A 47,134-nucleotide genomic window follows, 5' to 3' on the forward strand; every position below is an offset into this window, starting at 1 on the left:
TTTGGCACGCTGTTGAGTTCTCAAGGAACGGACGCTTCCTTTGTACTCACCCGAGATAATCTCTCGCGGCTTTCCTCCGGGCGCTTCCCTTCGGTCTTGCGTTTCCGACTCTATCAGATCCTTTTCGGTCTGATTCCCCGTCGGCGGGATTTTGTCTTGGCCCTCGGGCTTTCGTCCGTCGGCCTTTCGACATTCACTACGCTAGCCGATTTCTCCGTGGACTCATAATCGGGTCCGGCGAGTTGAATTCGGGCATGCGGGCACGCCGAATTCGCTCCCGCTGAGGGAAGTCGTAGGTAGTGGGTTGGCCGCTCTCGGCTGCTGGCGAATGCCGTAACCGGGTCAAGCGGCTCGGGCTACGTTACGCGCCCCCCAAAGGAGAGTCAACTTCGGCGCCGCTTCGGGACATGGGCCCGATACGGGCTGACCGTCGGGTCGTCGGCGACCCAGTAGCGCCACGGATGAACGCCGCCCTCGCCGGCCACGCCGGTCCGTGGACCGTTGCGTACCTGGTCGCGCGGCACGGCGGCGCCGGTCAGGATGCGGAGAGGGGTGGCCTCGGACGTGCACGCGTCGGTGCCGTCCAGTGCCCGGTCCACGCCCAGGGCGGTGGCCAAGCGGGCCGGTCCTTTGGCCAGTTCCTTGTCATTGCGGGCGGAGAGTCGACGGGTCCGGGCCAGCTCGGCGCCCTCGATGATCTCGCCGGCGCGGAGCAGAACGGCGCTCGCGGTGCCGTCGGGACCGCACACCAGGTTCATGCAGAACCACATGCCGTAGGTGAAGTAGACGTACACGTGTCCGGGCGGACCGAACATCACGTCGTTGCGGGGGGTGCGACCGCGGTAGGCGTGCGAGCCGGGGTCGTTCTGACCGTCGTAGGCCTCGACCTCCGTCAGGCGGAGGGCGATCGGACCGTCCGGGGTGTCGCGCACGAGGATGCGGCCCAGGAGGTCGGGGGCCACCTCGAGGACGGGCCGGTCGAAGAATTCCCTGGGCAGGGGCGTACGGTCGGGGCTCGCGATCATGCCGTCCGAGCGTAACGCAGCCGGGTCCGTGCGCGGGGTGGCCAGAGGGCGTCCGGCTTGCCAGGGTGTGGGACGCGGAACCGGCCACGGCCGGATCGCGTTTGTAGGGATCAAGGGTTCACACGCAAGCCTGGAGAGGGAGAGACATGGCGTTCAAGAAGCTGCTCGCGAGCCTGGGGGCCGGCGGGGCTTCGGTCGAGACCGTGCTCAACGAGGTCAACGTCGTACCGGGGGGTGTCGTCCAGGGCGAGGTGCGGATCCAGGGCGGGTCCGTCGACCAGGAGATCGAGGGGCTGTCCGTCGGGCTCCAGGCCAAGGTCGAGGTGGAGAGCGGCGACCAGGAACACAAGCAGGACATCGAGTTCACCAAGGTGCGGCTGGGTGGTGCCTTCGAGCTCAAGGCCGGTGTCGTGCACGCGGTGCCGTTCGGTCTGGAGATCCCCTGGGAGACCCCGATCACGATGATCGACGGGCAGTCGCTGCGCGGGATGAACATCGGCGTCACCACGGAGCTGGAGATCGCGCGTGCCGTGGACTCCGGTGACCTGGACCCGATCAACGTGCATCCGCTGCCGGCGCAGAAGGCGATCCTGGACGCGTTCATCGGGCTGGGCTTCCGGTTCAAGAGCGCCGACATGGAGCGTGGCCACATCCGGGGGACGCGGCAGCAGCTGCCCTTCTACCAGGAGATCGAGTTCCTGCCGCCGCAGCAGTACCGGGGTCTGAACCAGGTCGAGCTGAGCTTCGTGGCCGACGCGCAGGCGATGGACGTCGTCCTGGAGATGGACAAGAAGCCCGGGCTGTTCAGCGAGGGCAGTGACACGTTCCGTTCCTTCAAGGTGGGACTGAACGACTACCAGGGCACCGACTGGACGGCGTACCTCAACCAGTGGCTGTCGGAGGTCGGCAGCAAGCGCAACTGGTTCTGATGGATCTAGGCTCGGTCACCTCTGCACCAGAAGACCATCAGGAGGTACCGAGGTGACCGAGCTGAAGCGGCGTCCGCTCCCCCATGACTTCCACCCGCCCGTGCCGTCGTTCACGGTCACGAGTGACGACGTCCAGGAGGGCGGGACGCTCAAGGACGCTCAGGTCCACGCGGCCGGCGACACCTCTCCGCAGCTGCGGTGGGAGGGCTACCCCGCCGAGACCAAGAGTTTCGCCGTGACCTGCTACGACCCGGACGCCCCCACGGGCAGCGGGTTCTGGCACTGGGTGGTGTTCGACATTCCGGCGTCGGTGACCGAGCTGCCGGTGGGCGCGGGCAGCGGCACGTTCGAGGGGCTGCCCCAGGGTGCCGTACACGCGCGCAACGACTACGGCAGCAAGGACTTCGGCGGTGCCGCGCCGCCGCCCGGGGACGGGCCGCACCGGTATGTGTTCACGGTGTACGCCGTGGACCAGGAGAAGCTCGGCCCGGACGCGGAGGGGAGCCCGGCGTTCGTCGGCTTCAATCTGCGGTTCCACACGATCGCGCGTGCCCAGCTGATCGGTGAGTACGAGATTCCCGCCGACAGCTGAGCGTTCCGAGCGTTCATGGAACGTTTGCCCGCCCCCGGTCTTGGAATGGATCAGGGGCGGGCATTTTATTGCCAGGGGTGGCGGGGGGCATCGTCGCCCCTGGAGCAGCGGATATTGCGTTGTCCATCTCGGCGTGCCCGGCCAGAGTTGATCCCAGCCCGCCACGGGGTGGGCCGGTGCACACGGGAGGTGGGCTGGTATGCGGGACACGCTGGTGCTGAACGCGAGCTTCGAGCCGTTGTCGACGGTGACGTTGAACCGAGCCGTCGTTCTGGTGCTCCAGGACAAGGCCGTCGTCGAGCAGGCCCACCCCGAACTGCGGATGCGCGGAGCCGCGCTCGACATACCGGCTCCGCGGGTGATCAGGCTCTGCCAATACGTACGGGTGCCCTTTCGAAGACGCGCACCCTGGTCGAGGCGGGGCGTGCTGGTCCGGGACCGGCACCGGTGCGCGTACTGCGGGCGGCGGGCGACGACCGTCGACCACGTGGTGCCGAGGTCGCACGGTGGGCGGGACTCGTGGCTGAACACGGTGGCCTCGTGTGCGCAGGACAATCACCGCAAGGCGAACCGGACGCCTGAGCAGGCGGGGATGCCGTTGCTTCGGGAGCCGTTCGAGCCTACGCCCGCCGATGCGATGTTGCTGGCGCTGGCTCGGGATGACTTCGAGGCGCTGCCGGGGTGGTTGGTGCTGGACGCGGCGTGACGGCTGCGCCGTCGGGGTTTGGGCTTGCTGCCCGGCTGCGGGTTGTGTGTGGCTGGTCGCGCCCACGCGGCGGAGCCGCATATCGACAGAGCCCCGCGCCCCTTTCGGGGCGCGGATGGGGACCGGCGGAAAAAACTGACTAGTCGATCGTCGGCTTCTCTCGGCGTTCCTGGGCGGGGACGCTGGGGGTGGCGTTGCCTCCGCCGCCGCCCAGGCCGCCGAAGTTGCCCATGGCTCCCGACAGGCCCTTGAGGGCGTCGCCGATTTCGCTGGGGACGATCCAGAGCTTGTTGGCGTCGCCCTCGGCGATCTTCGGGAGCATCTGGAGGTACTGGTAGGAGAGCAGTTTCTGGTCCGGGTCGCCGGCGTGGATGGCCTCGAAGACCGTGCGGACGGCCTGGGCCTCACCCTCGGCGCGCAGGGCGGCGGCCTTGGCCTCACCTTCGGCGCGCAGGATCTGGGACTGCTTCTCGCCCTCGGCGCGCAGGATCTCGGACTGCCGGACACCTTCGGCCTGGAGGATGGCGGCGCGCTTGTCGCGGTCGGCGCGCATCTGCTTCTCCATCGAGTCCTGGATGGAGGTGGGCGGTTCGATGGCCTTGAGCTCGACGCGGTTGACGCGGATGCCCCACTTGCCGGTGGCCTCGTCGAGGACGCCGCGCAGGGCCGCGTTGATCTCCTCGCGGGAGGTCAGGGTCCGTTCCAGGTCCATGCCGCCGATGATGTTGCGCAGGGTGGTGACGGTGAGCTGCTCGATGGCCTGGATGTAGCTGGCCACCTCGTAGGTCGCGGCGCGGGCGTCGGTCACCTGGTAGTAGATGACGGTGTCGATGTTGACGACCAGGTTGTCCTGGGTGATGACCGGCTGCGGCGGGAAGGGGACGACCTGTTCGCGCAGGTCGATGCGGTTGCGGATGGTGTCGATGAAGGGGACCACGATGTTGAGGCCCGCGTTCAGTGTCCGCGTGTAGCGGCCGAAGCGCTCGACGATGGCGGCGCTGGCCTGCGGGATGACCTGGATGGTCTTGATCAGGGCGATGAAGACCAACACCACCAGGATGATCAAGACGATGATGACCGGTTCCATCGTGGTTGTCCGTCCCCTTCTCCGACCCTGACGACTGCTGATCTTACGGCTGTTGAGGATCTTGCTGGTCGAGTCTGACAGACCGTCGCACGACTCGGGGGCCGTTCGGGCCACTTGCGCACGGCGGGTCACATGATGATCGCCGTGGCCCCCTCGATGTCCACGACGTCGACTTCCTCACCCGCTTCGAAGGCGCGCCCGGTGTCCAGTGCGCGTGCCGACCAGATCTCGCCGGCGAGTTTGATCCGGCCACCGGAGCCGTCGACCCGCTCCACGACGACGGCCTGTCTGCCCTTCAGGGCGTCGATTCCCGTGGCCAGTTGGGGCCGTTGGGAGCGATGCCGGGCGGCGACGGGCCGTACGACCGCGATGAGGGCGACCGATACGACGACGAAGACGAGGACCTGGACGACGAGGTCCGCGCCGAACCCGGAGGCCACGGCGGCGGCGACCGCGCCGACGGCGAACATCCCGAACTCCGGCATCGCGGTCACGACGAGCGGGATTCCGAGCGCTGCCGCGGCGACGAGCCACCACACCCATGCGTCGATGTCGTTCACATGGTCATGGTAGGTCCGTCGGGTGGGCTGGGGACAGGGCGCACGGGGCGGGCGGGTCAGGACAGGGGCAGGCCCTGTGCGGTCCAGCGGTCGCCGTTCTGCTCGACGACGAGCGGGAGTCCGAAGCAGAGGGAGAGGTTGCGGGAGGTGAGTTCGAGCTCCAGCGGGCCGGCGGCCATGACCTTGCCCTGACGGATCATCAGGACGTGGGTGAAGCCCGGCGCGATCTCCTCGACGTGGTGGGTGACCATGATCATGGAGGGTGCGATGGGGTCGCGGGCGAGGCGGCCGAGGCGGCGGACGAGGTCCTCGCGGCCGCCGAGGTCGAGGCCGGCGGCCGGCTCGTCCAGGAGCAGCAGCTCGGGGTCGGTCATCAGGGCGCGGGCGATGAGGGTGCGCTTGCGCTCGCCCTCGGAGAGGGTGCCGAACTTCCTCTCCAGGTACTCGGTCATGCCGAGGCGGTCGAGGAAGGCGCGGGCGCGCTGCTCGTCGATGTCCTCGTAGTCCTCGTGCCAGCCCGCCGTCATGCCGTACGCGGCGGTCAGGACCGTCTGCAGGACCGTCTGACGCTTGGGCAGCTTGTCGGCCATGGCGATGCCGGCCATGCCGATGCGCGGGCGCAGCTCGAAGACGTCGGTGCCGGGCTTGCCGAGGGTCTCGCCGAGGATGGTGGCGGTGCCCTGGCTGGGGTAGAGGTAGCTGGACGCGACATTGAGGAGGGTGGTCTTGCCGGCGCCGTTGGGGCCGAGGATGACCCAGCGTTCGCCCTCCTTCACCGACCAGGAGACCTGGTCCACCAGAGCCCGGCCCTCGCGGACCACGGATACGTCCTGAAGCTCCAGAACATCGCTCATGAGCGCGTTGTCTCCCCTTGCATTGTGGCCGGTCTCGGCTGTCGCGTACGCCTTGGCTCGGGCCGCCGCGCCGGTGGGCGCAGGCCCTCCAGGAAATCTACGCCACCGGTCGGCATCACCGTTCCATCGGTCCGGTCCTTAGGGTGGGGGCATGCTCTCGGAACCACGCGCAGGGCGCCTTGCCGCCTGGGGAAATGCCCTTATTGCCGGAATGGTCTCGCCTGATGACGCCGCGGTGGCGATCGTCGGGGAGGACGCGGTGCACCGGGTGGAGGGGCTGCCGGGCGAACCGGCGCCCGTCGGTCTCACGCTGGCGCTCGGCCGGCTGCGGGCGCTCGGGGCGACGGGGCTGCGGGTGGCGCTGCCCGCGCCGGGTCATCCGCTGGGGCTGAGCGGGCCGCCGGACTTCAACGCGCGGGCGCTGGAGGCGGAGGAGGCGGTGGTCTGTCACGGTGCGGCGGTGGGGCTGGTGCCGGAGGTGCACGAGGCCGGGCCCGAGGGTGACGTGCATGTCGAGGTCGTCTGGCACTGCCTGCCGGTGCGGGAGGCGCCGCCCGCGGACGTGCCCTCGCTCGGGGAGGCGGAGCGGGAGCTGGCGGAGGCGCTGCGTGACGCGACGGAGGTGCTGACGCGGCTGGACGTGGCCGGGTCGGGGCCGGTGGCGGAGGCGGCGGTCGCGGCGTACCGGGCGCGGGCCGAACGCGGTCGGGAGGTACTGGCGCCGGGGTATCCGCCGCGGGCGGTGCGGGTACTGGAGTTGGCGCAGCGGGTGGGGGCGCTGGTGTCGCTGGCGTATGAGAACGGTCACGGTGGTGCGGTGAGCGCGTCCGAGATGGCGGCACGGGGGGAAGCCTTGCGGCCGGTGGAGCGGACGGCTCGGCGGGCCCTGGTCGCGGCGTACAACTCCGTTGTGGAGGAACGGGGGTGAGGTGATCGTTCGCCGGCCCGTACCCCGCCTTGGTGTGAGCGAGCTGGGGGCTGCGCCCCCAGACCCCGCTTTCGGCCTGAACGGCCTCGTCCTCAAGCGCCGGACAGGCTGGTTGGTGCCGATCGGCCTCCCGGGGTCCCGGGAGGCCGCAGGCATCGTTGGCGATCTGGGTCAGTGGTTGACGCCCAGGTTGCCGAAGGCCGGGTTCAGGACGCCGATGACGTTGACGCTGTTGCCGACGGCGTTGACCGGGATGTGGATCGGCGCCTGGACGAGGTTGCCGGAGGCGACGCCCGGGGAGCCGATGGCCTCGCCGTGGGCCTGGGAGCCGTCGGTGGCGGAGGCCATCCCCGCGCCGGCGGCGATCAGCCCGCCGGCCACCATCGTCACGGCCGCTGCCTTCTTCAGGTTCTTCACTTACAAGCCCTCCTTGCGATTGCCGCGGCAGTCGCCGCGGCACGCACTGGAGAACGGCCGGACCCCGCAAAGGATGCGCCATATGGGGGACATTCCCACGACGGTATGAATCTCCGACCGGAAGGGAACCTTCCGTCAGCCGGTCACGCCGTGGCGTACGGCCCACAGCGCGGCCTGGGTGCGGTCCGCCAGGTCGAGCTTCATGAGGATGTTCGAGACGTGGGTCTTGACGGTCTTCTCGGAGAGCACCAGCGCCCGGGCGATCTCCCGGTTGGAGCGGCCGTCCGCGATCAGGCCCAGCACCTCGCGCTCGCGCTCCGTGAGTGAACCCGCCCTGCCCTGGCCGGAATTGCTCTCCTCCTGGCTCAGCAGGGCGCCGGCGACCTCGGGCTGGAGCAGGATGTGGCCGGCGTGGACGGAGCGGATGGCACCCGCCAGCGCGTCGGGGTCGACGTCCTTGTAGACGTAACCCGCCGCGCCCGCGCGCAGGGCCGGGACGACGGTGCGCTGCTCGGTGAAGCTGGTGACGACCAGCACGCGCGCGTGGTTGTCCAGCTCGCGGAGCCTGCGCAGCGCCTCGACGCCGTCCATGCCGGGCATCTTGACGTCCATGAGGATCACGTCGGGTTTCAGTTCCTGGGCGCGGTCGACTCCTTCGGCGCCGTCGGCGGCCTCCCCCACCACCACGATGTCGTCCTGCACCTCCAGGAAGGTGCGCAGGCCCCGGCGGACCACCTGGTGATCGTCGACGAGCAGCACCTTGATTGCGTCAGCCACCGGGGACCTCCATCTCGATCGTGGTGCCCTTGCCGGGCGCGGACTGCACGGTGAGTCTTCCCCCGGTGCCGTTGGCCCGGTCTCGCATCGAGACCAGGCCGAGGTGGCGTCCCGCGCGGCGCACCGTGCGCGGGTCGAAGCCGCTGCCGTCGTCGGTGACCCGCAGTACGGCCCCGGTGCCCCTGCGGTGCAGGGTCACGTCGACGCGTGCCGCGGCGGAGTGGCGCAGGGCGTTGTGCAGCGCCTCCTGGGCGACGCGCAGCATCGCCTCCTCCTGGGCGGCGGGCAGGGCCTTGACCCCGTGTCCCGCGAAGGTCACGCGCGCGGTGTGGGCGCGGTCGAGGACCTGGATCTGGGTGCGCAGGGTGGCGACGAGGCCGTCCTCCTCCAGAGCGGCGGGGCGCAGCTCCACGACGGCGGCGCGCAGCTCGTCGGCGGCCTCCGCGGCGAGGGCGGCGACCTGCTGCAGCTCGCCCTTGGCCCGCGCGGGGTCGCGGTCGACCAGGGCGGTGGCGGCCTGGGCGGTCAGGCGCAGCGAGAAGAGCTTCTGGCTGACCGCGTCGTGCAGCTCGTGGGCGAGGCGGGAGCGCTCCTCGGCGATGGTCAGCTCGCGGCTGCGTTCGTACAGGCGTGCGTTGGTGAGGGCGATGGCGGCGTGCTGGGCGAGGATGCCGAGCAGTTCCTCGTCGTCCGGCGTGAAGCCGCAGGTGCCCTCGGGTTCGGGGCACGGGGGGTGTGGGGGGTGTCCCCCCACAGGGGGCAGCTTATTGGCGAGGAACAGGGCCCCGATGATCTCGTCGCCGTCGCGGATCGGCAGCCCCAGGAAGTCCACCAGGTCGGGGTGGGCGGAGGGCCAGCCCCCGAAGCGGGGGTCCTCGCGGACGTCGGCGAGTCGCTCGGGCGTGGCCTCGTGGAGCATCGCGGCGAGGATGCCGTGCTGGCGCGGCAGGGGGCCGATGGCCTTCCACTGCTCGTCGCTGACGCCGTCGACCACGAACTGGGCGAAGCCGCCGTGGTCGTCGGGGACGCCGAGGGCGGCGTACTGGGCGTCGAGCAGCTCGCGGGCCGAGGCGACGATCGTCTTGAGGACGTCGCGCACCTCTAGATGCCTGCTCATGGCCAGCAGCGCGGAACTCACCGCGGCGAGGCCGGACCGGGGGCCGTGACTCATGTCCTCACGGTACCGGCGGGGGGTGACAGGGGGGATCGGACCTGTGACCGCCGCCGCCTAGGGCGGTGGGCCTAGGACGGAAGTCCCGCCCTTCCGGCCTAGGGCGAAGGGCCCTGCCCGGTTGGGGCCGGTGCCCGAGGCGGCGGGCGGGGCCCGGTTCCTACGTTGAGGATCACGCCGTACCGGACGGGTGGCGGCGGGGACGACGAGGGGACGTGTGTCATGCCGGTCGCGATCATCACGGGAGCGTCGAAGGGACTGGGCCGAGCGCTCGCCGAGGCGCTGGCGGCTCGGGGCTGGGACCTGGTGCTCGACGCCCGGACCCCTGAGGTGCTCAAGGACACGGCGGCGGCGCTGGAGGCGTACGGCACGCGCGTGACGGCGTTGCCCGGGGACGTCACCGACCCCTGGCACCGGACCGGGCTGGTGACGGAGGCGGGGCGGCTGGGCGGGGTGGATCTGCTGGTCAGCAACGCGAGCGCGCTGGGCGCTGAGCCTCTGGTGCGGCTGGCGGAGCTGCCGGCGGACGGGCTGCGGCGGGCCCTGGAGGTGAACGTCGTGGCCGCGCTGGGCCTGGTCCAGGAGGCGCTGCCGGCGCTGCGGGCGGCTCCGGCGGGCGCGGTGCTGACGATCAGCTCGGACGCGGCGGCCGAGGCGTACGAGACGTGGGGCGGCTACGGGGCGTCCAAGGCGGCGCTGGACCAGCTGGCGGCGGTGCTGGGCGTCGAGGAGCCGGGGCTGCGGGTCTGGGCGGTGGATCCGGGGGACATGGCCACGGACCTGTACGCGGCGGCCGTACCGGACGACGACGATCCGAGGCCCGATCCGGTGCGGGTCGTCCCGGCGCTCCTGCGGTTGCTGGACGAGCGGCCGACCAGTGGGCGCTACGGGGCTCCGGCCCTGCTGGAGGCGCGGTCATGACGGTGGCGCTGAGGGTGCCGGAGGAACTGTCGGCGCGGGTGCCGGCCGAGCAGCGGGGGCCGGGCCTGGACCGGGACGGTGTACGGCTGCTGGTGTCGCGGGGCACCGAGGTGTCGCATCACGTGTTCGCGGAGCTGCCGGGGCTGCTGCGGGCCGGGGATCTGCTGGTGGTCAACACGTCGCCCACGCTGGCGGCCGCGGTCGACGGGTCCGTGGGGCACGCGCGCGTGGTGGTGCACTTCTCCACGCGCGGGGACGACAGCCGGTGGGCGGTGGAGCTGCGGGAGCCGGACGGGAGGGGCACCACGCGCGCGCGTGCGTGCGTGGCGGAGGGGACGGTGGTGCGGCTGCCCGGCGGTGGGCGGCTGGTGGCGGTGGAGCCGTTGAGTACGCGCGGGGACCGGTTGTGGTGGGTGCGGGTGTCGGGGGCGGAGGTGACCGCGGTGCTGCGGGAGCACGGGCGGCCCATTCGCTACTCGTACACGGAGCGGGACCAGCCGCTGTCCGTGTACCAGACGGTTTTCGCGCTTCCGACGCCCGACGGGACGGGCAGCGCGGAGATGCCGAGCGCGGCGCGGCCCTTCACGGCGCGGCTGGTGACGGAGCTGGTGAGTCGCGGTGTGCAGTTCGCGCCGGTGACGCTGCACACGGGGGTGGCTTCGGCGGAGTCGCACGAGCCGCCGTATCCGGAGCGGTTCTCGGTGCCCGGGGAGTCGGCGCGGCTGATCACCGCCGCGAAGGCCGCCGGACGGCGGGTGGTGGCCGTGGGGACGACCGCCGTGCGGGCGGTGGAGTCGGCGGCCGGCGGTGACGGTGTCGTACGGGCCCGGGCGGGGTGGACCGATCTGGTCGTGACTCCGGAGCGCGGGGTGCGGGTGGTGGACGGGCTGCTGACCGGGCTGCACGAGCCCGAGGCCTCGCATCTGCTGATGCTGGAGGCGGTGGCGGGGCGGGCGGCTATCGACATCGGGTACGACGCGGCGGTACGGGGGCGCTACCTGTGGCACGAGTTCGGCGACGTGCATCTCCTCCTGCCGTAGGAGGGGCCGCGCAGCCACTCACACAGTGCATTGCTCCAGCAACCAACGGTGAGAAGGACGGGGGGTCGATGTGAGCCCGCGCATAGGGCGCACGTCACGTACGAAGGGGAGTAGGAGTACGACTCGTCCGTTTTGAGCGGGGCAGATGGTCCAATCTGCACCGTTTCGCCGTTCCCTGATCCACTACCCCGGATCGTACGTCACACCTTTGCCTCCGAATTTTGCGGCCGCTAAGAATTGCTCTCGTCGCTCAGCGCCGTGGGTTCTCCCCCGCGGCGTTTGTGCCGGAAGCACCCCTGTCCCCACCGGACGAGAGCGACCTCCGCGCTATTCGAAGAGGTCTATCCCGCCATGCTCAAGAACATCCTTTCCCGTGGTCGCAGTCGTTCCCTGACCCGCACGCACAAGGCCGCGATAGCCGGTGTCGGCACGCTCGGCGCCGCCGCCGTCGCCCTCACCGCCGTGCCGGCCAGCGGCCAGACGACCACGAGCGAGGCCGCTCCGACGGCCAAGGTGGCGTACAGCACCAAGCAGATCCAGGACGTCCACGCCGGCGTCACCGGCCAGGCGGCCGGCGCCGGCCAGAAGGTCGCCACCATCGAGGCCAAGAAGGAGGCGGCCACGAAGAAGGCCGCCGCCGAGAAGACCGCGGCGAAGAAGGCCGCGAAGAAGGCCGCCGCCGAGCGTGAAGCGAAGGATGCCGCCAGCCGGTCCGCCAAGCGCGCCGAGGCCAAGAAGTCCTACCCGGACAACCTCGACGGCTGGATCCGCGAGGCCCGGGCCGTCCTGAAGAAGCACGACATCCCCGCCAGCTACGACGGCATCCACCGCAACATCATGCGGGAGTCGTCCGGCAACCCGAAGGCCATCAACGACTGGGACATCAACGCCATCAACGGCATCCCGTCGAAGGGTCTGCTCCAGGTCATCCCGCCGACCTTCGAGGCCTACCACGTGCCCGGCACCTCGAAGAACATCTACGACCCGGTCGCCAACATCGCCGCGGCCTGCAACTACGCCGCGGACAAGTACGGCACCATGGACAACGTCGACAGCGCGTACTGAGGTCGGCGCGGACCTCTTCACACCGACGCCGGCACAGACGCCGCACCGAACGCCGAAGGGCGGCACCCTCCTGACGGGGTGCCGCCCTTCGGGGCGTCTCGCCGCGGTCACCCGCGGTCACACGTCACTTGCGCATGACCTCGGGCTCGTGCCGGCGCAGGAAGCGGGCCACGAAGAAGCCGCAGATCACGCCCAGGACGATCAGCGCGGCCATGTCCATGCCCCAGGCGCCCACGGTGTGCTCCCACAGCGGATCGGCGTCGGCGCCCTCCTCGGGCGGACTGATCTTGTTGAAGTCCAGCGTGGCACCGGCCGCGGCCACCGCCCAGCGCGAGGGCATCAGGTACGAGAACTGGTTGACGCCGACCGCGCCGTTCAGCGCGAAGAGGCAGCCGGTGAAGACGACCTGGATGATCGCGAACATGACCAGCAGCGGCATGGTCTTCTCGGCGGTCTTCACCAGCGACGAGATGATCAGGCCGAACATCATCGACGTGAAGCCCAGCGCCATGATCGGCAGTGACAGCTCGACAAGGGTCGCGCCGCCGAGGATCAGCCCCTCTTCGGGGATCTCACGGTTGGCGAAGCCGATCACACCGACCAGCAGACCCTGCAGCACGGTGATCATGCCGAGCACGAAGACCTTGGACATCAGGTACGCGGACCGCGACAGGCCGGTCGCGCGTTCCCGCTCGTAGATCACCCGTTCCTTGATCAGCTCACGGACCGAGTTCGCGGCGCCGGCGAAGCAGGCTCCCACCGCGAGGATCAGCAGGACGGTGGTGGCGGTGCCGTTCGGAATGATCCGGCCGCTCTGCGGGTTGGGCGGGTTGGGCAGCAGACCCTTGTCCGCGTCGATCAGCAGGCTCACCGCGCCCAGCACGGCCGGCAGGATCACCATCAGGGCGAGGAAGCCCTTGTCGGAGACGATCACCGACACGTAGCGCCGCACCAGGGTGACGAACTGCGACATCCAGCCCTGTGGTTTCGGCGGCTTCATCGCCTGCATCGCAGGTACCTGTACGGACTGCGGCGCGACGGCGTCGATGTCCGCGGCGTACATCTGGTAGTGCTGCGAGCCCTTCCAGCGGCCCGCCCAGTCGTAGTCGCGGTACTCCTCGAAGGCGGAGAAGACGTCGGCCCAGGTGTCGTAGCCGAAGAAGTTCAGTGCCTCCTCGGGCGGACCGAAGTAGGCCACGGAGCCGCCCGGCGCCATCACCAGCAGCTTGTCGCAGATCGCCAGCTCGGCCACCGAGTGGGTGACGACGAGGACGGTGCGGCCGTCGTCGGCCAGCCCGCGCAGCAGCTGCATGACGTCGCGGTCCATGCCCGGGTCGAGGCCGGAGGTCGGCTCGTCCAGGAAGATCAGCGACGGCTTGGTGAGCAGCTCCAGGGCGACGGAGACGCGCTTGCGCTGGCCGCCGGACAGGGACGTGACCTTCTTGTCCTTGTGGATGTCCAGCTTGAGCTCGCGCAGCACCTCGTCGATGCGGGCGTTGCGCTCCGCGGCCGTGGTGTCGGCCGGGAAGCGGAGCTTCGCCGCGTACGTGAGGGCCTTCCTGACGGTCAGCTCCTTGTGCAGGATGTCGTCCTGCGGGACCAGACCGATGCGCTGCCGCAGCTCGGCGAACTGCTTGTACAGGTTCCGGTTGTCGTAGAGGACCTCGCCCTGGTCGGCCGGCCGGTAGCCGGTGAGCGCCTTGAGCAGGGTCGACTTACCGGATCCGGACGGTCCGATGACCGCGATCAGCGACTTCTCGGGCACGCCGAAGGAGACGTCCCTGAGGATCTGCTTGCCGCCGTCGACCGTGACGGTCAGGTGCCGGGCGGAGAAGGAGACCTCACCGGTGTCGACGAACTCCTCGAGCCGGTCCCCGACGATCCGGAACGTCGAGTGGCCGACGCCGACGATGTCGGTCGGGCCGAGCAGCTGCGAGCCGCCCTTGGCGATCGGCTGGCCGTTGACGTACGTGCCGTTGTGCGAGCCCAGGTCACGGATCTCCATGCGCCCGTCGGGCGTCGCGTGGAACTCCGCGTGGTTGCGGGAGACCTGGAGGTCGGAGACGACCAGCTCGTTCTCCAGGGCACGGCCGATGCGCATCACACGGCCGAGCGAGAACTGGTGGAACGTGGTCGGGCTGCGGTCGCCGTAGACCGGCGGCGCCCCCGCCGCGCCACCGGAGCCCTGCTGTTGGGGGAAGTGCGGCGCGGCCTGCTGCTGCGGCTGCTGCCAGCCGCCCTGCTGGGGCTGCTGGGGCTGCTGCCCGTGCTGCGGGACCTTATGCGGCGGCTGCTGTGCCGGGGCCTGCTGGGCCCAGCCGGCGCTCGCGCCCTGTGCGGCGTACGGCTGCTGCTGGGGCTGGGCCTGCGGCGCCTGCTGGGGCTGGGCCTGCGGCGTTCCGGCCGGGGCCTGTGCGCCGGTCAGGTCGACGCGCGGTCCGTCGGTCGCGTTGCCCAGGTTCAGCACGCTGCCGGCGCCGAGCTCCATCCGCTGGACCCGCTGCCCGTGCACGAACGTGCCGTTGGTGCTCCCGTGGTCCTCGACGACCCAACTGCGGCCGTTGAAAGTGATCGTGGCATGACGCCAGGACACCCTGGCGTCGTCAAAGACAAGCTCCCCCTGCGGATCGCGTCCGAGCGCGTATGACCGGGACGGATCGAGCGTCCAGGTCCGTCCATTGCATTCCAGTACGAGTTCCGGCACTCCAAGCCCCACTGAGTTGTCCCCCGATGTACCCCCGTCGCGGGGAGTCTAGGGATGTCGAACATCGGGGGGAACTATTTCAGGCTCGGGCCCCTGACCGAAAGTCGGGCCTTGTGAAAACTGCGTAGGCACCCATCGGCCGATCCGGTTGACGGAGTTGAAACCTGCCCGGAGAGTGGTAATCCACGCGAGGGGGACATGCGCGGCAACTCCGCCGCGCAGCGGATCGGGGGGTCTGCCATGAGCGCGTGCACGAGCGTCGGCTCCGAGGGGTATGCCGCCAGGGTGCCGTGGGGAGACGTGCTGCTGTCCGCGATCGCCTCTGTGAGCTGGGCGTTGATCGGCATGGCGGGAACGGCGGCGCTCGGTCTGCATCTGCTGGACGCGGACGCGGCGGGCTCGCTGGGCCCGATGACGGCGGCGGTCGTGGCGCTGGGTGCGGGCGGTTCGGTGACACCGGACGGAGACGTGTCGGCGTTCGGACTGAAGGGGGCGGAGGCGTACACGGCCATCGAGATCACGCCACTGGGCGTGAGCCTGGTCGGCGCGCTGCTGCTGTCGTTCTTCTTCCTGCGCTCCCTGCGCGGGGCCGGAGTTGTCGTCTCCCTCGCCGAACTCCTCGCACGCGCGGGTGCGGTGGTCGCCCTGTTCGTGGCGATGACGGGTGGTCTGGTCTGGGCGGGTCACGACATCATCACGATCGACGGCGGTTCGCTGGGAATCGACGAGCTGCCCGGCGGTGGCGGTGGCGGCCTGGAGATTCCGGGGCTCGGGGACGTGGGTGACATCGGTGGGCTGCTCCCCGACCGGATCGGTGACCTCGTCGACGCCGAGGCCGCGGTCGGTATCAGCGTCGACACCGCGCCGACCCTGCTGGGCGGGCTGGCCTGGTCCGCCGGGGTCCTGCTGATCGCGCTGCTGGCTTCGCGCCGTACTCCCCTGCCGCGCGGGTGCGCGGCGGTGCACCGGGTGGTGCGGCCCGCCGTGTCCGCCGTGGTCACGGTGGCCCTGACCGCGGTGGCGGCCGGCTGCGCGGCGGCGGCCTACGCGGCGGTCGGCGACGACCATCCGCGGCGGATCGCGGGCGCCGCGCTCCTCGGTGCACCGAACGGGGCCTGGCTCGGCGTCCCGGTCGGCCTGTTCGTGCCGTGGGACGGGCGGGCCACCGGCGAACTTGTCCGGGTTCTCCTCGCTCCGCTGGACGACCTGCTGGGCGCGGACGCCGACGAGCCGGTCACCCTGGCGCGGCTGGCGGAGCTGGACGGACGGGTGTGGCTGCTGGGGGTGGCGGCGGCCCTGATGATGCTGCTGGCCGGGGTACTTACGGCGGTACGGACGCCCGTGGCGCCCGGCGAGTCGCGCTCCCCCGCGTTCGTGGGGCGCTGCGCGCTGCGGCTCGGCATCGCGACCGCGGCGGCGCTGCCGCTGCTGTCCTGGCTGACCGAGGTGTCCTTGGACGCCTCCCTGTCGGTGCTCGGCATCGACGCCTTCGGCGCGGGCCTCGACCTGCACGCCCACCTCGGCACGGCCCTGCTGCTGGGCGCCCTGTGGGGTGCGGTGGCGGGGGCCGCCGGGGCGTTGCTGGCGCGGGCGAGCGGGGCGGCGGGGGTGCGGGCGACGGGGGTGCGGGCGACGGGGGTGGCACGGGGTGCCGGGGCGGTGGCGGTGGGTGGTGCGGTGGGGGATGCCGGGGGCGCGGGCGGTGCGGGGCACGGGGCGTCCGCCTCGGGTCCGTACCGGCCGGATACGCCGCACAGGCCGCCCGAGCCGGGCACCAATCCGTATCCGGGGCGGCCGGGAGAAGGGCAGGGTGCCGCCGGACAGCACGCCGACCCACACCACCAGGGCGGCGACGTGTACGGCGCCCCCACGGTGGCCGGCCCGCTCGGGCCGCCGCCGGGAGCACCACGGCGGCCACCCCGGCCGGGGGAACGGCCGCCGTCACGCCGTTGGGGCGAGGGCCCGCCGCCCCCGCCTCCGCCACCACCCGCGCCGCCGAGGAGGCCGAGGGACGGGCAGTGAGGGAGGGGGTGGTGCACGCCCTGTCCGTCAGGCGGACCTCAGGGGCGGCAGGCACCGGGTGCCGGATACGGTTGGACCACCATGAGCGCTACGCAGACCTCTGACGTTCCCACGCTTCTCGTCAAGATCTTCGGCAAGGACCGGCCGGGCATCACGGCCGGCCTGTTCGACACCCTCGCCGGCTACTCCGTCGACGTCGTCGACATCGAGCAGGTCGTCACCCGTGGCCGGATCGTGTTGTGCGCGCTCGTGACCGAGCCGCCCCGCGGTCTGGAGGGCGATCTGCGGGCGACCGTCCACGGCTGGGCCGAGTCGCTGAAACTCCAGGCGGAGATCATCTCCGGTATCGGCGACAACCGGCCGCGCGGTCTCGGCCGCTCCCTGGTCACGGTGCTCGGGCACCCGCTCACCGCCGAGGCTACGGCCGCCATAACGGCCCGGATCACCGAGTCCGGCAGCAACATCGACCGTATCTTCCGGCTTGCCAAATACCCCGTGACCGCCGTCGAGTTCGCGGTGTCCGGCGTGGCGACCGAGCCCCTGCGCACGGCGCTGGCCACCGAGGCCGCTGCGCTCGGTGTGGACGTCGCGGTCGTCTCGGCGGGACTGCACCGGCGGGCGCAGCGCCTGGTGGTGATGGACGTGGACTCCACGCTGATCCAGGACGAGGTCATCGAGCTGTTCGCCGCGCACGCCGGGTGCGAGGACAAGGTCGCCGACGTGACGGCGGCCGCGATGCGCGGGGAGCTGGACTTCGAGCAGTCGCTGCACGCGCGCGTGGCGCTGCTGGCGGGGCTGGACGTCTCGGTGGTGGACAAGGTCCGCGCCGAGGTGCGGCTGACGCCGGGTGCCCGCACACTGATCCGCACGCTGAAGCGGCTCGGCTACCAGGTGGGGGTCGTCTCCGGCGGATTCACGCAGGTCACCGACGATCTCAAGGAGCGGCTGGGGCTGGACTTCGCCCAGGCCAACACCCTGGAGATCGTCGACGGCAGGCTGACCGGCCGGGTCACCGGGGAGATCGTGGACCGGGCGGGCAAGGCGCGGCTCCTGCGACGGTTCGCCGCCGAGGCGGGCGTACCGCTGTCACAGACCGTGGCGATCGGCGACGGTGCGAATGACCTGGACATGCTGAACGCGGCGGGTCTCGGGGTCGCCTTCAACGCCAAGCCGGTGGTGCGCGAGGCGGCGCACACCGCGGTGAACGTGCCCTTCCTGGACACCGTCCTCTACCTGCTCGGCATCACCCGCGAGGAGGTCGAGGCCGCGGACACGCTGGACGAGGGCCTCGGCGTGCCCCTCGACCGGCTCTGAACCGAGGACGGGCGGGCGGTACGCGACGGCCGTGCGGTACGCCGCGGCCGTGCGGTACGCCGCGGCCCGGCGGTACGCCGCGGCCCGGCGGCACGCGGGAACGGCGTCCGGTACGACGAGGGCCCGGGCCCGTACGGTGCCGGGCCCGCCGCGTGGGGCCGGATCAGTCGGTCGGCGCCCAGTAGTCGACCAGGGAGGCCGCCCCGGGCTCCACGTCCTTCCAGGAGCCCGTGAAGGTCAGGACGGCGAAGGCGGCGGTCGGGAAGCCCCGGCGCCCCATCCGTCCACGCGCCTCGTCCTCGGCCGAGCCGGCCAGGATCTCGGTGAGTCCCTCCATGCCCGGGTTGTGGCCGACCACCAGCACGTTCCGCAGGTCGTCGGGGGTCTCGTTGAGCACGGCGATCAGCTCGCCGGGCGAGGCCTCGTAGATCCGCTCCTCGTAGACGGTTTTCGGCCGGTGCGGGAACTCATGGACGGCGAGCTTCCAGGTCTCGCGGGTCCGGGCCGAGGTGGAGCACAGGGCCTGGTCGAAGGCGAGACCGGTGTCCGCCAGCCGTCGCCCGGCCTCTGCGGCGTCCTTGCGACCCCGATCAGCGAGCGGTCGCTCGTGGTCGGTCACCTGTGGCCAGTCGGCTTTCGCATGCCGGAAAAGGACAATCCTGCGGGGTTCTGCGACGCTCATGGCATCCAGCTTCGCATGAAACAGGCCACGGGGCGCAGGTAGTTGACATGCGGGTTCACCGCCGTACGCGCGTCCGGGCCCGGGTCCGGCCCGGCCTCAGCCCACGGTCAGCTGGAGCAGCCGCTCCAGCAGGTGGGCGATGGCCGGCTGCTCGGTGGCCGCGTGCGCGTCGGCGGGGTTGAGTAGCAGCAGGAGCAGCGCCACGAAGGCGAGCACGGGCAGGGCGAGGGCCCACCAGGGGAGCCGGATGTCGACGCCGCCCCGGGTCGCGCGGGGAGGCCGGGTGTAGGTAGGGGCCGACATGAGTGCCTCCGCTGGTCTTCGAGCGTCCCTGGTCCGTGCTCCGCGTCCGCCTGTCGCGGGCACATCTCGAAGCTACGGAATCCGCGGGCGCCAACCCATCCGGAGGTCCACCCACTTGACCCTGACCCTGGCCCCCTAGGGGATGGGGGGTTAACCCCACCATCCGGCCGGGAGCGGGGTCACGGCGAGGCGATCGTCGCGATGATGCCGATGATCACGAAGATCGCGAGGAAGCCGCCGAAGACGAGCAGCATCTTCTTCTGGCCGTTCTGGGGGTTCGGGTCGAGGACTGGCATGCGGCAAGTCTCGCATCCGCCGCCAGGGCGGTGCAGGGCGGGCCGCCTGCCCGCTCAGCGGGCCGCCTCGTCCTCCACCGTGCGGTCGCGGCCGGCCAGGACGCCCACCACGATCTGCGGCACCATCAGGGCGCTCATCAGCGCGATCGGCAGGCCCCAGCCGCCGCTGTGCTGGTAGAGCACGCCGACCAGGAGCGGGCCGGGGATGGAGATCAGGTAGCCGGTGCTCTGCGCGAAGGCCGACAGCTGGGCGACGCCCGCGCCGGTCCTGGCCCGCATGCCGACCATGGTCAGCGCGAGCGGGAAGGCGCAGTTCGACACGCCGAGCAGCAGGGCCCAGGCCCAGGCGCCGCCGGCCGGGGCGAAGTACAGCCCGGCGTAGCCGGCGAGCCCGCACAGGCCCAGGACCAGGACGATCGGGCCCTGGTGGGGCAGGCGGGTGGCCACGCGCGGGATGACGAAGGCGAGCGGCACGCCCATCACCATGATCACGGCGAGCAGCAGCCCGGCCGTGCCGGCGGAGACCCCGGCGTCCCGGAAGATCTGCGCCATCCAGCCCATCGTGATGTAGGCGGCGGTGGCCTGGAGGCCGAAGAAGACGGCGAGCGCCCAGGCGGTACGGCTGCGGGTGATCCGTAGCGGGGCCTGTTCGGCGGCGGGCTCGGCGGGCCGCTCCGCGGACGGGGCGGGCGACGCGGCGGAGGGTGCCTCGCGGTGGCGCACGAACGGGATCCACGGCAGGACGGCGGCCGCCCCCACCACGGCCCACAGCGCGAGGCCGGGCTGCCAGTGGCCGCCCAGGGCGTTCGACACCGGCACGGTCGCCGCGGCGGCGACGGAGGTGCCGAAGGCGAGGGCCATCGAGTAGAGGCCGGTCATGGAGCCGACCCGGTCGGGGAAGTAGCGCTTGACGATGACCGGCATCAGGACGTTGCTGACCGCGATGCCCATCAGCGCGACCGCGGTGGCGGCCAGGAAGCCGGCCGTCCCGCCGGCGTACGGGCGGATCAGCAGGCCCGCGGTGATGGCGGCCATGCCCGCGCAGACCACCGCGCCAGGCCCGAAGCGGCGGGCCAGCCGGGGTGCCATGACCCCGAAGACGGCGAAGCACAGCGGGGGGACGGAGGTGAGCAGTCCGGCGGCGCTGCCGCTCATGCCGAGCCCGTCGCGGACCTCCTCCAGGAGGGCGCCCAGGCTGGTGATGGCGGGGCGCAGGTTGACCGCGGCCAGGACGATGCCGAGGATCAGCAGCCGGGTCGTCCACGGCGTCCACGCGCGCGTACCGGGCGTCCCGGGCACCTTGGGCGCCTCGCCGGGTATCTCGCGCATCCGCGTTTCCGTACGCGATTCCGTACGTGTCTCCGTACGCGTCTCCGTCCGGGTTTCCTCACTAGCCATGAGGCCCATCATAGAATCATGGGATGATTGATTGTCCACTCCACGTGCGAAGGTGAGCCATGCCTCTGAGCCATCCCCGTCGCTCGGCACTGTCCGAGCAGGTCATCGCGGCGCTGCGGCAGCAGATCGCCTCGGGCGAGTGGCCGGTCGGTTCCCGCATCCCGACGGAGCCCGAGCTGGTCGAACAGCTCGGGGTCGCCCGGAACACGGTCCGGGAGGCGGTCCGGGCGCTGGCGCACAACGGCCTGCTGGACATCCGTCAGGGCTCCGGCACGTACGTCGTGGCGACCAGTGAGCTGGCGGGCGTGATGCAGCGCCGCTTCGCCGGGGCCGACCCCCGGCACATCGCCGAGCTGCGTTCCACCCTGGAGTCGTCCGCCGCCCGGCTCGCCGCGGAGCGACGCACGGAGAAGGACCTCAAGCAGCTCGACGCGCTCCTGGTGCGCCGCGAGGAGGCCTGGGAGTCGGGCGACGCCGAGGCTTTCGTGACGGCGGACGCGACCTTCCACCTGGCCGTCGTGGCCGCCTCGCACAACGACGTGATGACCGCGATGTACGCGGACCTGGGCGAGGTGATGCGGGACTGGCTGCGCGGCGACGTCGGCAGCGAGCTGACGCCCGAGAGCCACATGGACCACACCAGGCTGGTGGACGCGATCCGCGCGGGCGACGCCGGGACCGCGGAATCGGAGGCGGCGGGCTACCCGTTCCTGTGCCGCCCGGGCCGGTTCACCGCACCCTCCGGTGGCTGACCCACGCCGACCGGACCTCCTTCCAGCACCGCCCGTCCAGCCGTACGGTCTGCGCCGGCCCGGCCTCGACCGGGGCGGCGTCGCTGTCGAGGTCCCACCAGCGGGCGCACTCGACGTGCAGCCGCACGGAGTCGGTCACCGGGTACGGGTTGTGGCAGTGGGCGGTCACGTCGGAGTCGTCGACGCGGACCCTGCACTCCGAGCCGAACAGCTCCGCCCGCGCGGAGTCCCCGGTGCCCACGCGCGCGTGGGACAGCGCTTCGTAGGGCAGGACCAGCACACAGGCGAGGGCGAGGATCGCCGAGGCGAGGCGGGCGAGCGGACGCACAAGAGGCCTCCTCGGCGGCACTGGGGAGGAAAGGCTCGTGGGGAACGCGGACTCCAGCGTGCGCCGACGGCCGGCCCGCCGCCCGGCCGGCTGGGCCGGACGGGTGACCCGCCGAGGACGACGGACCGAGGCTGACGGACCCGAGGCCGGCAGACCAAGGACCCGCACCCAAGGAGGATGCGGGTCCCGAAAGGCGTCCGGTCAGGCGCCGATGGCGTGCAGACCGCCGTCCACGTGCACGATCTCGCCCGTGGTCTTCGGGAACCAGTCGCTCAGCAGCGCGACGACACCGCGGCCGGCCGGCTCCGGGTCCTTGAGGTCCCACTCCAGCGGGGAACGGCTGTCCCACACGGAGGCCAGCTCGCCGAAGCCTGGGATGGACTTCGCGGCCATCGAACCCAGCGGTCCCGCCGAGACGAGGTTGCAGCGGATGTTCTGCTTGCCCAGGTCACGCGCCATGTAGCGGCTGGTGGCCTCCAGGGCCGCCTTGGCCGGGCCCATCCAGTCGTACTGCGGCCAGGCGAACTGCGCGTCGAAGGTGAGGCCGACGACCGAGCCGCCGTTCTGCATCAGCGGCAGGCAGGCCATGGTCAGCGACTTCAGGGAGTACGCCGAGACGTGCATGGCCGTGGCGACCGACTCGAACGGCGTGTTCAGGAAGTTGCCGCCGAGCGCGTCCTGCGGCGCGAAGCCGATGGAGTGGACAACGCCGTCGAGGCCGCCCAGCTCCTCGCCGACGATGTCCGCGAGCCGGCCGAGGTGCTCGTCGTTGGTGACGTCCAGCTCGATGACCTTGGCGGGCTTCGGCAGCTTCTTGGCGATGCGCTCGGTCAGCGTGGGACGCGGGAACGCGGTGAGGATGACCTCGGCGCCCTGCTCCTGGGCCAGCTTGGCGGTGTGGAAGGCGATGGAGGCCTCCGTCAGCACACCGGTGATCAGGACGCGCTTGCCCTCGAGAATTCCACTCATGGTGATCAGTGACCCATTCCCAGTCCGCCGTCAACGGGAATGACGGCTCCAGTGATGTACGACGCTTCGTCCGAGGCGAGGAACCGCACCGCGGCGGCGATCTCCTCGGGCCGCGCGTACCGGCCCAGCGGCACCTGCGACACGATGTTGGCCCGCTGCTCGTCGGTGAGCACCTTGGTCATGTCGGTGTCCACGAAGCCGGGCGCGACGACGTTGAAGGTGAGGTTGCGCGAACCCAGCTCACGGGCGAGGGAGCGCGCGAAGCCGACCAGACCGGCCTTGGAGGCGGCGTAGTTCGCCTGGCCCGCGGAGCCGAGGAGCCCGACCACGGAGGAGATCAGGACGACGCGGCCCTTCTTGGCGCGCAGCATGCCGCGGTTGGCGCGCTTGACGACCCGGAAGGTGCCGGTGAGGTTGGTGTCCAGGACCGAGGTGAAGTCCTCCTCGGACATGCGCATCAGGAGCTGGTCCTTGGTGACGCCGGCGTTGGCGACCAGGACCTCGACGGGACCGTGCGCTTCCTCGATCTCCTTGTAGGCCTGCTCCACCTGCTCGCCGTCGGTGATGTCGCACCTGACGGCCAGGAAGCCCTCCGGCGGCTCACCCGAGCGGTATGTGATCGCGACCTTGTCGCCGGCGTCGGCGAAAGCGCGGGCGATGGCGAGGCCGATGCCTCGGTTGCCTCCGGTGACGAGAACCGAGCGGCTCAACGGATCACCCTTTCCCTAGCGGTCTGTGGTCCGCCCGAGCACCCGGATGACAGGCGGCTACGGCAGGCGGCTTCATCGAAAACCTATCGGGCCCCGTCCCCCGGCGAAGACTCGGGCACCCACAGTGGCTTACGGGGCTGACTGTCGGATCCCTACAGAACGGACCGGCCACGGGTAACCGCGCGCGGCGGCAAAGGTGTGGTCGCGGTCCGGCCCGACGCGACATGATGCGGCGCAGCCACCGGTGTCGCGGCAGACGACCGGTCACGTCGACAGAAAGAGACGCAGGTGCCTCACAGCATCGACGAAGCCTTCACGGCACTCCCCCTACGCGCCCTCGCCGACGCCGCCCTCGCACGCGCGCGTGCGCTCGGGGCGGAGCACGCGGACTTCCGCCTCGAACGGGTGCGCAACGCCTCCTGGCGCCTCAGGGACGCCAAGCCCGCCGGGTCCTCGGACACCACCGACCTCGGGTACGCGGTGCGGGTGGTGCACGGCGGTACGTGGGGCTTCGCGTCCGGTGTGGACCTGACCATGGACGCCGCCGCGAAGGTCGCCTCGCAGGCGGTGGCGATGGCGAAGCTGTCCGCGCAGGTGATCCGGGCGGCCGGGTCGGACGAGCACGTGGAGCTGGCGGGCGAGCCCGTGCACGCCGACCGGACGTGGGTCTCGTCGTACGACATCGACCCCTTCACCGTGCCCGACGAGGAGAAGTCGGCCCTGCTGGCCGACTGGAGCGGGCGGCTGCTCGCGGCCGACGGGGTCGACCACGTCGACGCCTCGCTGCTCACCGTGCACGAGAACAAGTTCTACGCCGACACGGCCGGGACCGTGACCACGCAGCAGCGGGTGCGGCTGCATCCGGTGCTCACCGCCGTGTCGGTCGACGACTCCAGCGGCGAGTTCGACTCCATGCGGACGCTGGCCCCGCCGGCCGGGCGCGGCTGGGAGTACCTGACCGGCACCGGCTGGGACTGGGACTCCGAGCTGGCCGAGATCCCGGAGCTGCTGGCCCAGAAGATGCGGGCGCCGAGCGTCGAGGCGGGGCTGTACGACCTGGTCGTCGACCCGTCGAACCTGTGGCTGACGATCCACGAGTCCATCGGGCACGCGACCGAGCTGGACCGGGCGCTCGGATACGAGGCGGCGTACGCCGGCACCTCCTTCGCCACCTTCGACCAGCTCGGCAAGTTGCGCTACGGCTCGGAGCTGATGAACGTCACCGGCGACCGCACCGCCGAGCACGGCCTGGCGACCATCGGGTACGACGACGAGGGCGTCGAGGGCCAGTCCTGGGAGCTGGTGAAGGACGGCACGCTGGTGGGCTACCAGCTCGACCGGCGGATCGCGCGGCTCACCGGGTTCGAGCGGTCCAACGGGTGCGCCTACGCCGACTCCCCCGCCCATGTGCCGGTGCAGCGCATGGCCAACGTCTCGCTCCAGCCCGACCCGGGCGGTCTGTCGACCGAGGATCTGATCGGGGGCGTGGACCGCGGGATCTATGTCGTCGGCGACCGGTCCTGGTCCATCGACATGCAGCGCTACAACTTCCAGTTCACCGGGCAGCGCTTCTTCCGGATCGAGAACGGGCGGCTGACCGGTCAGCTGCGGGACGTGGCCTACCAGGCGACGACCACCGACTTCTGGGGCTCCATGGCGGCCGTCGGCGGCCCGCGGACGTACGTCCTGGGCGGGGCCTTCAACTGCGGCAAGGCCCAGCCGGGACAGGTCGCGGCCGTGTCGCACGGCTGCCCGTCCGCCCTCTTCAAGGGAGTCAACATTCTGAACACCACGCAGGAGGCGGGTCGATGAGCGCGCGTGTGCCGGGCGGCATTACTTCGTTGACGAGCAAGCCGCACGAGATCGTCGAGCGGGCGCTGGAGCTGTCGCGGGCGGACGGCTGCGTCGTCATCGCCGACGAGGAGTCCACCGCCAACCTGCGCTGGGCGGGCAACGCGCTCACCACCAACGGCGTCACGCGCGGGCGCACGCTGACCGTTGTCGCCACCGTCGACGGTCGGCAGGGCACGGCCTCCGGTGTCGTGTCCCGCTCGGCGGTGACCGTGGACGAGCTGGAGCCCCTGGTGCGGGCCGCCGAGGCCGCGGCCCGCGGCGCCGGTCCCGCCGAGGACGCGCAGCCGCTGGTCACCGGCGTGCCCGAGTCGCCCGACTTCACCGACGCGCCCGCCGAGACGTCCTCGGCCGTGTTCGCGGACTTCGCGCCCGCCCTCGGGGAGGCGTTCGCCCGCGCGCGTGCGGGCGGCCGGGAGCTGTACGGATTCGCCAACCACGAGATGACGTCGACGTACGTGGGGACCTCCACGGGGCTGCGGCTGCGGCACGACCAGCCGGGCGGGACGCTGGAGCTGAACGCCAAGTCGCCCGACCGGACCCGGTCGGCGTGGGCGGGGCGCTCCACGCGGGACTTCAGGGACGTCGACCCGGGGGCGCTCGACGCCGACCTCGCCGTACGCCTGGGCTGGGCCGAGCGGCGGGTGGAGCTGCCGGCGGGCCGGTACGAGACGCTGCTGCCGCCGACCGCGGTCGCGGACCTGCTGATCTACCAGCTGTGGTCGGCCTCGGGACGGGACGCGGTCGAGGGGCGCACGGTGTTCTCCAAGCCGGGCGGCGGTACGCGCGTCGGCGAGCGGCTGGGCGAGCTGCCGCTGACCCTGCGCAGTGATCCGCACGAGCCGGGGCTGGAGAGCGCGCCCTTCGTGGTCGCGCACTCCTCCGGCGACGACCAGTCGGTTTTCGACAACGGGCTGCCGGTGGCGGCCACCGACTGGATCCGCGCGGGTGAGCTGCACCGGCTGACGACCACTCGGCACAGCGCGGCCCTGACCGGGCTGCCGGTGGCACCGGCGATCGGCAACCTGGTCCTGGACGGCGGCACGGACCGCTCGCTGGAGGGCATGGTGGCCGGCACGGAGCGCGGGCTGCTGCTGACCTGCCTCTGGTACATCCGCGAGGTCGATCCGGCCACGCTGCTGCTGACGGGGCTGACCCGGGACGGCGTCTACCTGGTCGAGAACGGCGAGGTCGTCGGCGAGGTGAACAACTTCCGGTTCAACGAGTCGCCGGTGGGTCTGCTGGGCCGGGCCACGGAGGCCGGGCGGACGGAGAAGACGCTGCCCAGGGAGTGGGGCGACTGGTTCACCAGGGCCGCGATGCCCGCGCTGCGGGTCCCCGATTTCAATATGAGCTCTGTCAGTCAGGGCGTATAACCTCGTAGTCGGCCGTCACCCGGCCGCCCGAAGATCATCAAGCACGTATGAGCACGTAGGAGACAAGAGAACCGTGACGGACATCGTCGACGAGCTGAAGTGGCGCGGGCTGTTCGCCCTGTCCACCGACGAGGACGCTTTGCGCAAGGCGCTCGCGGACGGTCCCGTCACGTTCTATTGCGGTTTCGACCCGACCGCGCCATCGCTGCACGTGGGGCACCTGGTGCAGGTGCTCACCGTGCGCCGGCTCCAGCAGGCCGGCCACCGGCCGCTGGCGCTGGTCGGCGGCGCGACCGGGCAGATCGGCGACCCGCGCCCGACCGCGGAGCGCACGCTGAACTCGCCGGAGACCGTCGCGGGCTGGGTCGACCGGCTGCGCGGCCAGATCGAGCCGTTCCTGACCTTCGAGGGCGAGAACGCGGCCGTGATGGTCAACAACCTCGACTGGACCGAGGGCCTCTCGGCCATCGAGTTCCTGCGGGACATCGGCAAGCACTTCCGGGTCAACAAGATGCTGACCAAGGACTCCGTCGCCCGGCGCCTGGAGTCCTCCGAGGGCATCAGCTACACGGAGTTCAGCTACCAGCTGCTCCAGGCCATGGACTTCCTCCAGCTCTACCGGAGGTACGGCTGCACCATGCAGCAGGGCGGCAGCGACCAGTGGGGCAACCTCACGGCCGGCCTCGACCTGCTGCACCGGCTGGAGCCGGACGCCGGCGTCCACGCCTACGCGACCCCGCTGATGACCAAGGCGGACGGCACCAAGTTCGGCAAGACCGAGGGCGGCGCGGTCTGGCTCGACCCGGAGATGACCACGCCGTACGCGTTCTACCAGTTCTGGCTGAACGTGGACGACCGGGACATCTCGCCGTACTCGCGCATCCTGTCCTTCCGGTCCCGCGAGGAGCTGGAGGAACTGGAGCGGCAGACCGAGGAGCGTCCGCAGGCCCGGGCCGCGCAGCGCGCGCTGGCGGAGGAGCTGACGACGCTGGTGCACGGCGCCGGGCAGACGGCAGCAGTGATCGCCGCGTCCAAGGCCCTCTTCGGCCAGGGCGACCTGGCCGAGCTGGACGACCGGACGCTGACCGCGGCCCTCTCCGAGCTGCCGCACGTCGAGGTCACCGAGCTGGGCCCGGTCGTGGACCTGTTCGCCGAGGTCGGCCTGGTCGCCAGCAAGTCCGCCGCCCGCCGCACGGTGAAGGAGGGCGGCGCGTACGTGAACAACGCCAAGGTCACCGGCGAGGACGCGGTCCCCGCCGAGGAGGACCTGCTGCACGGGCGCTGGCTGGTGCTGCGCCGCGGCAAGAAGAACCTGGCCGCGGTGGAGGTCACCGGCGCCTGAGCACACGGGTGGGGGCGGTCCCGGTACCTCTCGGCGCCGGGGCCGCCCCCATGCCGTACGAGGTGCTCGCCGTCAGGCCCGTCCGCGCCGTTTGTTGCCGCGCACCGCCATGTAGGCCGCGTCGCCGAGGGCGACGATGATGATCGCGGCGACCAGCTGGAAGACGTGCCGCCACCAGTCGATGCCCGAGGTCTCGCCCACCCCGGCCGCCCGGGCGACCGCGTTGCCGACGATCGCGCCGAGGATGCCGAAGATGGTGGTCAGCCACAGCGGACTGTGCTGCTTGCCCGGGATGATCGCCTTGGCGATGAGACCGAGCACGAATCCGACGATGATCGCCCACAACCAGCCCATGACTGCCTCCTCGTACGGCCCTACGCGAGCATTGCCGCCAGTCTTCGGCCGTACCGCGTACGGCGCATGCCGGATACGGCCGAACGGGGTACCCCGGCTGTGCCACCCGGCGCAGGCCGGCCGCGCGCCGAGTGGGTGCCCCGGTCTCGTGGGCGGCGCGGACGCGGCGTAACGTGGTGACTTGTCCGGGACCGGTGTCCCCGAGCGGCCACGGACGGGAGCGGGGCGGGGACGGTCCGATCGGGCGGATGGTGGAACCAGATGCGGAAGCACAGTGCCGGCGGCGTCGAGGTGTTCCGGATCACCGGGGCCCGGACGGGCCTCCATGACGACGTGCGCGCGCGGCAGCGCCGGTACGTCATCTCGATGTCGGTCCGCACCGTGTCGGTGGTCCTGGCGGCCTGTCTGTGGAACGTGGAACGGCACGTCGCGATCGTGGCGCTGGTCCTCGGCGTGGTCCTGCCGTACATCGCGGTCGTGATCGCCAACGCCGGGCGCGAGAACGCGCCATCTTTGCCGTCGACGTTCGTGCGGCCGCCGACGGCGCCGATGATCTTGCCGCCGCGGGCGGACGACGCCTCCGCGGAATCCGATCCGGAGGACGCGACGTCCGATCCGTCGCCCGGAGCGGCGGGCGAGTCGCGCGGCCGGCCGTGACCTCGCGGCGCCCTCCGGAGGGGGCGTGGATTCCACGCCAGGCCGAAGAACTGCTCAGATGAATCGTGTTGTTCCGGTGCCGGGCGATGGGTGACCCGTGACATACTTCCTACGCGCTCCGCATCCCCCGTCGGAGCGACGGACCGACGCCGGGCAGCTCCCCCCGTGGCTGCTCGGCGTCGCCTTGTGTGTGGACCTGTGAGACGAACCTGTGAGTGACGAGACCACCCCGGACAACGCTCCGGAGGCCGCCCCGATCTGCTCCGCGAAGGGCTGCCGCACGGCCGCCGTGTGGGTGCTGGCGTGGAACAACCCGAAGATCCACACGCCCGAGCGGCGCAAGACGTGGATCGCCTGCGACGAGCACCGGGAGCATCTGTCGCAGTTCCTCGGCCTGCGGGGCTTCCTCAAGGACGTGGTCCCGCTGACGGAGTGGGAAGCCCCGGAGCCCCCGGAGACCCCTTAGCCACCGACTGGCCCGCCGCTAGCCCCCGATCGCCGACATCGGCCGGTCGGGCTGCACGAACGACGGGTCGTCGAGGCCGGCGCCGGCCTTCTTGCCCCACATGGCGAGGCGCCAGATGCGGGCGACCTCCCCGTCGGGGGCGTCGGAGCGCAGGGCGGCGCGCAGGTCGGTCTCCTCGCGGGCGAACAGGCAGGTGCGTACCTGGCCGTCGGCGGTCAGGCGGGTGCGGTCGCAGGCCGAGCAGAACGGGCGGGTGACGGAGGCGATGACCCCGACGCGGTGCGGGCCGCCGTCCACGACCCAGCGCTCGGCGGGGGCCGAGCCGCGCTCCTCGGAACCCTCGGCGGTCAGCTCGAAGCGGGTGCGCAGCGAGGTGAGGATGTCACCGGCGGTGACCATGCCGTCGCGCTTCCAGCCGTGCTGGGCGTCCAGGGGCATCTGCTCGATGAACCGCAGTTCGTAGTCGTGCTCGACCGCCCAGGCGAGCAGGTCGGGGGCCTCGTCGGCATTGAGCCCCGGCATCAGGACGGTGTTGACCTTCACCGGGGTCAGCCCGGCCTCGCGGGCCGCCTCCAGGCCCTCCAGGACGTCCTTGTGGCGGTCGCGGCGGGTGAGGGTCTTGAAGACGTCGGGGCGCAGGGTGTCCAGCGAGACGTTGACCCGGTCCAGGCCCGCCGCCTTCAGGGCCGTCGCCGTGCGCCTGAGGCCGATGCCGTTGGTGGTGAGGGACATCTGGGGGCGCGGGGCGAGGGCGGCGACGCGCTCGACGATGCCGACCAGGCCGGGGCGCAGCAGCGGCTCCCCGCCGGTGAAGCGGACCTCCTCGATGCCGAGGGAGGTGACCGCGATGTCGATGAGGCGGACGATCTCGTCGTCCGTGAGCAGGTCGGGCTTGGCCAGCCACTGGAGGCCCTCTTCGGGCATGCAGTAGGTGCAGCGCAGGTTGCATCGGTCGGTGAGCGAGACCCTCAGGTCGGTGGCCACTCGGCCGTAGGTGTCAATGAGCACGTGGGCCCCCTCCCTCGACGCGGATCGGCGGAGCACTTGGCTCCTGCTACACCTGCGAGCCTACGTGACCGGTCCGACATCCACAGGGGCCCGATCTCTACGACGTGCGGTGCGGCCCCGTCGTAGGGATCTACGACGGGGCCGCGGGCGAAAAACGGATCAGTGCGCTCCGGTGCCGGTCAGGGAGCGGACCTCCAGCTCGGCGTACTTCGCCTTGTCCGGTTCCTCCTTGGACAGCACCGTGCCGAGCCAGCCCATGAGGAAGCCGAACGGGATGGAGATGATGCCCGGGTTCTTCAGCGGGAACCAGGCGAAGTCGACGTCGGGGAACATCGCCTTCGGGTCGCCGGAGACCACGGGCGAGAACAGCACCAGGCCGACGGCGACGATCAGACCGCCGTAGATCGACCACAGGGCTCCCTGGGTGGTGAACTTCTTCCAGAAGAGGCTGTAGAGGATGGTCGGCAGGTTGGCGGACGCGGCGACGGCGAAGGCCAGGGCGACCAGGCCGGCCACGTTCAGGTCGCGGGCGAGGGCGCCCAGCCCGATGGAGACGATGCCGATGAAGACGGTCGCCCAGCGGGCCGCCCGCATCTCCTCCTTCTCGGTGGCCTTCCCCTTGCGGATGACGTTGGCGTAGATGTCGTGCGCGAAGGACGAGGAGGAGGCGAGGGTGAGGCCGGCGACCACGGCGAGGATGGTCGCGAAGGCCACCGCCGAGATCGTGGCCAGCAGGATCGCGCCCCAGGCCGAGTCGACGCCGCCCACGTGCAGCGCGAGCAGGGGCGCGGCCGTGTTGCCGGACGGGTTGGACGCGATGATCTCGTCCTTCCCGACGAGCGCGGCGGCACCGAATCCGAGGGCGATGGTCATCAGGTAGAAGGCGCCGATGATGCCGATCGCCCAGTTCACGGACTTACGGGCGGCCTTGGCGTTGGGCACCGTGTAGAAGCGGATCAGGATGTGCGGCAGGCCGGCGGTGCCGAGCACCAGGGCGATGCCCAGGGAGATGAAGTCCAGCTTGGTGGTGCCGCTCGTGCCGTACTGGAGGCCGGGCTCCAGGAAGGCGGCGCCCGCGCCGCTGTTCTCCGCGGCCTTGCCGAGCAGGTCGGAGATGTTGAAGTCGAACTTCAGCAGCACCAGGAAGGTGATCAGGATGGTGCCGCTGATCAGCAGCACGGCCTTGACCATCTGGACCCAGGTGGTGCCCTTCATGCCGCCGATGGAGACGTACACGATCATCAGGATGCCGACGAGGGCGACGATGAGGACCTTGCCCGCGTCGGAGGTGATGCCGAGCAGCAGCGAGACCAGGACGCCCGCGCCCGCCATCTGGGCCAGCAGGTAGAAGATCGAGACGACGATCGTGGAGGTGCCGGCGGCGGTCCGCACGGGGCGCTGGCGCATGCGGTAGGCGAGGACGTCGCCCATCGTGTAGCGGCCGGAGTTCCTCAGTGGCTCGGCCACCAGGAGCAGGGCGACCAGCCAGGCGACCAGGAAGCCGATGGAGTACAGGAAGCCGTCGTAGCCGAAGAGGGCGATCGCGCCCGCGATGCCGAGGAAGGACGCGGCCGACATGTAGTCGCCGGAGACGGCGAGACCGTTCTGGAAGGCGCTGAACTGACGGCCGCCCGCGTAGAAGTCGGCGGCGTCCTTGGTCTGGCGGCCGGCCCAGACGGTGATGACGAGCGTGGCGACCACGAAGACCGCGAACAGCGTGATGATGAGCGTCCGGTGCTCGCTCGCCTCGTTGGCGGCGAGGTCGGCGGCGAGAACGGTCTGTGCGGGGCTCATGCGCCGCCCTCCATCCGGGACTTGATGGCCTCGGCCTTGGGGTCGAGCTTCGCGGCGGCGTGCCGCGAGTACCACCAGGCGATGAGGAACGTGGTGACGAACTGGGCGATGCCGAAGACGAAGGCGACGTTGATGTTGCCGAACAGCTTGGTGCCCATGAAATCGCCGGCGTAGTTCGACAGCAGCACGTACAGCAGGTACCAGACGACGAACGCGATCGTCAGCGGGAACGCGAAGGAGCGGAAGGAGCGTCGCAGTTCGGCGAACTCGGCGCTCTGCTGCACTTCGGAGAACTCCTCGGCGGAGGGGAGTCGGTGTTCCTCTTTCGAGGGGGTTGGTGCGTCGGTGGCCACGGAGTCTCCTCGTACGACGGACATGACGGCTTGGACCTCGGTGTTCTCACAGGGAGCTGATCGTGCTCGGGCTCCCTGTCCAACGACACGGCGCCCCGCGGGGACCGGTTCAACGCCCGGGCCACTTTCCGAAGTGACCCTCGGTGGGTCATTGCTGGCCAGCGACTTCGGGGGATAGCTTCACCCTGCACCACTCCGTCATGTACCTGCCCGAGCACCACCCGTGTCTCGGGCCGGTCTCGTTACCGGATGATGTGGAGACCCCATGGATCATCTGCGTTCCCCGCGTTCCAGACGCGGGCTCGCCCTCGCCGTACCGCTCGTGCTCTCGCTCACCGCGTCGCTCGGCTTCCTGCCGGCCGCCGCGTCGGCGGCCCCGGGCACGGAGCCCGTCGCACCGGACTCACGGGCCGGCCGAGCCGCGGACGCGCCGAACCTGGCGTACGTCGTCAACACCCGTACGGATCACCGGACGATCGCGTCCGTGAAGCGCGCGATCGCCAGGACGGGCGGCACCGTGGTCGCCACGTACGGCAGGATCGGCGTGATCGTCGCCCACTCGGCCGACCCCGGCTTCGCCGCCGCGATGCGCGAGGTCCGCGGCGTGCGGTCGGCGGGCGCGACCCGCACCGCGCCCCTGACCGCCGCCGCGACGACGGACCAGGGCGCCGCCCAGACGCTCACGGCCGAGCAGGCCGCGCGGACCACGAAGGCGTCCGAGGCCGCGGGCGCGGGCGAGCCGCTGGAAGCGGACCAGTGGGACCTGCGCGCGATCGGCGCCGACAAGGCCGCGAAGATCAACCCGGGCAGCTCCCGCGTCACCGTCGCCGTGATCGACACCGGCGTCGACGACACCCACCCCGACCTCGCCCCGAACTTCTCCGCCTCGCAGTCCGCCAACTGCGTCGGCGGCAAGGCGGACACCAGTGAGGGCGCCTGGCGGCCGTACACCGCCGAGGACTACCACGGCACCCATGTGGCCGGTGAGATCGCCGCCGCCCGCAACGGCATCGGCGTCGCCGGTGTCGCGCCGGGCGTGAAGGTGTCGAGCATCAAGGTGAGCGACCCGGACAACGGGCTTTTCTACCCCGAGAACGTCGTGTGCGCCTTCGTGTTCGCCGCCGACCACGGGGTGGAGATCACCAACAACAGCTACTACGTGGACCCGTGGCTGTACAACTGCATGGACGACCCGGACCAGCGCGCCATCGTCGACGCGGTCAACCGGGCCCAGCTCTACGCCCAGCGCAAGGGCACCCTGCACCTCGCCTCCGCGGGCAACTCCAACCACGACCTGGACTCCGACGCGATCGTCGACGACTCCAGCCCCGACGACTCCACGCCGGTGACGCGGACCGTCGACCCGCACGAGTGCTACGACGTCCCGACCCAGCTGCCGGGCGTCGTCACCGTCAGCGCGACGGGCGTCGACAAGGAGAAGTCGTACTACTCCTCGTACGGCAAGGGCGTCGTCGACGTCGCCGCGCCGGGCGGCGACGGGCGCTACCAGATCCCGGACACGCCGTCGAAGAACGGCCGCATCCTGTCGACCATGCCGAACAACGAGTACGGCTACCTCCAGGGCACGTCGATGGCCTCGCCGCACGCGGCGGGCGTGGCCGCGCTGCTGAAGTCGAAGCATCCCTGGGCGTCCCCGGCGCAGTTGCAGTGGCTGCTGAAGGCCCAGGCGGACAACCCGGGCTGCCCCGACTCCTACGACCAGGACGGGGACGGCGCGCAGGACGCCACGTGCGAGGGCGGCGGGCGCGTCAACGGCTTCTACGGCTTCGGCATCGTCGACGCGCTCCGCGCGGTGAAGTGACCCGACCGATACCGACCCCCCTCTACCTTCCTTCCCGTCACGCACCGGTTTCAGAAACGAACTGGAGACACCGCACATGACAGCACCGCACGCGCGTCACCGCCGCGCCCTCGCGATCCCGGCCGGTCTGGCCGTGGCCGCCTCGCTGGCGTTCCTGCCGGGCAACCCGGCCACCGCGGCGGAGGCCACCCCCTCCCCCGCGGCGGACGCGACCTCGCTCAGCTACGTCGTCAACGTCTCCCCCGGGCACGGGCCTTCGGCGTCCGTGCGCAAGGCGATAGCCAAGGCCGGCGGCACGATCGTGACGTCGTACGACCGGATCGGCGTGGTCGTCGTCCACTCCGCGAACCCGGACTTCGCCAAGTCCGTCCGCAAGGTGCGGGGCGTGCAGTCGGCCGGTGCCACGCGTACCGCGCCGCTGCCCTCCGCCGCCACGACCGACACGGGCGCGCCGAAGGTGCTCAGCGGCAAGGAGGTCGCCGCCGCCGAGGCCGCCGAGGGCCAGGACCCGCTGCAGGGCCTCCAGTGGGACCTGCCCGCCATCAAGGCGGACAAGGCGCACGAGAAGACGCTGGGCAGCAAGAAGGTGACCGTCGCCGTCATCGACACCGGCGTGGACGACACCCACCCGGACATCGCCCCGAACTTCGACCGGAACGCGTCCGTCAACTGCGTCTCGGGCAAGCCGGACACCGCCGACGGCGCCTGGCGGCCGAGTGCGGCGGAGAGCCCGCACGGCACCCACGTCGCCGGTGAGATCGCCGCCGCCAAGAACGGCGTCGGCATGACCGGTGTGGCGCCCGGGGTGAAGGTCGCCGGCATCAAGGTGTCCAACCCCGACGGCTTCTTCTACACCGAGGCCGTGGTCTGCGGCTTCGTGTGGGCGGCCGAGCACGGCGTCGACGTGACCAACAACAGCTATTACACCGACCCCTGGTACTTCAACTGCAAGGACGACCCGGACCAGAAGGCTCTCGTCGAGGCCGTCTCGCGGGCGTCGCGGTACGCGGAGCGGAAGGGCGCGGTCAACGTCGCCGCGGCCGGCAACGAGAACTACGACCTCTCCTCCGACGAGATCACCGACCCGTCCTCCCCGAACGACACGACGCCCGGTGACCGGACCGTCGACCCGTCGGAGTGCCTGGACATCCCGACCCAGCTGCCGGGTGTCGTGACGGTCGCGTCGACCGGCGCCAAGGGCCTCAAGTCGTCCTTCTCCAACCACGGTCTGGGCGTCATCGACATCGCCGCGCCCGGCGGTGACTCGACGGCGTACCAGAAGCCGGAACCGCCCGCCACCAGCGGGCTGATCCTCGGCACGCTGCCCGGCGGCAAGTGGGGCTACATGGCCGGTACGTCGATGGCGTCGCCGCACGTCGCGGGCGTCGCCGCGCTGATCAAGTCGACGCACCCGTACGCCCCGCCGGCCCTGGTCAAGGCGCTGCTGTACGCGCAGGCCGACGCCACGCCGTGCACCAAGCCGTACGACATCGACGGCGACGGCAAGGTCGACGCGGTGTGCGAGGGCTCGAAGAACCGCAACGGTTTCTACGGGTGGGGCATGGCGGACGCGCTGGACGCGGTGCGCTGATAGCCGGTACCCGCCGGGGAACTTGCCCGGATCTGGGGACTTGGTGAAGATCCTGGGGTGACCCCGATACGACCCAAGTCCCGGACCACCGGTACCGGACGGCACGCGACGCCTTCCGGTACCGGCCGGACCGCGGCCGTACTCGCGCTGGTGGCGCTGGCCGCGCTGATACCGGTGCTCGGCCCCTCCCCCGCCCTGCGCGGCACGGGAGAGGCCGAGGCACCGGGCACCGGCGGCATCGCGCTGCTGCGCACGGTGCTCTTCGCCGCGCTGTGCGTTCCGCTCGGCGAACTGTTCGTGAACCGGCTGGCCCGGTCGCTCCCCGGCGCGCCCCCGGACCGGCCCCGCAGTTGGTCGCCGTACGCGGCCGGGGCCGGTTTCGTCGCCGCCCTGGGGCTGGCGTCGGTGGTGGCCACGGGCAATCTGGTGCCGGACGGCGCCGCCGACATCGACGTGGGCGGTCTCTACGCGTCGAGGGACGGCAAGCTCGCGCTGCTGGAGGTCAACGGGTTCCTCGCGGCCGGTCTGTGCGCCGCCTCGCGCCGGCCCGGCAGCCAGGTGTGGCCGCTGGCCGCCGTGGTCGTCGCGGAGGCGCTGCGCGCCAACCCCACGACCGAGTACAGCCCCCTGATCGGCTCCGGTCTGACCCTGGTCCATCTGACGTGCGCCTCGCTGTGGGCGGGCGGCCTGCTGTACGCCCTGCGGACGCTGCGGCGGTGGCGGGGTGCCGAGGCGGGTCCGGCGCTGCTCGGGCTCTACGCGCGCGTGGCGGCCGTTCTGCCGGCCGCCCTCACGGCGACCGGGGTGGGCAGTTCGCTGCGCCGGATGCCGCCGGGCACGATCGTGGACCAGCTGACGGACACGGCGTACGGGCGGGTGCTGCTCGCGAAGGTGCTCCTGGTGGCCGCCGCCGCCGTCCTCGCCCTGTGGGCCAGGATCCGGCTGAGCCGGGCGGCGGACCCGCTGACCGCCTGCTCCCCCGCGCGCGCGGAGGTCGTCGCGCTGGGGGCGGTGGTCGCGGTGTCGGGTCTCCTGACGGCCCTTCCGGTACCGATCCGGTGGTGAGCCCGTGGTGGGCAGGTGGTGGGCAGGTGGTGAGCAACCCTCCCCGACGGGGGAGAACCTGACGGAGGAACCGTTTCGCCCGTCTCGTGCGCGGCACCTCCGGCACCGCGGTGTCGGTCCCGGGCCGTATCCTCAGTGACCATGCTCGAAGACCGTACGACCGCGGCGCCGTCCGCGACTGCCTGGCCGGCCGCGTATCCGCGGGGATACGCGGTCGTCGACGTGGAGACCACCGGCCTGGCCCGCGACGACCGCATCATCTCCGCGGCCGTGTACCGGCTGGACACCCGCGGCGAGGTCGAGGACCACTGGTACACGCTGGTCAATCCGCAGCGGGACCCGGGTCCGGTGTGGATACACGGTCTGACGAGCGACGCACTGCGGGACGCGCCGCTCTTCCCCGACGTCGCCGAGGAGTTCGCGGCCCGGCTCGACGGGAGGGTCCTCGTCGCGCACAACGCCGTCTTCGACTGGCAGATGATCGCCCGCGAGTACGCCCGCGCGCGGCGTGAGGCGCCGGTGCGCCAACGGCTCTGCACCATCGCGCTCTCCAAGGAGCTGCGCCTGCCCCTGCCCAACCACAAGCTGGAGTCGCTGGCCGCCCACTTCGGCGTCGTACAGCAGCGGGCGCACCACGCGCTGGACGACGCGCGGGTGCTGGCGGAGGCGTTCCGGCCGAGCCTGGCCGCGGCGGCGGCCGGGGGCGTGCGGCTGCCGCTGCACGAGTGCCGGCCGCTGACCGAGTGGTCGGACCGGCCCGCGCCCCGCATCGGGCAGCAGGCGGGCTACGGCTCCTACCGGCCGAACAGCTGGCGCCCCGCCCGCAAGAGGCCCGCCTGCCCGTATCCCAACCCTGGCCGGTACGAAGCGGGCAAACGGCTCAAGCAGGGCATGCGGGTCGCCTTCTCGGGTGACACCTCCGTGGAGCGGGACCTGCTGGAGGACCGGGCGACCGAGGCCGGGCTGCACGTCGCCACCAGCCTGTCCCGGCTGACCAGCCTGCTGGTCACCAACGACCCGGACTCGGGCACCTCCAAGGTGGTCAAGGCCCGCCAGTACGGCACACCGGTGGTGGACGAGGCGGCCTTCGGACAGCTGCTCGCGGACGTCGAGGCGACGGACGCGGCCCCGTGACGGGGGCCGGGACCGGCCGTACGGACGGGTGATTCCCGGCGACTCGCCCGGCGTCCGCTCGCCCGCGCCGCGACGACGGCCCACCCTGTGGCGCATGGCGACATGTGAAGTCTGCGGCAACAACTACGGAATGACCTTCGAGATCCACGCCCAGGGAGCGGTGCACGTCTTCGACTGCTTCTCCTGCGCCATCCACCGGATGGCACCCATCTGCGAGCACTGCCGGGTACAGATCATCGGCCAGGGCGTCGAGGTCGAGGGCCACTGGTTCTGCGGCGCCCACTGCGCCCGCGCGGAGGGGAGGGCGGGGATCGTCGACAAGGTCTGAGCGCGCTTCGCGTGACCGCCGGGCGAAGCCGTCGTTGAAACCCACGCCGCGGCATTGATGCCGAACGTGCTCCCCGCCGATGCGGGGATGGCCCGCGGTAGACCCCACGACGCTACAAGTCGGTCGTGTGCTCCCCGCCGACGCGGGGTTACGGCCCTCGCGGGGACCTCCCCGCGAGGACCGATCCCTGCCAAGGTACCGTCGACGCGTGTACCGGTTCCTGTTGTCCCGCCAGTGGGTGATCCTCACCCTCGTGGCGCTCGCGCTCATCCCGACGATGATCGAGCTGGGCTTCTGGCAGCTGCACCGCCATGAGCACAGGGTCGCGCTGAACAAGGTGATCGCGGACTCCCTGGCGGTCGATCCCGTACCGGCCGAGACCATGACCTCACCCGGGGCGGAGGTCGGCGACGACGACCTCTACCGCCGGGTGACGGCCAAGGGGCACTTCGACACCGCCGAGGAGGTCGTCGTGCGCCGCCGCACCAACGCGGACGACCGCGTCGGCTACCACGTCCTGACCCCCTTCGTGCTGGACGACGGCAAGGTGCTGATGGTGAACCGGGGCTGGATCCCCTCGAACGGCGCCAGCCAGACCGCCTTCCCGAAGATTCCGGCGCCGCCGGCGGGCGAGACCACCGTCACCGGCCGGCTGATGCCCGACCAGACGACCGAGGACAGCGGCATCAAGAACGTCGAGGGCCTGCCCGACCGCCAGGTCATGCTCATCAACAGCGAGCAGCAGGCGGAACGCCTCGGCAAGCAGGTCCTCGGCGGCTACGTCGAGATGACCGAGCCGAAGCCCGCGGGCGACACGCCCGAGCTGATCGCGGAGCCCGACCACGACAGCATCGGCAACCACATGGCGTACGCCGTCCAGTGGTGGCTGTTCTCCGCCGGTGTGCCGATCGGCTGGTTCGTGCTGGCGCGCCGCGAGGCCCGGGACCGGGCGTCCGAGGACGAGGACAAGAAGGAGACCGAGGAGGCGGCGGAACCCGCGGCGGTGTAGCCCGCCCGAATGCACCGTCCCCGGTCGGGAAGACGAACCCCGTGCACCCCCAAATCGAGGACTACGCGCTCATCGGCGACCAGCAGACCGCCGCCCTGGTCTCCACGGACGGCTCCGTGGACTGGCTCTGCCTCCCCCGCTTCGACTCCGCGGCCTGTTTCGCCAAACTCCTGGGCGACGAGGACAACGGCCACTGGCGCATCGCCCCCAAGGGCGCCGAGCGCTGTACCCGGCGCGCCTACCGGCCGGACACCCTCGTCCTCGACACCGAGTGGGAGACCGAGGACGGTTCGGTCCGGGTCACCGACCTGATGCCCCAGCGGGACCGCGCCCCGGACCTGGTCCGCGTCGTGGAGGGCCTCAGCGGCGAGGTCACGCTGCACAGCGTGCTCCGGCTGCGCTTCGACTACGGCTCGGTCGTCCCGTGGGTGCGCAGGTCCGACGGGCACCGGGTGGCCGTCGCCGGGCCGGACTCGGCGTGGCTGCGCAGCGAGCCCGAGGTGCGCAGCTGGGGCGAGGACTTCGGGACGCACTCGGAGTTCACGGTCGCCGCGGGCGAGAAGGTCGCGTTCGTCCTGACCTGGCACCCCTCGCACGAGCCGCGCCCGCCGCTGATCGACCCGTTCGTGGCGCTGGAGCACAGCGTCGAGGACTGGCGGGAGTGGGCCGCGCGGTGCCGCTACGACGGTCCGCACCGGGACGCCGTGGTCCGTTCCCTGATCACGCTGAAGGCGCTCACCTACCAGCCCACCGGCGGCATCGTGGCCGCCCCCACCACCTCGCTGCCCGAGGAGCCGGGCGGCGTGCGCAACTGGGACTACCGCTTCTGCTGGCTGCGCGACTCCACGCTCACCCTGGGCGCCCTGCTGTCGGCCGGGTACCTGGAGGAGGCCGAGGCATGGCGCGACTGGCTGCTGCGCGCGGTCGCGGGCAGCCCGTCGGACCTCCAGATCATGTACGGCCTCGCGGGCGAGCGGCGGCTGCCGGAGTTCGAGCTGCCGTGGCTGTCCGGCTTCGCCGACGCCACCCCCGTACGCATCGGCAACGACGCGGTCAACCAGCTCCAGCTGGACGTGTACGGCGAGGTCATGGACTCCCTGTCGCTGGCCCGGGAGGCGGGCATGCGGCCGCGGCCGCAGATGTGGGAGCTGCAGTGCGCCCTGATGGACTACCTGGCCACGGCGTGGCGGGAGCCCGACGAGGGGCTCTGGGAGGTGCGCGGCGGGCGCCGGCAGTTCGTGCACTCGAAGGTGATGGCGTGGGTGGCCCTGGACCGCGCGGTGCGCACGCTGGAGGCCCACCCCGAGCTGGGCGGGGGTGACCTGGAGGGCTGGCGCGCGCTGCGCGAGGAGGTGCACCGCGAGGTGTGCGAGAAGGGGTACGACCCGGAGCGGAACACCTTCACCCAGTCCTACGGCTCGCGGGAGCTGGACGCCTCGCTGCTGCTGATCCCGCACGTGGGTTTCCTGCCGGCGGACGATCCGCGCGTCGTCGGCACGGTCGACGCGATCGGCGCGGAGCTGACCCGGGACGGCCTGGTGCGCCGCTACAGCACAGAGGGGGAGCCCGTCGACGGCCTGCCCGGCGGCGAGGGCACGTTCCTCGTCTGCTCGTTCTGGTACGCGGACGCGCTGCACGCGACCGGCCGGACGAAGGAGGCCCGGGAGCTGTTCGAGCGGCTGGTGGCGCTCACCAACGACGTCGGGCTGCTGGCCGAGGAGTACGACCCGGTGGCCGGACGTCAGCTCGGCAACTTCCCGCAGGCGTTCAGTCACGTCGGTCTGGTGAACACCGCCCTCGCCCTGTTCGGGGAGGAGGGGGCAGGATAGGACCATGGATCTTGGACTGAAGGACCGGGTGTACGTCGTCACGGGAGCCACCCGGGGCCTGGGCAACGCCGCCGCGCGCGAACTGGTCGCCGACGGGGCGAAGGTGGTCGTCACCGGGCGGGACGAGCAGAGCGTCGCCCAGGCCGCGGCCGCGCTGGGCCCGGACGTGGTGGGCGTGGCCGTGGACAACGCGGACCCGCAGGCGGCCGAGCGGCTGATCGCGACCGCGCGTGAGCGCTTCGGCCGCTTCGACGGCGTACTGATCAGCGTGGGCGGGCCGCCGCCCGGGTTCGTCGCCGACAACACGGACGACCAGTGGCAGGCGGCGTTCGAGTCGGTGTTCCTCGGCGCGGTGCGGCTGGCCCGGGGTGCGGCGGCCGAACTGGAGGAGGGCGGGGTGGTCGGGTTCGTGCTGTCGGGCTCGGTGTACGAGCCGATCCCGGGCCTGACCATCTCCAACGGCCTGCGGCCGGGGCTGGCCGGCTTCGCCAAGTCCCTCGCCGACGAGCTGGGCCCGCGCGGCATCCGCGTCGTCGGCCTGCTGCCGGGACGCGTCGACACCGACCGCGTGCGCGAGCTGGACGGGCTGTCCGCCGACCCGGAGGCGACCAGGGCGGCCGCCGAGTCCCGCATCCCCCTGCGCCGCTACGGCACCCCGGAGGAGTTCGGCCGCACGGCGGCGTTCCTGCTGTCCCCGGCGGCGTCGTACCTCACCGGCGTGATGCTGCCGGTGGACGGCGGGGTACGGCACGGGTTCTAGGTTCTGTCGTTCGGACCGGGCCGGCACGCCGGACGCGTCGGTCAGCCGACGCGTTCGGCGTGGTGCTTGACGCCGCGGAGCTGGACCTCCGCCGGGAGGGACGGGAGGCCGGCCGAGGCGCGGGCGTGGATCAGGGCCCGGGCAGTGAGGTCGTCCAGGGCGGTGCCGGGATCGACGTGGGGGGCCAGCAGCAGCCGGACGCGGGTCGTCGGGGCTTCGCGGCGTCCGGTGAGCCGGACCCTGGCCCGCTCGACCCCGTCCACCCGGTCCGCCTCCTCGGCGAGGACGCCCTCCAGCGCCCGGCCGCGCAGCGTCGCGGCCTCGCCGTCCCCGGTGTCGACGAGGACCTCGGTGAGCCGGCGGCGGCGCACCACCGCGACCAGCCACCACAGGGCGAGCAGCAACAGCACGGCGAGCGCGGCGATGACGACCGGCCACCACCAGCCGGCGTCCCGCCACCGGGTCCGCTCGGCGGTGGTGAGCAGCACGTCCTGCGGCCCCTGGTGGACCCACCAGGAGGGCGCGGGGACGTCGAACCCGACGGCGAGCACGGCGCCGCCGACGGCGAGCAGGACCAGGCCCACGAAACCGGTCAGCACACGGTCGACGGTCCTGAGCACCGCCCTCACCCCTTCCGGCCGGGACGCGCCACCCGCAGGGACACGGCCGGCGGCCGGGCCAGGCCCAGCCCGCGCACCGCGTCGTCGAGCGCGCCGTCCAGCTCGGCCCGTACGTCGTCCAGTTCACGGAAGTGCGACAGTGCGCTCACGCGTGCCTTGCGGCGGCGCATCCGCACCCGGGCCGACTGCACCCCGGCGACCTCCATGGCCCGGTCGCGCAGCACCGAGGCGGCCGCGTCCCGGTGCAGCCCGGCGCGTACGTCCGGGTGGGTTCGCCGCATCGGCAGCACCCTGCGCAGGCCGGGGGTGAGTGCCAGCAGCAGGAGCCAGAGCCCGAGGGCCGCGGTGACTCCCGCGCCGACCAGCACCCACGTGTCGTCGAGGGGGCGGTCGGCGAGCTGCCGGGCCAGGTCGCGGCGCCAGCCGAGGGCGTCTCGGCCGGTGCGGACGGCGACGACGTCGTAGAGGAAGGCCCCCGCGAGGAGCAGGAGCAGGAGGGCGACGATGCCGGCGGGTACGCGGCGCGCGGACCAGAAGCGGTGGGCCGTTCCGCTCTCCGGCGCGTCGGGGACGTGCTTCTCCATGGCGGGCGGACCGGGCTGCTCCGGGCCGGGTTCCACGACCGGCAGACGCCGGGTGCTGCCCTCGGCAGCCTCGGAGCCCCGGGGTTCGCTCATCGCGTCCTCCCCCGTCTCGCGTCGTACTCCCGCGCCAGGTGCAGCCGTTCCACCTGGACGGCGACCTCCGGGACCGCCATGCCCACCAACGTCTCTACCCGCCGCACGACTTGGTGACGCACCTGACCGCAGTGGGCGCCGATGTCGCACGGGTAGTCGAGTTCGAGGTGGACCCGGACGTGGGCGATGTCGTGGTGGACGGCCACGCTTGCGTGCGGGCGCGCGGCGTCCGGATGGAGCGGGCCGACCGCCTCGCGGGCCGCCTGGGCGGCGACCTTGGCGACCACCCGGTCGGCGATCCGCGTAGCACCGCGCTCGCCCGGCGCGACGACCGCCAGGGGTTCCAGGACCTCACCGGCCCCACCGCTCACGCCTGTCACCGCCGTCGGTCGTCGCGGGAGCGGAAGAAGGCACCGAGGTCCATGTCGCCCTCCAGGAAGCGGCCGACGACGAACCCGACCACCCCCAGGGCCGCCACCAGCAGGAAGGCGCCGAATCCGCCGAAGTACCCGGCGAACCCCAGCGCCATGCCGGCGATCAGGCCGACCACCGCCATGCTCATGGTGCGCTCCCCTCGTTCACCGCTGCCTCATCCTCCACGTCACTTGATCCGGGGCTCCGGTTCCTCGTCCTCCTCGTCGGGCAGCTTCACATCGCTGACCGCGATGTTGACCTCGACGACCTCGAGACCGGTCATCCGCTCCACCGCGGCCACCACGTTCTCCCGCACGTCCCGGGCCACGTCCGAGATCGACACGCCGTACTCGACGACGATCTCCAGGTCGAGGGCGGTCTGCTTCTCCCCGACCTCGGCCTTCACTCCGCGTGTCACGCCGGACTTGGTCCCGCCGGGCACCCGGTCGCGTACGGCGCCGAAGGTCCGCGACATGCCGCTGCCCATGGCGTGCACACCGGCGACGTCGCGTGCCGCCATTCCGGTGATCTTCTCCACGACGCCGTCGGCGATGGTGGTTCGTCCCCGGCTCCCGGGGTCTCCGCCGCCGCGCCGGATCTGGCCCTTGCCCGCACCGGGGGCATCGGTCGTGTCCTGCCCGGCCCGGTGGCTCTCCATGTCGGTCATGGCCGTACGTCCCTTCCGGTCGTAGTCCCTGTGACCACGGTAGTTCTGGTTGGGTCGCGGCGCGCCACGGATACGGCAGGGTGGAGGAATGACGACGGCGGACCGGTGGACGCGCACGATGCGGGAGCGGTTGGGGCTCGGCAGGCTGCTGCCGCTGGGCGGGTCCCAGGACGGGGCGTGGATCGCGGAACGTGCCGCGCGGGAGGTGCTGCTGGCGGCGGCCCGGGACGTGGCCGGGGTACGCCCCGGCGGCCTGCGCATCGGGCTCGCGGACCCGCGGGACACGCGGGAGCCGGCCGTACCGCCGCCGCTGGGTGCCCTGCCGCCCGGGGCGCTGCGGGTGACGGCCGACTTCACGGCGACGGTGGGCGGCGCGGCGGCGACCGCGGAGCCGCTGCCGGCGACGGCCGCGCGGCTGCGGGCGGCGCTGACGGAGGCGGCGGCCGACGGGCTCGGCCTCGCGGTGACGGATGTGGACCTGCGGGCGACGGGCCTGCGGGACGCGGACGCGGCTCCCGAGGGGGAGCCACGCGGGTCTCAGCCGGAGGCCGGAACGGAGCCGGGACCTGCCGACGCCGACGACGACGCCGCCGCCGATGACGGGGTCGGGGACGAAGGGCGCGTCGCCGGGGCCGCGCTGGGGGTGCCGGGTGTGGTCCGGCTGACCGGCGTACTGGGGCGTCCGGTCCGTGTGACGGAGCCGCCGACGCGGGAGGGGACCCTGCCGCGTCGCCATGTCCGGCTGGAGCTGGCGGTGGCCGCGGACCACCGGGCCGTGGAGGTGGCCCGGCGGGTCCGTGCGGCGGTGTCCGAGGCGCTGCCGGACCGCCCCTCGGTGGCGGTGGTGGTGACGGCGGTCGGCTGAGGCACCCCGCCGACCGCGCGCCACGCCCGGCCCACTGCCGGACCGCCCGTCGGTGGCGGTGGTGATGGCGCCGGTCGGCTGAGGCACCCCGCCGACCGCGCGCCGCGCCCTGCCCGACTACTCCCCGAGCCCCGCCAGGTCGCGCAAGCGGCGTGCCTGGGCGGCCCGCTCGGCGGTGCGCTGGGTCTCGTAGTCGCGGTTCTGGGCGCCCTGGAGCAGGACCTTGGTCTCGACGACCGCGTCGCGGGGCGCGGCGAGGACCGCCGACACCAGGTCGTGCACGGCGCCGTCGAGCTGGTCCGCGGGGACGGCCAGGTTGGCCAGCCCGCTGTTCACCGCCTCCTCGGCCATGACGAAGCGCCCGGTCGCGCAGATCTCCAGCGCGCGGGCGTAGCCGACGAGGGACACCAGGGGGTGCGTGCCGGTCAGGTCCGGTACCAGGCCGAGGCTGGTCTCGCGCATGGCGAACTGCACGTCGTCGGCGACGACCCGCAGGTCACAGGCGAGGGCCAGCTGGAAGCCCGCCCCGATGGCGTGCCCCTGCACGGCCGCGACGGACAGGATGTCGCCGCGCCGCCACCAGGTGAACCCCTCCTGGTACTCGGCGATGGCCTCGTCCAGCTCGGCGTCGCCGCCCCGCGCGAGGTCGATGAACGACGGTTCGCCGTCGAAGCCCTCGGGCGTGAACGCCTGCCGGTCGAGACCGGCCGAGAAGGACTTGCCCTCGGCCCGCAGCACCACGGCCCGGACGGAACCGGGCAGCAGCCGGCCGGCCTCGGCGAGCGCCCGCCACAGAGCGGGGCTCTGCGCGTTGCGCTTGGCGGGGTTGGTCAGCGTCACCGTGGCGATCGCGTCGTCGACGGTGAGCCGCACGCCGTCCCGGTCGAGTGCGGGACCGGTGTCGTGGGCGGGCGAAGCCATGGGGCGCCTCCGAAAGGTGCGGTCGTCGTCCCCGCCGTACGCCGGCCCGGAAGCCGTGTGACGGCAGAGCTAAGTGACTGCACAGTAACCACCCGGACGGTCGGACGACCGACCGGGTGACCACCTTCACTGTTCGGAGTCGAGAGGCCGCCGGGATGTCAGGCCGGTGTGGCCTTCTTGCCCCGGGTAGCCCCGCCACGCCCTCGGAGCGTGACGCCCGACTCGCTGAGCATGCGGTGCACAAAGCCATACGAGCGGCCGGTTTCCTCGGCCAACGCCCGGATGCTCGCACCGGCGTCGTACTTCTTCTTCAGGTCTGCCGCGAGCTTGTCGCGCGCGGCGCCGGTTACCCGGCTGCCCTTCTTCAGAGTCTCGGCCACCCGTGCCTCCTCATGGGAAGTGCGCTCTGGTCTCCTCATGATCACCCCTCCCGCGCCTCCTGGCCACCCATTCGGCAAGGTCGATGAGTCAAGGATGTGACGACAGGAGCGTGTCCCCACATGTGGAATACGGAATTCCAGAGATTCGCGCCCCTACCGCCGAAGGGGTTTCCGCGCGTAATTCCAGGTCAGATGGGCGTGGGGGGGGGGGGGGGGGGCGGGGGGGGGGCGGCGGGGGGGGGGGCGGGGGGGGGTGGTGAACAGGAAGTCGGCTGTGTAACTCACTCAGTGCTGGTGTGAG

Annotated in this window: 50 protein-coding genes; 24 read left to right on the plus strand and 26 right to left on the minus strand. The window is 71.8% G+C overall.

Annotated elements, in window-relative coordinates; genetic code table 11:
* Positions 1–383: 383 nt before the first annotated feature.
* Entirely contained in the window at positions 384–1,025 is a 642-nt protein-coding gene (locus tag ACFWR9_RS24160; RefSeq protein WP_383845587.1) for a DNA-3-methyladenine glycosylase, read from the minus strand.
* Between the two features lie 146 nt (positions 1,026–1,171).
* Between ACFWR9_RS24160 and ACFWR9_RS24165 the strand changes: the two genes are divergently transcribed.
* The 3 genes from ACFWR9_RS24165 (at position 1,172) to ACFWR9_RS24175 (ending at position 3,252) form a co-directional block, all read left to right on the plus strand.
* Positions 1,172–1,954 (plus strand): sporulation protein, encoded by a 783-nt coding sequence (locus ACFWR9_RS24165; protein WP_383845589.1) that lies wholly within the window; start codon positions 1,172–1,174, stop codon positions 1,952–1,954.
* A gap of 52 nt (positions 1,955–2,006) precedes the next feature.
* Complete coding sequence (locus tag ACFWR9_RS24170) at positions 2,007–2,546, plus strand: YbhB/YbcL family Raf kinase inhibitor-like protein (RefSeq protein WP_383845591.1); 540 nt, start codon at positions 2,007–2,009, stop codon at positions 2,544–2,546.
* 199 nt (positions 2,547–2,745) lie between these two features.
* Entirely contained in the window at positions 2,746–3,252 is a 507-nt protein-coding gene (locus ACFWR9_RS24175) for an HNH endonuclease (RefSeq protein ID WP_383845593.1), read from the plus strand.
* A gap of 139 nt (positions 3,253–3,391) precedes the next feature.
* Here ACFWR9_RS24175 and ACFWR9_RS24180 read toward each other — a convergent pair whose 3' ends face one another.
* The 3 genes from ACFWR9_RS24180 to ACFWR9_RS24190 all read right to left on the minus strand — a co-directional run bounded on the left by ACFWR9_RS24180 (position 3,392) and on the right by ACFWR9_RS24190 (position 5,753).
* Positions 3,392–4,339, minus strand: coding sequence for an SPFH domain-containing protein (locus ACFWR9_RS24180; protein WP_383845595.1), 948 nt, complete (start codon positions 4,337–4,339; stop codon positions 3,392–3,394).
* A gap of 128 nt (positions 4,340–4,467) precedes the next feature.
* Positions 4,468–4,899 carry an NfeD family protein gene (locus ACFWR9_RS24185; RefSeq protein ID WP_383845597.1) on the minus strand — a complete coding sequence of 144 codons (432 nt, stop codon included), beginning with the start codon at positions 4,897–4,899 and terminating at the stop codon, positions 4,468–4,470.
* A gap of 56 nt (positions 4,900–4,955) precedes the next feature.
* A complete protein-coding gene (locus ACFWR9_RS24190; protein WP_234953224.1) occupies positions 4,956–5,753 on the minus strand; it encodes an ABC transporter ATP-binding protein in 798 nt (265 codons plus the stop codon).
* A gap of 151 nt (positions 5,754–5,904) precedes the next feature.
* Here ACFWR9_RS24190 and ACFWR9_RS24195 point away from each other — a divergent pair, with 151 nt between their 5' ends.
* A complete protein-coding gene (locus tag ACFWR9_RS24195; RefSeq protein WP_383845599.1) occupies positions 5,905–6,681 on the plus strand; it encodes a hypothetical protein in 777 nt (258 codons plus the stop codon).
* 171 nt (positions 6,682–6,852) lie between these two features.
* On the opposite strand, the gene chpE is transcribed toward ACFWR9_RS24195, so the two are convergent.
* From chpE to ACFWR9_RS24210, 3 genes are all read right to left on the minus strand, one after another.
* Positions 6,853–7,098 (minus strand): chaplin ChpE, encoded by a 246-nt coding sequence (gene chpE / locus ACFWR9_RS24200; protein ID WP_376357924.1) that lies wholly within the window; start codon positions 7,096–7,098, stop codon positions 6,853–6,855.
* 135 nt (positions 7,099–7,233) lie between these two features.
* On the minus strand, positions 7,234–7,875 hold the full coding sequence (locus ACFWR9_RS24205; RefSeq protein ID WP_383845601.1) for a response regulator: 642 nt from the start codon (positions 7,873–7,875) through the stop codon (positions 7,234–7,236).
* Positions 7,868–9,046 (minus strand): GAF domain-containing sensor histidine kinase, encoded by a 1,179-nt coding sequence (locus ACFWR9_RS24210; protein WP_383845603.1) that lies wholly within the window; start codon positions 9,044–9,046, stop codon positions 7,868–7,870. The genes ACFWR9_RS24205 and ACFWR9_RS24210 overlap by 8 nt, the downstream gene beginning before the upstream one ends.
* A 222-nt stretch (positions 9,047–9,268) precedes the next feature.
* Between ACFWR9_RS24210 and ACFWR9_RS24215 the strand changes: the two genes are divergently transcribed.
* The 3 genes from ACFWR9_RS24215 to ACFWR9_RS24225 all read left to right on the plus strand — a co-directional run bounded on the left by ACFWR9_RS24215 (position 9,269) and on the right by ACFWR9_RS24225 (position 12,072).
* Positions 9,269–9,967 (plus strand): SDR family NAD(P)-dependent oxidoreductase, encoded by a 699-nt coding sequence (locus ACFWR9_RS24215; RefSeq protein WP_383845605.1) that lies wholly within the window; start codon positions 9,269–9,271, stop codon positions 9,965–9,967.
* On the plus strand, positions 9,964–11,007 hold the full coding sequence (locus tag ACFWR9_RS24220) for an S-adenosylmethionine:tRNA ribosyltransferase-isomerase (RefSeq protein ID WP_383845607.1): 1,044 nt from the start codon (positions 9,964–9,966) through the stop codon (positions 11,005–11,007). Before ACFWR9_RS24215 ends, ACFWR9_RS24220 begins: the two co-directional genes overlap by 4 nt.
* A 351-nt stretch (positions 11,008–11,358) precedes the next feature.
* Positions 11,359–12,072: a transglycosylase SLT domain-containing protein gene (locus ACFWR9_RS24225; protein ID WP_383845609.1), complete on the plus strand. Its 714-nt coding sequence runs from the start codon at positions 11,359–11,361 to the stop codon at positions 12,070–12,072.
* Positions 12,073–12,196: 124 nt separating this feature from the next.
* On the opposite strand, the gene ACFWR9_RS24230 is transcribed toward ACFWR9_RS24225, so the two are convergent.
* Positions 12,197–14,776, minus strand: coding sequence for an FHA domain-containing protein (locus ACFWR9_RS24230; protein ID WP_383845611.1), 2,580 nt, complete (start codon positions 14,774–14,776; stop codon positions 12,197–12,199).
* A gap of 240 nt (positions 14,777–15,016) precedes the next feature.
* Here ACFWR9_RS24230 and ACFWR9_RS24235 point away from each other — a divergent pair, with 240 nt between their 5' ends.
* Both ACFWR9_RS24235 and serB read left to right on the plus strand, forming a co-directional pair.
* A complete protein-coding gene (locus tag ACFWR9_RS24235; RefSeq protein ID WP_383845613.1) occupies positions 15,017–16,798 on the plus strand; it encodes a streptophobe family protein in 1,782 nt (593 codons plus the stop codon).
* Positions 16,799–16,879: 81 nt separating this feature from the next.
* Complete coding sequence (serB, locus tag ACFWR9_RS24240; protein ID WP_383845615.1) at positions 16,880–18,112, plus strand: phosphoserine phosphatase SerB; 1,233 nt, start codon at positions 16,880–16,882, stop codon at positions 18,110–18,112.
* A gap of 163 nt (positions 18,113–18,275) precedes the next feature.
* Here the strand turns inward: serB and ACFWR9_RS24245 are convergent, their stop codons facing one another.
* From ACFWR9_RS24245 to ACFWR9_RS24260, 4 genes are all read right to left on the minus strand, one after another.
* On the minus strand, positions 18,276–18,794 hold the full coding sequence (locus tag ACFWR9_RS24245; RefSeq protein WP_383845617.1) for a SixA phosphatase family protein: 519 nt from the start codon (positions 18,792–18,794) through the stop codon (positions 18,276–18,278).
* 96 nt (positions 18,795–18,890) lie between these two features.
* A complete protein-coding gene (locus ACFWR9_RS24250) occupies positions 18,891–19,097 on the minus strand; it encodes a hypothetical protein (RefSeq protein ID WP_383845619.1) in 207 nt (68 codons plus the stop codon).
* Positions 19,098–19,276: 179 nt separating this feature from the next.
* Positions 19,277–19,393, minus strand: coding sequence for an SGM_5486 family transporter-associated protein (locus ACFWR9_RS24255; RefSeq protein ID WP_107420105.1), 117 nt, complete (start codon positions 19,391–19,393; stop codon positions 19,277–19,279).
* A gap of 54 nt (positions 19,394–19,447) precedes the next feature.
* The gene (locus ACFWR9_RS24260; RefSeq protein WP_383845621.1) at positions 19,448–20,722 is read right to left on the minus strand and encodes a CynX/NimT family MFS transporter; all 1,275 of its coding nucleotides are present in this window, start codon (positions 20,720–20,722) and stop codon (positions 19,448–19,450) included.
* Between the two features lie 128 nt (positions 20,723–20,850).
* Here ACFWR9_RS24260 and ACFWR9_RS24265 point away from each other — a divergent pair, with 128 nt between their 5' ends.
* A complete protein-coding gene (locus ACFWR9_RS24265; protein WP_383845623.1) occupies positions 20,851–21,543 on the plus strand; it encodes a FadR/GntR family transcriptional regulator in 693 nt (230 codons plus the stop codon).
* On the opposite strand, the gene ACFWR9_RS24270 is transcribed toward ACFWR9_RS24265, so the two are convergent.
* From ACFWR9_RS24270 to fabG, 3 genes are all read right to left on the minus strand, one after another.
* Positions 21,521–21,871: a hypothetical protein gene (locus ACFWR9_RS24270; protein WP_383845625.1), complete on the minus strand. Its 351-nt coding sequence runs from the start codon at positions 21,869–21,871 to the stop codon at positions 21,521–21,523. The genes ACFWR9_RS24265 and ACFWR9_RS24270 overlap by 23 nt on opposite strands.
* Before the next feature lie 201 nt (positions 21,872–22,072).
* The gene (gene fabI, locus ACFWR9_RS24275; protein WP_383845627.1) at positions 22,073–22,840 is read right to left on the minus strand and encodes an enoyl-ACP reductase FabI; all 768 of its coding nucleotides are present in this window, start codon (positions 22,838–22,840) and stop codon (positions 22,073–22,075) included.
* A gap of 5 nt (positions 22,841–22,845) precedes the next feature.
* The gene (gene fabG / locus ACFWR9_RS24280) at positions 22,846–23,550 is read right to left on the minus strand and encodes a 3-oxoacyl-[acyl-carrier-protein] reductase (protein WP_383845629.1); all 705 of its coding nucleotides are present in this window, start codon (positions 23,548–23,550) and stop codon (positions 22,846–22,848) included.
* A 288-nt stretch (positions 23,551–23,838) separates the two neighbouring features.
* Here fabG and ACFWR9_RS24285 point away from each other — a divergent pair, with 288 nt between their 5' ends.
* The 3 genes from ACFWR9_RS24285 (at position 23,839) to tyrS (ending at position 28,119) form a co-directional block, all read left to right on the plus strand.
* On the plus strand, positions 23,839–25,362 hold the full coding sequence (locus tag ACFWR9_RS24285; RefSeq protein WP_383845631.1) for a TldD/PmbA family protein: 1,524 nt from the start codon (positions 23,839–23,841) through the stop codon (positions 25,360–25,362).
* Positions 25,359–26,777 (plus strand): metallopeptidase TldD-related protein, encoded by a 1,419-nt coding sequence (locus ACFWR9_RS24290; RefSeq protein ID WP_383845633.1) that lies wholly within the window; start codon positions 25,359–25,361, stop codon positions 26,775–26,777. Before ACFWR9_RS24285 ends, ACFWR9_RS24290 begins: the two co-directional genes overlap by 4 nt.
* Positions 26,778–26,850: 73 nt before the next feature.
* Positions 26,851–28,119: a tyrosine--tRNA ligase gene (gene tyrS / locus ACFWR9_RS24295; protein WP_383845634.1), complete on the plus strand. Its 1,269-nt coding sequence runs from the start codon at positions 26,851–26,853 to the stop codon at positions 28,117–28,119.
* Between the two features lie 72 nt (positions 28,120–28,191).
* On the opposite strand, the gene ACFWR9_RS24300 is transcribed toward tyrS, so the two are convergent.
* Positions 28,192–28,473: a GlsB/YeaQ/YmgE family stress response membrane protein gene (locus ACFWR9_RS24300; RefSeq protein ID WP_383845636.1), complete on the minus strand. Its 282-nt coding sequence runs from the start codon at positions 28,471–28,473 to the stop codon at positions 28,192–28,194.
* A gap of 261 nt (positions 28,474–28,734) precedes the next feature.
* On the opposite strand from ACFWR9_RS24300, the gene ACFWR9_RS24305 reads away from it, so the two are divergent.
* Complete coding sequence (locus ACFWR9_RS24305; RefSeq protein WP_383845638.1) at positions 28,735–29,130, plus strand: DUF3099 domain-containing protein; 396 nt, start codon at positions 28,735–28,737, stop codon at positions 29,128–29,130.
* A gap of 211 nt (positions 29,131–29,341) precedes the next feature.
* On the plus strand, positions 29,342–29,596 hold the full coding sequence (locus tag ACFWR9_RS24310; RefSeq protein WP_383845640.1) for a hypothetical protein: 255 nt from the start codon (positions 29,342–29,344) through the stop codon (positions 29,594–29,596).
* Positions 29,597–29,614: 18 nt separating this feature from the next.
* Here the strand turns inward: ACFWR9_RS24310 and moaA are convergent, their stop codons facing one another.
* The 3 genes from moaA to ACFWR9_RS24325 form a co-directional block, all read right to left on the minus strand.
* A complete protein-coding gene (gene moaA / locus ACFWR9_RS24315) occupies positions 29,615–30,604 on the minus strand; it encodes a GTP 3',8-cyclase MoaA (RefSeq protein WP_383845642.1) in 990 nt (329 codons plus the stop codon).
* A 159-nt stretch (positions 30,605–30,763) separates the two neighbouring features.
* A complete protein-coding gene (locus tag ACFWR9_RS24320) occupies positions 30,764–32,398 on the minus strand; it encodes a cation acetate symporter (protein ID WP_383845644.1) in 1,635 nt (544 codons plus the stop codon).
* Entirely contained in the window at positions 32,395–32,751 is a 357-nt protein-coding gene (locus ACFWR9_RS24325) for a DUF485 domain-containing protein (RefSeq protein WP_383845646.1), read from the minus strand. Before ACFWR9_RS24325 ends, ACFWR9_RS24320 begins: the two co-directional genes overlap by 4 nt.
* A gap of 265 nt (positions 32,752–33,016) precedes the next feature.
* Between ACFWR9_RS24325 and ACFWR9_RS24330 the strand changes: the two genes are divergently transcribed.
* The 8 genes from ACFWR9_RS24330 (at position 33,017) to ACFWR9_RS24365 (ending at position 42,289) form a co-directional block, all read left to right on the plus strand.
* Positions 33,017–34,573, plus strand: coding sequence for a S8 family serine peptidase (locus tag ACFWR9_RS24330; RefSeq protein WP_383845648.1), 1,557 nt, complete (start codon positions 33,017–33,019; stop codon positions 34,571–34,573).
* Positions 34,574–34,649: 76 nt separating this feature from the next.
* Entirely contained in the window at positions 34,650–36,164 is a 1,515-nt protein-coding gene (locus ACFWR9_RS24335; RefSeq protein ID WP_383845650.1) for a S8 family serine peptidase, read from the plus strand.
* A 57-nt stretch (positions 36,165–36,221) separates the two neighbouring features.
* Positions 36,222–37,229, plus strand: a complete 1,008-nt coding sequence (locus ACFWR9_RS24340; RefSeq protein WP_383845652.1) for a CopD family protein — start codon at positions 36,222–36,224, stop codon at positions 37,227–37,229.
* A gap of 141 nt (positions 37,230–37,370) precedes the next feature.
* Positions 37,371–38,363, plus strand: coding sequence for a DEDDh family exonuclease (locus ACFWR9_RS24345; protein WP_383845654.1), 993 nt, complete (start codon positions 37,371–37,373; stop codon positions 38,361–38,363).
* A gap of 94 nt (positions 38,364–38,457) precedes the next feature.
* A complete protein-coding gene (locus ACFWR9_RS24350; protein WP_383845656.1) occupies positions 38,458–38,691 on the plus strand; it encodes a hypothetical protein in 234 nt (77 codons plus the stop codon).
* A gap of 208 nt (positions 38,692–38,899) precedes the next feature.
* Positions 38,900–39,700 (plus strand): SURF1 family protein, encoded by an 801-nt coding sequence (locus ACFWR9_RS24355; protein WP_383845658.1) that lies wholly within the window; start codon positions 38,900–38,902, stop codon positions 39,698–39,700.
* Positions 39,701–39,741: 41 nt separating this feature from the next.
* A complete protein-coding gene (locus ACFWR9_RS24360) occupies positions 39,742–41,529 on the plus strand; it encodes a glycoside hydrolase family 15 protein (RefSeq protein ID WP_383845660.1) in 1,788 nt (595 codons plus the stop codon).
* A gap of 4 nt (positions 41,530–41,533) precedes the next feature.
* Positions 41,534–42,289 carry an SDR family oxidoreductase gene (locus ACFWR9_RS24365; protein WP_383845662.1) on the plus strand — a complete coding sequence of 252 codons (756 nt, stop codon included), beginning with the start codon at positions 41,534–41,536 and terminating at the stop codon, positions 42,287–42,289.
* 41 nt (positions 42,290–42,330) lie between these two features.
* On the opposite strand, the gene amaP is transcribed toward ACFWR9_RS24365, so the two are convergent.
* The 5 genes from amaP to ACFWR9_RS24390 are packed head-to-tail and all read right to left on the minus strand — an operon-like array spanning position 42,331 to position 44,667.
* Positions 42,331–42,918 carry an alkaline shock response membrane anchor protein AmaP gene (gene amaP / locus ACFWR9_RS24370; RefSeq protein WP_383845664.1) on the minus strand — a complete coding sequence of 196 codons (588 nt, stop codon included), beginning with the start codon at positions 42,916–42,918 and terminating at the stop codon, positions 42,331–42,333.
* Positions 42,915–43,586 carry a DUF6286 domain-containing protein gene (locus ACFWR9_RS24375; RefSeq protein WP_383845666.1) on the minus strand — a complete coding sequence of 224 codons (672 nt, stop codon included), beginning with the start codon at positions 43,584–43,586 and terminating at the stop codon, positions 42,915–42,917. The genes amaP and ACFWR9_RS24375 overlap by 4 nt, the downstream gene beginning before the upstream one ends.
* Positions 43,583–43,966, minus strand: coding sequence for a hypothetical protein (locus ACFWR9_RS24380; RefSeq protein ID WP_383845668.1), 384 nt, complete (start codon positions 43,964–43,966; stop codon positions 43,583–43,585). Before ACFWR9_RS24380 ends, ACFWR9_RS24375 begins: the two co-directional genes overlap by 4 nt.
* Positions 43,963–44,148 carry a hypothetical protein gene (locus tag ACFWR9_RS24385; RefSeq protein ID WP_383845669.1) on the minus strand — a complete coding sequence of 62 codons (186 nt, stop codon included), beginning with the start codon at positions 44,146–44,148 and terminating at the stop codon, positions 43,963–43,965. Before ACFWR9_RS24385 ends, ACFWR9_RS24380 begins: the two co-directional genes overlap by 4 nt.
* A 39-nt stretch (positions 44,149–44,187) precedes the next feature.
* A complete protein-coding gene (locus tag ACFWR9_RS24390) occupies positions 44,188–44,667 on the minus strand; it encodes an Asp23/Gls24 family envelope stress response protein (protein ID WP_383845671.1) in 480 nt (159 codons plus the stop codon).
* 88 nt (positions 44,668–44,755) lie between these two features.
* On the opposite strand from ACFWR9_RS24390, the gene ACFWR9_RS24395 reads away from it, so the two are divergent.
* Positions 44,756–45,532: a nucleopolyhedrovirus P10 family protein gene (locus tag ACFWR9_RS24395; protein WP_383845673.1), complete on the plus strand. Its 777-nt coding sequence runs from the start codon at positions 44,756–44,758 to the stop codon at positions 45,530–45,532.
* 117 nt (positions 45,533–45,649) lie between these two features.
* Here the strand turns inward: ACFWR9_RS24395 and ACFWR9_RS24400 are convergent, their stop codons facing one another.
* Together ACFWR9_RS24400 and ACFWR9_RS24405 are read right to left on the minus strand one after the other, a co-directional pair.
* Positions 45,650–46,453, minus strand: coding sequence for an enoyl-CoA hydratase/isomerase family protein (locus ACFWR9_RS24400; protein ID WP_383845675.1), 804 nt, complete (start codon positions 46,451–46,453; stop codon positions 45,650–45,652).
* A 158-nt stretch (positions 46,454–46,611) separates the two neighbouring features.
* Positions 46,612–46,833 carry a helix-turn-helix domain-containing protein gene (locus ACFWR9_RS24405; protein WP_189421730.1) on the minus strand — a complete coding sequence of 74 codons (222 nt, stop codon included), beginning with the start codon at positions 46,831–46,833 and terminating at the stop codon, positions 46,612–46,614.
* Between the last annotated feature and the right edge of the window lie 301 nt (positions 46,834–47,134).

Origin of the sequence: Streptomyces sp. NPDC058534 (genome assembly GCF_042717365.1) — a bacterium.
Classification (GTDB): Bacteria; Actinomycetota; Actinomycetes; order Streptomycetales; family Streptomycetaceae; genus Streptomyces.

Excerpts from the sequence above, each read along its gene's own strand:
- ACFWR9_RS24195 (WP_383845599.1), top strand. The coding sequence starts at position 5,905 with ATGCTCTCGGAACCACGCGCAGGGCGCCTTGCCGCCTGGGGAAATGCC.
- ACFWR9_RS24220 (WP_383845607.1), top strand. The coding sequence starts at position 9,964 with ATGACGGTGGCGCTGAGGGTGCCGGAGGAACTGTCGGCGCGGGTGCCG.
- ACFWR9_RS24180 (WP_383845595.1), bottom strand. The coding sequence starts at position 4,339 with ATGGAACCGGTCATCATCGTCTTGATCATCCTGGTGGTGTTGGTCTTC.
- ACFWR9_RS24345 (WP_383845654.1), top strand. The coding sequence starts at position 37,371 with ATGCTCGAAGACCGTACGACCGCGGCGCCGTCCGCGACTGCCTGGCCG.
- ACFWR9_RS24190 (WP_234953224.1), bottom strand. The coding sequence starts at position 5,753 with ATGAGCGATGTTCTGGAGCTTCAGGACGTATCCGTGGTCCGCGAGGGC.
- ACFWR9_RS24350 (WP_383845656.1), top strand. The coding sequence starts at position 38,458 with ATGGCGACATGTGAAGTCTGCGGCAACAACTACGGAATGACCTTCGAG.
- ACFWR9_RS24265 (WP_383845623.1), top strand. The coding sequence starts at position 20,851 with ATGCCTCTGAGCCATCCCCGTCGCTCGGCACTGTCCGAGCAGGTCATC.
- ACFWR9_RS24375 (WP_383845666.1), bottom strand. The coding sequence starts at position 43,586 with ATGAGCGAACCCCGGGGCTCCGAGGCTGCCGAGGGCAGCACCCGGCGT.
- serB (WP_383845615.1), top strand. The coding sequence starts at position 16,880 with ATGAGCGCTACGCAGACCTCTGACGTTCCCACGCTTCTCGTCAAGATC.
- ACFWR9_RS24225 (WP_383845609.1), top strand. The coding sequence starts at position 11,359 with ATGCTCAAGAACATCCTTTCCCGTGGTCGCAGTCGTTCCCTGACCCGC.
- ACFWR9_RS24290 (WP_383845633.1), top strand. The coding sequence starts at position 25,359 with ATGAGCGCGCGTGTGCCGGGCGGCATTACTTCGTTGACGAGCAAGCCG.
- ACFWR9_RS24300 (WP_383845636.1), bottom strand. The coding sequence starts at position 28,473 with ATGGGCTGGTTGTGGGCGATCATCGTCGGATTCGTGCTCGGTCTCATC.
- ACFWR9_RS24385 (WP_383845669.1), bottom strand. The coding sequence starts at position 44,148 with ATGAGCATGGCGGTGGTCGGCCTGATCGCCGGCATGGCGCTGGGGTTC.
- ACFWR9_RS24215 (WP_383845605.1), top strand. The coding sequence starts at position 9,269 with ATGCCGGTCGCGATCATCACGGGAGCGTCGAAGGGACTGGGCCGAGCG.
- ACFWR9_RS24250 (WP_383845619.1), bottom strand. The coding sequence starts at position 19,097 with ATGTCGGCCCCTACCTACACCCGGCCTCCCCGCGCGACCCGGGGCGGC.
- ACFWR9_RS24320 (WP_383845644.1), bottom strand. The coding sequence starts at position 32,398 with ATGAGCCCCGCACAGACCGTTCTCGCCGCCGACCTCGCCGCCAACGAG.
- ACFWR9_RS24305 (WP_383845638.1), top strand. The coding sequence starts at position 28,735 with ATGCGGAAGCACAGTGCCGGCGGCGTCGAGGTGTTCCGGATCACCGGG.
- ACFWR9_RS24235 (WP_383845613.1), top strand. The coding sequence starts at position 15,017 with ATGAGCGCGTGCACGAGCGTCGGCTCCGAGGGGTATGCCGCCAGGGTG.
- ACFWR9_RS24255 (WP_107420105.1), bottom strand. The coding sequence starts at position 19,393 with ATGCCAGTCCTCGACCCGAACCCCCAGAACGGCCAGAAGAAGATGCTG.
- ACFWR9_RS24160 (WP_383845587.1), bottom strand. The coding sequence starts at position 1,025 with ATGATCGCGAGCCCCGACCGTACGCCCCTGCCCAGGGAATTCTTCGAC.
- ACFWR9_RS24260 (WP_383845621.1), bottom strand. The coding sequence starts at position 20,722 with ATGCGCGAGATACCCGGCGAGGCGCCCAAGGTGCCCGGGACGCCCGGT.
- ACFWR9_RS24400 (WP_383845675.1), bottom strand. The coding sequence starts at position 46,453 with ATGGCTTCGCCCGCCCACGACACCGGTCCCGCACTCGACCGGGACGGC.
- ACFWR9_RS24335 (WP_383845650.1), top strand. The coding sequence starts at position 34,650 with ATGACAGCACCGCACGCGCGTCACCGCCGCGCCCTCGCGATCCCGGCC.
- ACFWR9_RS24210 (WP_383845603.1), bottom strand. The coding sequence starts at position 9,046 with ATGAGTCACGGCCCCCGGTCCGGCCTCGCCGCGGTGAGTTCCGCGCTG.
- fabI (WP_383845627.1), bottom strand. The coding sequence starts at position 22,840 with ATGAGTGGAATTCTCGAGGGCAAGCGCGTCCTGATCACCGGTGTGCTG.
- ACFWR9_RS24175 (WP_383845593.1), top strand. The coding sequence starts at position 2,746 with ATGCGGGACACGCTGGTGCTGAACGCGAGCTTCGAGCCGTTGTCGACG.
- ACFWR9_RS24330 (WP_383845648.1), top strand. The coding sequence starts at position 33,017 with ATGGATCATCTGCGTTCCCCGCGTTCCAGACGCGGGCTCGCCCTCGCC.
- ACFWR9_RS24390 (WP_383845671.1), bottom strand. The coding sequence starts at position 44,667 with ATGACCGACATGGAGAGCCACCGGGCCGGGCAGGACACGACCGATGCC.
- ACFWR9_RS24365 (WP_383845662.1), top strand. The coding sequence starts at position 41,534 with ATGGATCTTGGACTGAAGGACCGGGTGTACGTCGTCACGGGAGCCACC.
- ACFWR9_RS24165 (WP_383845589.1), top strand. The coding sequence starts at position 1,172 with ATGGCGTTCAAGAAGCTGCTCGCGAGCCTGGGGGCCGGCGGGGCTTCG.
- ACFWR9_RS24395 (WP_383845673.1), top strand. The coding sequence starts at position 44,756 with ATGACGACGGCGGACCGGTGGACGCGCACGATGCGGGAGCGGTTGGGG.
- ACFWR9_RS24245 (WP_383845617.1), bottom strand. The coding sequence starts at position 18,794 with ATGAGCGTCGCAGAACCCCGCAGGATTGTCCTTTTCCGGCATGCGAAA.